46 protein-coding genes are annotated in these 45,343 nt (G+C 64.6%); 30 read left to right on the forward strand and 16 right to left on the reverse strand.

Annotated elements, in window-relative coordinates; genetic code table 11:
• Positions 1 to 126: 126 nt before the first annotated feature.
• On the reverse strand, positions 127 to 819 hold the full coding sequence (locus LL253_RS18060) for a hypothetical protein (protein WP_228228065.1): 693 nt from the start codon (positions 817 to 819) through the stop codon (positions 127 to 129).
• Positions 819 to 1,529, reverse strand: coding sequence for a hypothetical protein (locus LL253_RS18065; protein WP_037543166.1), 711 nt, complete (start codon positions 1,527 to 1,529; stop codon positions 819 to 821). The genes LL253_RS18060 and LL253_RS18065 overlap by 1 nt, the downstream gene beginning before the upstream one ends.
• A 315-nt stretch (positions 1,530 to 1,844) precedes the next feature.
• On the opposite strand from LL253_RS18065, the gene LL253_RS18070 reads away from it, so the two are divergent.
• Together LL253_RS18070 and LL253_RS18075 are read left to right on the forward strand one after the other, a co-directional pair.
• Complete coding sequence (locus LL253_RS18070; protein WP_037543164.1) at positions 1,845 to 2,411, forward strand: outer membrane protein; 567 nt, start codon at positions 1,845 to 1,847, stop codon at positions 2,409 to 2,411.
• A 169-nt stretch (positions 2,412 to 2,580) separates the two neighbouring features.
• Entirely contained in the window at positions 2,581 to 6,159 is a 3,579-nt protein-coding gene (locus LL253_RS18075) for a hydantoinase B/oxoprolinase family protein (RefSeq protein ID WP_228228066.1), read from the forward strand.
• A gap of 14 nt (positions 6,160 to 6,173) precedes the next feature.
• Here LL253_RS18075 and LL253_RS18080 read toward each other — a convergent pair whose 3' ends face one another.
• Positions 6,174 to 6,932 (reverse strand): class II aldolase/adducin family protein, encoded by a 759-nt coding sequence (locus tag LL253_RS18080; protein ID WP_228228067.1) that lies wholly within the window; start codon positions 6,930 to 6,932, stop codon positions 6,174 to 6,176.
• 225 nt (positions 6,933 to 7,157) lie between these two features.
• On the opposite strand from LL253_RS18080, the gene rpsU reads away from it, so the two are divergent.
• Positions 7,158 to 7,364, forward strand: coding sequence for a 30S ribosomal protein S21 (gene rpsU, locus LL253_RS18085; protein ID WP_021226581.1), 207 nt, complete (start codon positions 7,158 to 7,160; stop codon positions 7,362 to 7,364).
• Between the two features lie 79 nt (positions 7,365 to 7,443).
• The gene (locus LL253_RS18090) at positions 7,444 to 8,004 is read left to right on the forward strand and encodes an FKBP-type peptidyl-prolyl cis-trans isomerase (RefSeq protein WP_228228068.1); all 561 of its coding nucleotides are present in this window, start codon (positions 7,444 to 7,446) and stop codon (positions 8,002 to 8,004) included.
• Positions 8,005 to 8,066: 62 nt separating this feature from the next.
• Here the strand turns inward: LL253_RS18090 and LL253_RS18095 are convergent, their stop codons facing one another.
• The 6 genes from LL253_RS18095 to pyrE form a co-directional block, all read right to left on the reverse strand.
• Complete coding sequence (locus LL253_RS18095) at positions 8,067 to 8,396, reverse strand: hypothetical protein (RefSeq protein WP_009822916.1); 330 nt, start codon at positions 8,394 to 8,396, stop codon at positions 8,067 to 8,069.
• 85 nt (positions 8,397 to 8,481) lie between these two features.
• Complete coding sequence (locus tag LL253_RS18100) at positions 8,482 to 9,564, reverse strand: AI-2E family transporter (protein ID WP_009822915.1); 1,083 nt, start codon at positions 9,562 to 9,564, stop codon at positions 8,482 to 8,484.
• 21 nt (positions 9,565 to 9,585) lie between these two features.
• The gene (gene lepB / locus LL253_RS18105) at positions 9,586 to 10,458 is read right to left on the reverse strand and encodes a signal peptidase I (protein ID WP_228228090.1); all 873 of its coding nucleotides are present in this window, start codon (positions 10,456 to 10,458) and stop codon (positions 9,586 to 9,588) included.
• Positions 10,459 to 10,493: 35 nt separating this feature from the next.
• The gene (gene acpS, locus LL253_RS18110) at positions 10,494 to 10,895 is read right to left on the reverse strand and encodes a holo-ACP synthase (RefSeq protein WP_228228069.1); all 402 of its coding nucleotides are present in this window, start codon (positions 10,893 to 10,895) and stop codon (positions 10,494 to 10,496) included.
• Positions 10,896 to 11,004: 109 nt separating this feature from the next.
• Positions 11,005 to 11,733: a pyridoxine 5'-phosphate synthase gene (locus LL253_RS18115; protein ID WP_228221049.1), complete on the reverse strand. Its 729-nt coding sequence runs from the start codon at positions 11,731 to 11,733 to the stop codon at positions 11,005 to 11,007.
• A 4-nt stretch (positions 11,734 to 11,737) separates the two neighbouring features.
• Positions 11,738 to 12,319: an orotate phosphoribosyltransferase gene (pyrE, locus tag LL253_RS18120; protein ID WP_009822911.1), complete on the reverse strand. Its 582-nt coding sequence runs from the start codon at positions 12,317 to 12,319 to the stop codon at positions 11,738 to 11,740.
• 283 nt (positions 12,320 to 12,602) lie between these two features.
• On the opposite strand from pyrE, the gene coxB reads away from it, so the two are divergent.
• The 11 genes from coxB to LL253_RS18175 all read left to right on the forward strand — a co-directional run bounded on the left by coxB (position 12,603) and on the right by LL253_RS18175 (position 23,019).
• Positions 12,603 to 13,670, forward strand: a complete 1,068-nt coding sequence (gene coxB / locus LL253_RS18125; protein WP_009822910.1) for a cytochrome c oxidase subunit II — start codon at positions 12,603 to 12,605, stop codon at positions 13,668 to 13,670.
• 13 nt (positions 13,671 to 13,683) lie between these two features.
• Positions 13,684 to 15,354 carry a cytochrome c oxidase subunit I gene (gene ctaD, locus LL253_RS18130; RefSeq protein WP_009822909.1) on the forward strand — a complete coding sequence of 557 codons (1,671 nt, stop codon included), beginning with the start codon at positions 13,684 to 13,686 and terminating at the stop codon, positions 15,352 to 15,354.
• Positions 15,355 to 15,453: 99 nt separating this feature from the next.
• On the forward strand, positions 15,454 to 16,374 hold the full coding sequence (locus LL253_RS18135) for a heme o synthase (RefSeq protein WP_009822908.1): 921 nt from the start codon (positions 15,454 to 15,456) through the stop codon (positions 16,372 to 16,374).
• Positions 16,371 to 16,508, forward strand: coding sequence for a hypothetical protein (locus tag LL253_RS18140; protein WP_009822907.1), 138 nt, complete (start codon positions 16,371 to 16,373; stop codon positions 16,506 to 16,508). The genes LL253_RS18135 and LL253_RS18140 overlap by 4 nt, the downstream gene beginning before the upstream one ends.
• On the forward strand, positions 16,508 to 17,083 hold the full coding sequence (locus tag LL253_RS18145) for a cytochrome c oxidase assembly protein (RefSeq protein ID WP_009822906.1): 576 nt from the start codon (positions 16,508 to 16,510) through the stop codon (positions 17,081 to 17,083). The genes LL253_RS18140 and LL253_RS18145 overlap by 1 nt, the downstream gene beginning before the upstream one ends.
• A gap of 35 nt (positions 17,084 to 17,118) precedes the next feature.
• On the forward strand, positions 17,119 to 17,949 hold the full coding sequence (locus LL253_RS18150; RefSeq protein ID WP_009822905.1) for a cytochrome c oxidase subunit 3: 831 nt from the start codon (positions 17,119 to 17,121) through the stop codon (positions 17,947 to 17,949).
• 94 nt (positions 17,950 to 18,043) lie between these two features.
• Positions 18,044 to 18,697, forward strand: a complete 654-nt coding sequence (locus LL253_RS18155; protein WP_228228070.1) for an SURF1 family protein — start codon at positions 18,044 to 18,046, stop codon at positions 18,695 to 18,697.
• Positions 18,698 to 18,741: 44 nt separating this feature from the next.
• Positions 18,742 to 20,157, forward strand: coding sequence for a threonine synthase (gene thrC, locus LL253_RS18160; protein WP_009822903.1), 1,416 nt, complete (start codon positions 18,742 to 18,744; stop codon positions 20,155 to 20,157).
• On the forward strand, positions 20,154 to 21,023 hold the full coding sequence (locus LL253_RS18165; RefSeq protein ID WP_228228071.1) for a class I SAM-dependent methyltransferase: 870 nt from the start codon (positions 20,154 to 20,156) through the stop codon (positions 21,021 to 21,023). The genes thrC and LL253_RS18165 overlap by 4 nt, the downstream gene beginning before the upstream one ends.
• A 47-nt stretch (positions 21,024 to 21,070) precedes the next feature.
• Positions 21,071 to 21,670 carry a hypothetical protein gene (locus LL253_RS18170; RefSeq protein WP_228228072.1) on the forward strand — a complete coding sequence of 200 codons (600 nt, stop codon included), beginning with the start codon at positions 21,071 to 21,073 and terminating at the stop codon, positions 21,668 to 21,670.
• 509 nt (positions 21,671 to 22,179) lie between these two features.
• The gene (locus LL253_RS18175) at positions 22,180 to 23,019 is read left to right on the forward strand and encodes a hypothetical protein (RefSeq protein ID WP_228228073.1); all 840 of its coding nucleotides are present in this window, start codon (positions 22,180 to 22,182) and stop codon (positions 23,017 to 23,019) included.
• A gap of 40 nt (positions 23,020 to 23,059) precedes the next feature.
• On the opposite strand, the gene LL253_RS18180 is transcribed toward LL253_RS18175, so the two are convergent.
• From LL253_RS18180 to LL253_RS18190, 3 genes are all read right to left on the reverse strand, one after another.
• Positions 23,060 to 23,326 carry a 3TM-type holin gene (locus LL253_RS18180; protein WP_228228074.1) on the reverse strand — a complete coding sequence of 89 codons (267 nt, stop codon included), beginning with the start codon at positions 23,324 to 23,326 and terminating at the stop codon, positions 23,060 to 23,062.
• Positions 23,323 to 23,877, reverse strand: coding sequence for a glycoside hydrolase family 108 protein (locus LL253_RS18185; RefSeq protein ID WP_228228075.1), 555 nt, complete (start codon positions 23,875 to 23,877; stop codon positions 23,323 to 23,325). The genes LL253_RS18180 and LL253_RS18185 overlap by 4 nt, the downstream gene beginning before the upstream one ends.
• Positions 23,878 to 23,980: 103 nt before the next feature.
• Entirely contained in the window at positions 23,981 to 24,481 is a 501-nt protein-coding gene (locus LL253_RS18190) for a MarR family winged helix-turn-helix transcriptional regulator (RefSeq protein WP_156784201.1), read from the reverse strand.
• A 272-nt stretch (positions 24,482 to 24,753) separates the two neighbouring features.
• Between LL253_RS18190 and ectA the strand changes: the two genes are divergently transcribed.
• From ectA to LL253_RS18245, 11 genes are all read left to right on the forward strand, one after another.
• Positions 24,754 to 25,257, forward strand: a complete 504-nt coding sequence (gene ectA, locus LL253_RS18195; protein WP_228221038.1) for a diaminobutyrate acetyltransferase — start codon at positions 24,754 to 24,756, stop codon at positions 25,255 to 25,257.
• A gap of 3 nt (positions 25,258 to 25,260) precedes the next feature.
• Positions 25,261 to 26,571, forward strand: a complete 1,311-nt coding sequence (gene ectB / locus LL253_RS18200; protein WP_009822895.1) for a diaminobutyrate--2-oxoglutarate transaminase — start codon at positions 25,261 to 25,263, stop codon at positions 26,569 to 26,571.
• 14 nt (positions 26,572 to 26,585) lie between these two features.
• A complete protein-coding gene (locus tag LL253_RS18205; RefSeq protein WP_228221037.1) occupies positions 26,586 to 26,999 on the forward strand; it encodes an ectoine synthase in 414 nt (137 codons plus the stop codon).
• 91 nt (positions 27,000 to 27,090) lie between these two features.
• Entirely contained in the window at positions 27,091 to 28,011 is a 921-nt protein-coding gene (thpD, locus tag LL253_RS18210; RefSeq protein WP_228228076.1) for an ectoine hydroxylase, read from the forward strand.
• A complete protein-coding gene (locus LL253_RS18215) occupies positions 28,008 to 29,456 on the forward strand; it encodes an aspartate kinase (RefSeq protein WP_228228077.1) in 1,449 nt (482 codons plus the stop codon). Before thpD ends, LL253_RS18215 begins: the two co-directional genes overlap by 4 nt.
• A gap of 27 nt (positions 29,457 to 29,483) precedes the next feature.
• On the forward strand, positions 29,484 to 30,731 hold the full coding sequence (locus tag LL253_RS18220) for an MFS transporter (RefSeq protein WP_228228078.1): 1,248 nt from the start codon (positions 29,484 to 29,486) through the stop codon (positions 30,729 to 30,731).
• Positions 30,728 to 32,059 carry an MFS transporter gene (locus LL253_RS18225; RefSeq protein ID WP_228228079.1) on the forward strand — a complete coding sequence of 444 codons (1,332 nt, stop codon included), beginning with the start codon at positions 30,728 to 30,730 and terminating at the stop codon, positions 32,057 to 32,059. The genes LL253_RS18220 and LL253_RS18225 overlap by 4 nt, the downstream gene beginning before the upstream one ends.
• A gap of 68 nt (positions 32,060 to 32,127) precedes the next feature.
• Positions 32,128 to 34,299, forward strand: a complete 2,172-nt coding sequence (locus LL253_RS18230; protein WP_228228080.1) for a penicillin acylase family protein — start codon at positions 32,128 to 32,130, stop codon at positions 34,297 to 34,299.
• Between the two features lie 9 nt (positions 34,300 to 34,308).
• Positions 34,309 to 34,986, forward strand: coding sequence for a DUF969 domain-containing protein (locus tag LL253_RS18235; RefSeq protein ID WP_228228081.1), 678 nt, complete (start codon positions 34,309 to 34,311; stop codon positions 34,984 to 34,986).
• Complete coding sequence (locus LL253_RS18240; RefSeq protein ID WP_228228082.1) at positions 34,983 to 35,921, forward strand: DUF979 domain-containing protein; 939 nt, start codon at positions 34,983 to 34,985, stop codon at positions 35,919 to 35,921. Before LL253_RS18235 ends, LL253_RS18240 begins: the two co-directional genes overlap by 4 nt.
• Positions 35,918 to 36,907, forward strand: coding sequence for a DUF2891 domain-containing protein (locus LL253_RS18245; RefSeq protein WP_228228083.1), 990 nt, complete (start codon positions 35,918 to 35,920; stop codon positions 36,905 to 36,907). The genes LL253_RS18240 and LL253_RS18245 overlap by 4 nt, the downstream gene beginning before the upstream one ends.
• A 41-nt stretch (positions 36,908 to 36,948) precedes the next feature.
• On the opposite strand, the gene dapD is transcribed toward LL253_RS18245, so the two are convergent.
• The 4 genes from dapD to LL253_RS18265 form a co-directional block, all read right to left on the reverse strand.
• Positions 36,949 to 37,788, reverse strand: a complete 840-nt coding sequence (gene dapD, locus LL253_RS18250; protein ID WP_228228084.1) for a 2,3,4,5-tetrahydropyridine-2,6-dicarboxylate N-succinyltransferase — start codon at positions 37,786 to 37,788, stop codon at positions 36,949 to 36,951.
• Between the two features lie 2 nt (positions 37,789 to 37,790).
• Positions 37,791 to 38,456, reverse strand: a complete 666-nt coding sequence (locus LL253_RS18255) for a pyrimidine 5'-nucleotidase (protein WP_009822884.1) — start codon at positions 38,454 to 38,456, stop codon at positions 37,791 to 37,793.
• 166 nt (positions 38,457 to 38,622) lie between these two features.
• Positions 38,623 to 39,498 (reverse strand): LOG family protein, encoded by an 876-nt coding sequence (locus tag LL253_RS18260; RefSeq protein WP_037543158.1) that lies wholly within the window; start codon positions 39,496 to 39,498, stop codon positions 38,623 to 38,625.
• 117 nt (positions 39,499 to 39,615) lie between these two features.
• Entirely contained in the window at positions 39,616 to 40,317 is a 702-nt protein-coding gene (locus tag LL253_RS18265; protein WP_228228085.1) for an extensin-like domain-containing protein, read from the reverse strand.
• A 161-nt stretch (positions 40,318 to 40,478) separates the two neighbouring features.
• On the opposite strand from LL253_RS18265, the gene LL253_RS18270 reads away from it, so the two are divergent.
• The 4 genes from LL253_RS18270 (at position 40,479) to LL253_RS18285 (ending at position 45,291) form a co-directional block, all read left to right on the forward strand.
• Positions 40,479 to 41,639, forward strand: a complete 1,161-nt coding sequence (locus tag LL253_RS18270; protein ID WP_228228086.1) for a phosphoserine transaminase — start codon at positions 40,479 to 40,481, stop codon at positions 41,637 to 41,639.
• A gap of 126 nt (positions 41,640 to 41,765) precedes the next feature.
• Positions 41,766 to 43,346, forward strand: a complete 1,581-nt coding sequence (serA, locus tag LL253_RS18275) for a phosphoglycerate dehydrogenase (protein WP_228228087.1) — start codon at positions 41,766 to 41,768, stop codon at positions 43,344 to 43,346.
• A 132-nt stretch (positions 43,347 to 43,478) separates the two neighbouring features.
• Positions 43,479 to 44,609 carry an ATP phosphoribosyltransferase regulatory subunit gene (locus tag LL253_RS18280; protein WP_228228088.1) on the forward strand — a complete coding sequence of 377 codons (1,131 nt, stop codon included), beginning with the start codon at positions 43,479 to 43,481 and terminating at the stop codon, positions 44,607 to 44,609.
• Positions 44,610 to 44,907: 298 nt separating this feature from the next.
• Positions 44,908 to 45,291 carry a hypothetical protein gene (locus LL253_RS18285; RefSeq protein ID WP_228228089.1) on the forward strand — a complete coding sequence of 128 codons (384 nt, stop codon included), beginning with the start codon at positions 44,908 to 44,910 and terminating at the stop codon, positions 45,289 to 45,291.
• Positions 45,292 to 45,343 lie beyond the last annotated feature (52 nt).

The following is a 45,343-nucleotide window of genomic DNA, read 5'->3' on the forward strand; positions in this document are numbered from 1 at the left end:
CGGCGCCCCGCGCCCGGCCCGGGCCCGCGCCCCCGCCGCCGCGGCCCCCCTGGCCGGGCCCCCGGGGGGCGGGGGGGGGGCGCGGGCGGCCCCCCCCCCCCCCCCCCCCCCCCCCCCCCGCGACCCTCATTTCGCTTCTGCCTGCTTCCTGCGCGCCATGCCATCGGTGATGGAAATCGGCGCGGTCACACTGGACGCAACCTGCGCCTCCTCAGGAGCATAGGCGCCGATCGACTGGATGTGCCAGCGGCGCTGTTCTTCCGTCGATCCGGGCACGTCGTTGACCCTGCGCAGCGTCACCTGCCGCAGCGCATACCAAGGCTTTCCATTGGCGGCGATGCGGCCATAGACCTGCACCGGCACCGTCACATAAAGCGAACCGGCCGCACCTTCGGGTTCCGATGGCGCGCCGACATTGGCGTGAATTTCGCTGAAACCGCGAAATCGCGCAACGAAATGCGCGTCATCCTGCGCGCCGATCGCTGTTGCGGGATTCCACATATCCTGCGCATCCTCGAACCGCTTTTCTTCCAGCAATCCATAATAGCCCTGCACCACCTGGGCCGCGCCCTGCGCACTGTCCGGGTCGATCGACCCTTCTTCGATGGGCGCGGGATCCACCGGCAGGCCGCCCGGCGTGCCGGGTTCCGGCGGGGCGAGCGGTTCCATCAGCGCCATCGCTTCGGCGCGCACATTATTTTGCACCTGCGCCTGGTTGGCGCCATTGGCCAGATTGTCGATTGCGCTCTCCTCCCGCCCGTCGCAGGCCGCGACGAGCAGGAGGGTGGCCAGCGCGCTTGTCCTGATCGCTCCCCGCATCAGTTCGGGCGCACCCGATTTGCCGGTTCACGGCCGCCGCCCGACCGCATTGGCCGGGACATGCGCGATCCTGGCGAAGGCCGCGCGCTCATGCTGCGTTGGGGCCGGGGCTGACTTGCCTGGGGCCTGGGCGACGGACGGACCGTGGCCGCGCCATCGCGCCCGCGCCCGCCATTCCATCGACCACGCCCGTCCCCGCGACCGTCATTGCCATTGGGACGCGGGCGACCATAATTGCCGGGACGTCCGTCACGGTCCGGCCGTTGCCAGTTGCCCGGACGCCCATCACGATCGGGCCGTCCATCGCGATCCGGCCGTTGCCAATTGCCGGGGCGTCCATCACGATCGGGCCGTCCATCGCCGCGCCAGCCGGGCCGTCCATCACGATCGCGGTCCCGCCACCGGCCGTCGCGCCGATCGTTTCGCCGCGCTTCCCAGTAGCGCCGCTGGCTGGCCGTCCAGCGATGACGCCGGCCGCCGCGATCATAGACATAATATCCCGTGCCCGGATAATAAAAATCATTGTACCAGCCATAGCCGCCGCCGACATAGCCCGGGCTGTAATAGGGGTCATAATAGCCGCCGCCATAATAGCCGCTGCCAACACCCACCCCGCCATAGCCATAGCCATCGTCATAGGCGCAACCGCCCAGTGCCAACGCGCCAGCCAAGCCGATGGCGGCCAGAAACCGTCTTGCAGGTCCAGTCATCGCCTGTCTCCTTATCCTCTTGCTGCTTGGCGTAACGCGTGGAGTTTGAATTGGTTGTGAATAGCCGATCCCTCGCGAAACTTTGATTTATGCAGCGTTCAGGAAACACGCCTATTGTTCATATGGCTGACAGAAACCGTGTTTTCTGCGCCACAATATCGCGCTTTGCCGCACTTTCGTCATTCAGGCGGGAAACCTTCCGATGCCCAAGGTCATTTTGATCCCTGCCGCTCCGGTCGCTTGAAGCACCATTTGCGCGGCCCGGCGGGTCCAAACCGCCGCAAGCATCAACAACAGATCAAAGGGTCAAACCCCATGAAGACACTGCTTATTTCGGCAGCCGCTGCCGCGTCCCTGATTCCCGCCGTCGCGATGGCCCAAAGCGGGTCAGTCGATGACGCCGGCGCTACCCGCCGCATCGAACCCTATGTCGGCGTCATGGGTGGCGTGCATAATTTCGATAGCGAAACCGGCAAGGAGGGCATCCCGCCCGTCGGCTATAAGGGCCGTATGGTCGAAGGCGTCGCCGGCGTGAATTACAATGTCGCAGGGCCGCTCGTGGTCGGCGTCGAAGGCACCGCATCCAAAGGTGTGTCGGGCGACATCGACTGGGAATATGGCGTTGCGGGCCGCGCGGGGGTCAAAGCGGGCAAGGACAGCCTGATTTTCGGTAAGGTCGGTTACAAGTGGGTCAATTTTGACGCGCTTGGTCCTGACAGCCCCGACTTCCATGGCACGACCTATGGTGCTGGCGTCGAACTGTCGCCCGCAGACATGGGCAGCTCGGCCCAGAGCAGCAACATCCGTCTACGCGTTCAGGCCGACACGCTCGGCAATTTCCGCTCGATCCGTCCGATGGCCGGTGTCGTCGCGAAATTTTGATGTTTGAAGGGACGGGACGGGCACGGGTTGTTCGTTCCGTCTCTCACCAGTCACCTCTCTCCCGCCCGGGCTGAGAGTTGGGGTGCGGAACGGCTTTTAGGACTGCAGCCGTTCCGCATTCGCCCAGACCCGTCTTGCCATATCCCATGATGCCAGCCATCAGCATGCCATGACCTGGCATTTCTGGATCGATCGTGGCGGCACCTTCACCGACGTGGTCGCGCGCGACCCCGATGGGCGGTTGCACACTGCCAAGCTGCTCTCCAGCGATCCTGAACGCTATGCCGATGCCGCGGTCGAAGCGGTTCGCCGCCTCACTGGCGTAGGCGACGGCCCTATCCCGCCCTGTTCGCTGCGCATCGGCACGACCATCGCGACCAATGCCTTGCTGGAGCGTAAGGGTGAGCCCGTCCTCCTTGCCGTCACGCGCGGGTTCCGCGACGCCATTCGCATCGGTACGCAGGAACGCCCCGATCTGTTCGCGCGCAATATCCGCCTGCCCGATCCCCTCCATCACGACGTCATCGAGATCGACGAGCGGATGACCGCCAATGGCGACGTGCGCGTGGCACTGGACGAACCGGCCGCGCGCGCCGCGCTCCAGTCGGCATATGGCCAGGGGCTGCGCGCTGTCGCGATCCTGCTGATGCACGGCTATCGCTACCCCACGCATGAACAACGACTGGCGCAAATCGCTGCCGATGTCGGCTTCACCCAGATCAGCATCAGCCACGATGTTACGCCGCTGATCAAGCTGGTGGGCCGGGGCGACACCACGCTGGCCGACGCCTATCTCTCGCCTGTGCTGCGCGCCTATGTGGATGGGCTTCACGCGGCTCTGGGCGGGCGGGCCGACATGCTCTTCATGCAATCCAATGGCGGCCTGACCCCCGGATCGCTGTTCCGCGGCAAAGACGCCGTCCTGTCCGGGCCGGCGGGCGGCATCGTCGGTTTGGCGCGCACCGCGGAACAGGCGGGTTTCCGTGACGTGATCGGCTTTGATATGGGGGGCACATCGACCGATGTCTCCCATTATGCCGGCAGCTATGAACGGGACAATGAAGCGCGGGTGGCCGGCGTTCGCCTGCGTGCGCCGATGATGCGGATCGACACGATCGCGGCGGGCGGTGGCTCCATTTGTACCTTTGTCGATGGTCGCTTTCGCGTCGGGCCGGAAAGCGCGGGCGCAGTGCCGGGACCGGCCTGCTACCGGCGCGGCGGGCCGCTTACCATCACCGATTGCAACGTCATGCTGGGCAAGATCCAGCCCGGTTTCTTCCCCAGCCTTTTCGGCCCGAACGGGGACCAGCCATTGGATCGCGACGTCGTGGCGCAGCGTTTCGCCACCCTCTGCGCGCAGGTGAAGGAGGAAACGGGCCGCGTGATGACCCCGCGCGAGGCGGCGGAGGGCTTCATCGCCGTTGCCGTCGCCAATATGGCGAACGCCATCAAGCGCATTTCCGTCGCGCGCGGCCATGACGTGGCGCGCTATACCCTGGCCAGTTTTGGTGGCGCGGGCGGGCAGCATGCCTGTCTGGTCGCCGACGCCCTCGGCATGGACCGGGTAATGATCCATCCGCTTGGCGGTGTCTTGTCGGCCTTTGGCATGGGTCTGGCCGACCGGCGGGCGGTGCGGGAACGCACGCTCGCCTTGCCGCTCGCGCCCGACGCCATGTCCCAGCTGGAGGCCGCACTCGCCGCCATGGAGGCGGACGCGCGCGCCGATCTGCCGCAGGCGGACCGGACCGAAATCCTGCTGCGGCTTCGCTATGACCGCACCGACAGCCTGTTCGACGTGCCGCTTGCTGATTTGCCGGCGATGCGCGCGGACTTCCTGGCGCAGCACCGCGCGCGCTTCGGCTTCGACGGGCGTGGCGCGATCCTGATTGACATGGCGCGGGTCGAGGCGATCGCGTCCACCCGGGCGGCGATGGACGATATTGTCTTCTTTCCTGATGCGGCTGCGCCCCCGCTGGCGCAGGTCGATTGCGGCGGCCGTGCCGCGCCCGTGCATGATCGCGCCGGCCTCAATCGCGACAGCGACATTGACGGTCCCGCGCTTGTCATCGACCCGGTATCGACCACCGTCGTGGAGCCGGGCTGGCGCGCGCGCGTGGACGCCATCGGCAATCTCATCCTTAGCCGGCACCAGCCCCGCCCCGCGCCAGAGGCGAGCCGAAGCAGCGGCGTCGACCCTGTACGGCTCGAGGTGATGGGCGGGCTTTTCATGGCGATCGCCGAGGAAATGGGCGCCGCGCTTCAGCATAGCGCCTCCTCCGTCAACATTCGCGAACGGCTCGATTTTTCCTGCGCGCTGTTCGATGCCGCCGGCAATCTGGTCGCCAATGCGCCGCATATGCCGGTCCATCTGGGCAGCATGGGGGACAGTATCCGCGCTATCCTGCAACGCCGCGGTCCAGGTGCGGACGGGCGGCCGATCGACGGGCGCGGCATGCAGCCGGGCGATGTCTACGCGCTCAACGCGCCTTATGACGGCGGCACCCATCTGCCCGACGTCACGGTCATCATGCCGGTTTTCGTCGAAGGCCGCCCCGCGCCTGCCTTCCACGTCGCGGCGCGGGGGCATCATGCCGATATTGGCGGCATCACGCCCGGGTCGATGCCGCCGGGCAGTCAGTCGGTGGAGGAAGAAGGCGTCATCCTCGACAATCTGCTGGTCGTCGATCGCGGCGATTTTCGCGAAGTGGCGATTCGCGACCTGCTTGGCTCAGGGCCTTATCCCGCCCGCAATATCGACCAGAATATCGCCGACCTGTCCGCCCAGATCGCCGCCTGCGCCAAGGGTGCATCTGAATTGATACGGATAAGTAACGAATATGGGGTCGAGACCGTTGCAGCCTATATGGCCCATGTTCAGGATCAAGCCGAATCGGCCGTCCGCCGGCTGATCGGGCGCCTTGCCGACGGCTGCTTCACCTATGCCATGGACAATGGCGCATATGTCAAAGTCGCCGTCGCCATTGATGCCGACGCGCGCGCCGCCACCATCGACTTTACCGGATCGTCGGACCAGCTGCCCGGCAATTTCAACGCGCCCCTGTCGGTCGTGCGCGCTGCCGTGCTTTATGTCGTGCGCACGCTGATTGACGAGGCTGTGCCGATGAATGACGGCTGCCTTAAACCCATCACCATTATCGTGCCCGAAGGGTCGATGCTGCGGCCGCGTCACCCCGCTGCCGTGGTCGCGGGCAATGTCGAAACCAGCCAGGTCGTCACCGACGCAATCTTCGGCGCGCTGGGCGTCATAGCCGGCGCGCAGGGCACGATGAACAATTTCACCTTCGGCAATGACCGGCACCAATATTATGAGACGATCGCTGGCGGGTCGGGCGCAGGGCCGGATTTTGACGGCGCTTCGGTGGTCCAGACGCATATGACCAACAGCCGGCTGACGGATCCAGAAATATTGGAAACCCGATTCCCGGTATTGCTGGAGGAATTTTCCATCCGGTCCGGTTCCGGCGGGGCAGGGCGGCATCGGGGCGGCGATGGCGCGGTGCGCCGCATTCGCTTCCTAGAGGATATGACGGCCGGCATCCTGGCCAACCGACGGACGGTGCCGCCCTTCGGCCTGAACGGCGGCGCGGACGGCGCGCCGGGGCGCAACTGGGTGGAGCGCGCCAACGGCACCGTCGAACCGCTTGGCAGCACCGCCACGGTCGAGCTTTGCGCCGGCGACGCCTTCATCATCGAAACGCCCGGTGGCGGCGGGTTCGGCAAGGCCTGACCCGCGGCCCCGGCTTACTGCCTCCAGCTTGAATCGATCCGGTCGATTACCCGCACCATCGCCTGGAAATCGGGAACGCCCGGCCCGACCGGCAATTGCACGCCGGCCAGGTCTCGCTGGTGCACGGCGATCACGTCGGCCGGGATGTCGACTGGCGTGCCCGCCGCGCTGGCCGCAACCTGGATCTCGCAGGCGCGCTGCAAGGACCAGTGTTTCAAAAAGGCCTCCGGCAGGCTCGCCGCCATGACCAGCGTGCCATGATTGCGCAGCATCATCACCCGCTTGCTGCCCAGATTGGCGATCAGCCTGTCGCCTTCCTCCGGCCGGATCGTGACGCCTTCAAAATCATGATAGGCGATCTGCCCTGCAAAGGCGGCGGCGTAGAAGCTGATCGGCCGCAATCCTTCGGCGCAGGCGCTTACCGCCATCCCTGCGGTCGTGTGGGTGTGGATGATGCAATGGGCGTCGGGCAGGTGGCGGTGAAAGACGCTATGCTGGGTAAACCCTGCGCGGTTCACCGGATAGGGGCTGCCGTCCAGCACCTGGCCGTCAATGTCGATCTTGACCAGATTGGATGCCGTCACCTCCTGATAGCCAAGGCCGAACGGGTTGATCAGGAAGGCGCTTTCCTCGCCCGGCACGCGCAGCGTGATATGGTTGTAGATCAGTTCCGACCATCCCATATGGTCGAATATGCGGTAGCAGGCGGCGAGTTGCTGGCGCGCCTCCCACTCTTGCGGTGTCATGTCGGCTTTGTGTGCGGCGCTGGCCATTGGCGATCCTCCTGTCTATTATCGGCCCACTATCCGCCCGCCCGGCGCAAAAGTCGAGATCATGGCCTTTAGGCTTGAGTTTGCGCGACTCTGCTGGTAGGGCGCCGCCCACATGGCGCAGGGCGACCTGCGACGACTCACTGGCTTTGCTATTCGGTCGAGCCGTCGGGAAGGACAGAAACGTCCCGGCGACCCGCCCGTTTTTGATTGGAGATTGACGGACTTATGCAGATCATCGTTCGCGACAATAATGTCGACCAGGCTCTTCGCGCGCTCAAGAAGAAGCTGCAGCGCGAGGGCGTGTATCGCGAAATGAAGCTGCGCCGTCATTACGAAAAGCCGTCGGAAAAGCGCGCTCGTGAAAAGGCGGCCGCGGTTCGTCGCGCGCGCAAGATGGAACGCAAGCGCGCCGAGCGCGACGGCGTTCGTTAAGACGCCCGATCCCGGACGAGGGCGGCGCCGCCCCCGTCCGCTGACGACTTTCCTGCCCTGATTTTAGCGAGCATCGCCCATGTCCACGACGGCTGTTCCCCTTCGTCCCATCGCTAAGGGGTCGCTGACCCGGCTCTGGATCGGCGTTGCCATCGTCGCTCTGGCAGCGGGCGGCCTCGCCTGGGCGGGGCAGCAGGGCGTCGCGCCGTCGCCGGCTGCCTTCCTGGCTCAGAATGCCCATGAAACGGGCGTGGTTACGACCGAATCGGGCCTCCAGTACAAGGTGCTGGAAGAGGGCAGCGGCCCCAGCCCGACGAGCAGCGATGTCGCGCTTGTCGGCTATAAGGGGGCGCTGCTGGACGGCACGGTGTTCGATGAAAATCCGCAGGCGCCGATGCCCGTCGATGGCGTCGTGCCCGGCTTTTCCGAAGGCGTGCAAAAGATGAAGAAGGGCGGCAAGTACCGGCTCTGGATTCCGTCGGAACTGGGTTACGGTGCTGAAGACAATGGCCCGATCCCCGGTGGCTCGGTGCTGGTCTTCGATGTGACCCTGCATGACTTCAAGTCCAAGGCGGAATTGATGCAGTTGCAGCAGCAGATGATGCAGCAGCAGGGCGCGGCGCCGCAGCCGGGGCAATAAGTCAGCCGTGCAACCAGTCGAGTGAGAGGAAGGGGCCGCCTGTCGGCCCCTTTTCTTTTGCCTTACTGGTTGTCGCTGCAGATGGTTTCCGGCGTCTCGCCAAAGGCAAGCGCCCCTGCATCGCCGACCTTGGCCTGTCCGGCAAACAGCTTGTCGAGCCGCTCGCGCACATCACGGCGATATTCGGGGCAGGCGACTGACCGGGGCGCGGACACCTCGATATCGCAGGCGATCGCATTCTTGATCCTGTCGATCGCCGGTTCGTCCAGAATACCCGAATCGCGCAGTTCAAGGCACAGCTGAAGCAATCCAGCCGCCGTCGCCTGCGCGCGCAATCCCACATTGGTGAGATCGAAATGCAATTTCTTCTGCTTGTCGAGGTCCATCATCATGATCCGCTCCTTTCAGTTTTTTCTATCTTACGCTGAAAGCAAGCGACGGAAAGCCCGTATGTTCCCTATGATGTTTGACCCTGGATCAACCGTCGGCGGGCTGTAGCAGCGCCTTGTCCCTGTCGGACCTGGATGCTTTTGACCGTTCCTCCAGATAGACTTTGATCATCGCGACGATCGGGTCGGCCAGGAATAGGCCGATGATGCCGAACAGTGCGCCGAACAGGATCTGCGCCGCCAGCACCAGCGCAGGGGCCAAATCGACCGCGCGCTTGGCAACCATGGGCACGATCAGATAGCCGTCGACGATCTGCACGACCAGATAAACCCCCACGGCGTAGAGACCCGTGTCCATGCCACCGGAAAAGCCCACCAGGACAATGAGCACGCCCGATATGATTGCCCCGATATTGGGCAGAAAGGCGAGGAGGCCGGTGAGGATGCCCAGCAACCCCGCCATTGGCACGCCGAACACCCACAGCAGCAGCCAGGTGCCCACGCCTTCGACCGACATGCCGATGATTCGCCCGAACATCAGCCGGCGCAGCGTCCAGCCCATCTTGTCGGCGATGGTGTAGAATTGCGCGCGCTTGTCCATCGGCAGCATCCAGGCGACCCCGCGCTCATAGAGTTTGGGTTCGGTCGCCAGGAAGATGGCCAGTACCAGCATCATCGCGCCGCCTGTGATCGCACCCATTGCCGTTCCGAGCGCCGCCGTCACGCGCCCCATGGAACTCATTGCCTGCTGGGCCAGGCCTTTCAAATCGCTGGGCGTGGCCGTGATGCCGAGTTGCTGCATCCAGCCGCCAATCCGCGTGACCTGCGCCTCGACGATGGTGCGCATCGCCTGCGCCTGCGCAGCCAGGCTCGATCCAGTAAGGTAGAATGTCCACACCAGAAAAGCGACCGCGCTCAACAGGACGATCGTCAGCCGCCAGCCCCTGCCGATCGGAAGGATACGCCCCAGCAACCGCGATCCGCCGTCCATCATCGTGGCCAGCACCATCGCCCCTAGGATCAGCATCAGCGGCTGCGCCAGCAGCGCCGTCAGCGCGATGGCGATCGCCAGCCCGAACCAGACGCCGGCGCGCTTCAGTTCCTGCTGGACCAGGGGGCTGCGCACTTCGCTGGGGCCGGGTTCCTCGACATGCTTGTGTGTCTCGCTCAAAACCCCGTGCCCCTCTGATCGTCAATCAGGGGCAGCAACGCTCCGTGCACGCAGGCTGTTCCCGGCTCGACCGCTGCGGAAGGCGTGGATCCAGCTGAGCGGATTCCAGCTGGCGTCGCCGTCCAGGCTGAAGGTGATGAATTCGGCCCGGCCGCCGATCGCCTCCCACGGCACCGGCCCGCCAAGGCCGTTTTCCGCCAGCGGCGCGCGGCTGTCGGCGCTGTTGTCGCGATTGTCCCCCATCAGGAAGACATGGTCGGCCGGCACGCGCACCGGGCCGTACCAGTCGAGCGCGCTTGGTCCCATGTCGATGGTGAGGTAGGTCTTGCCATTGGGCAGGATTTCCTGCCGCACCGGCAGTTCGCAATAGTCGCGACCGTCCGCGCCGTGCACGCGCGCGCCGGGAAACTGATCGGGCGAGCAGGGGGCGTTGCCATCGACCGGCAGGCGCAGTGGCTTCATCGCCTTTTGCTTGACCGCGGTGCCATTGAGGATCACCTGCCCGCCCCGCACTTCGATGATGTCGCCTGGCAGGCCGATCACCCGCTTGATATAATCCTCCCGCCGGTTGTGGGGGGACACGATGACGATGTCCCCGCGCTGGGGCAGGCGCCCGAGCACGCGCCCTTTGAGGAAGGGCAGGGGGTGGAAGCTGGGCGAGACATAGGACCAGCCATAGGGGAATTTGCTCACCACCAGCCGGTCGCCGGTCAGCAGCACCGGCATCATCGATTCGGACGGAATGTAGAAAGGCTTGGCGACGAAGCTGTGGAACGCCAGCACCGCCAGGATCAGCAGCGTGATGCTGCGCAGTTCATGCCACCAGTTGACGCCGTCCTTTTCCTGCTCCCCGGCTTGCGCGGCGCTGTCCTGGGGCGTGTCGATGGCCGGCATGGGCGAAGTCTCTTGGCGTTCGGCGGGGGGCAGGGTCACGAAGGCAGCGCCTCGATGATGACGAAGGCTTGCGCCCATGGATGATCGTCCGTGAGCGTCAGGTGAATGACCGGCCTATAACCCACCGGCACCATCGACTCCAGCCGCGTCAGCGCGCCGCCGGTCAACGCGAGCGTCGGTGCGCCGGACGGCGCATTGACGACGCCGATATCCTTCATGAACACGCCGGCCCTGAACCCCGTGCCCACCGCCTTGGAAAAAGCCTCCTTGGCGGCGAAGCGCTTGGCCAGCGTGCCCGCGCGGGTCAGCGGACGTCGCGCCGCCTTGGCCTGCTCGACCGACGTGAAGACCCGCTGGATGAAGCGGTCGCCGAAGCGATCGAGCGAATTCTGGATACGCTCGATATTGCAGAGGTCGGATCCAAGTCCGATGATCATGACGGCCGTCCAAGGCCGTCACCCCAGCGAAGGCGGAGGTCTTGGGCATCCAGGTTGAACCCTTGACGCCTGCGATCCAAGCCTTTGCCGGGATACCTGCTTGGGAGCATCACCGCGCCAGATCCATCTGCCGCCGCATCTCGCGAATGCTGCCCTCCAGCCCGCCGAAAATCGCCTCGCCGATCAGGAAATGGCCGATATTGAGTTCGGCGATCTGCGGGATGGCGGCGACCGGTCCGACATTGTCGAAGGTCAGGCCATGGCCCGCATGCGGCTCGATCCCGTTCTTGGCCGCCAGGGCGGCGGCATCGGCGATGCGGCGCAGTTCGCCCGCGCGCGCCGCTCCGTCCAGATGGGCATAGGCGCCGGTGTGAAATTCGACCACGGGCGCGCCGAGCCGGATGGCTGCGTCGATCTGCGCGGCGTCCGCCTCGATGAACAGGCTCACGCGGATGCCGGCCTCGACCAGCTTCTCGACGATCGGTGCCAGCGCCTCATACTGCCCCGCTGCGTCCAGCCCGCCTTCTGTCGTGCGCTCCTCGCGCTTTTCGGGCACGATGCAGGCGGCGTGCGGTTTGTGGCGCAGCGCGATCTCCAGCATTTCCTGCGTCGCCGCCATCTCCAGATTGAGCGGCACGTCCAGCGCTGCCATCAGCATCGCGATATCCTCGTCGCGGATATGGCGGCGATCCTCGCGCAGATGGGCGGTGATGCCGTCCGCGCCCGCCTTCACGGCCAGCAACGCGGCCTTCACCGGATCGGGATGCGCGCCGCCCCGCGCGTTGCGGATGGTCGCGACATGGTCGATATTGACCCCGAGGCGCAGCGGCGTGGGCATGGGGCTATTGCTTCCGGCTGCCGGGCTTGGTCGCGGGAATGGCCTCCAGTTCCGGTGGCAGCGCGTCCGCGTCATAGACCGGGAAATTGATCGACACGAGCGGATAGAAGGGCACGCCCAGATCGACCTCGCCCGCCGACCGGTCGACCAGAGCCACTTCCCCGATAACGATGCCGCCCTCGGCCTCCACCGCCTCGATCGCCTGGCGTGACGACAGGCCGGTGGTCACGACATCCTCGACCATCAGTATCTTTTGTCCCGGCGTGATGGCAAAGCCCCGGCGCAATTCGAACGTCCCTTCCGGCCGCTCCAGAAAAATCGCGTCCCGGTCCAGCGCGCGGCCGACTTCATGCCCGATGATGAGGCCACCCATCGCCGGCGACACCACCAGATCAATGTCCTGGCGCACTTCGCGGGGCAGTTTCTGCACCATCGCGCGCGCCAGCTTGCCGGCGCGCTCGGCATTCATCAGCACCCGTGCGCATTGCAGATAATTGCCGCTGCGACGACCCGACGACAGAATGAAATGCCCCTCCAGCAGCGCGCCCGCCGCCCGGAATTCCGCCAATACGTCCTCGTCAGTCATGTCGCATTCACATCCCGTCGCGCGGCCGGCACCCTGTCGGTGGCCGGGCCGCCTTCACCCCATGGCCGCGCGCAGACACGCCGCCATGCCGCGCCCCTGTGCGCGAAGCAGCGAGATAGGCGGGCCGGGGATGCGTTGCAACAGCGAAGAAAATCTGCTCCATCTGTGCTTGAGGCAGCGGGAAAGCATCCCTATAAGCCGCCGCAGACCGAACGGGCGAGGACGGCAAAATGGATGCGTTTTCGTTGCAGCGGCGCCAAGGGGTTAGGGGTACGAAGACGCTATGATGAAGGTGAAATCGTTCATTCTCGCTGGTCTGCTGGCTTTTGCGCCGGCGATGGCGATGAATGGCCAGGCGCTTGCGCAGAATGAAGCGGCCGCACCCGTTGCCGCCACGCCGGTCGATGCCGATCCCAAATCCTCCGATCCTGGTGCGCCTGCCGATTCGGCCGATGCCAATGTCGCGAATGTCAGTGAAGCGGCACCTGCGGCCAAGGTTGCGCCGCCGCCGCGCATGAAGCCGACCGAAGGCATCGGCATGCCGCGTCCGGGCGAAATCACGTTGCAGGAACAGTTTACCGAAACCGGCAGGACCGCCCGCTGGCTGCACGATGTCATGCTGGTGCCGATCATCACCATCATCTCGATCTTCGTGCTGGTTTTGATGCTCTATGTGATGTGGCGCTATCGCCGCGCCGCCAACCCGGTGCCGTCCAAAACCTCGCACAACACCGTGATCGAAGTCGTCTGGACGGTGGTTCCGGTGCTGATTCTGCTGGCGATCGCGGTGCCTTCGATCGGACTGCTCGCCGACCAGTATCGCCCCGCGCCCAAGGATGCGCTGACCGTCAAGGTCACGGGCTATCAATGGTATTGGGGCTATGAATATCCCGACGCCGGCATTCCTGAATTTGTGTCGAACATGCTGACGGAGGATCAGGCGAAGGCCAATGGCGAGCCCTATCTGCTGGCGCCCGACAATCGTCTGGTGCTGCCGGTCGGTCGCCCGATCAAGTTGATCATCACCGGCGCCGACGTGATCCACAGCTTTGCCGTGCCCTCGCTCTGGGTAAAGATGGACGCCGTCCCCGGCCGCCTCAATGAAAAGAGCTTCACCATCGACAAGCCCGGCGTCTATTACGGGCAATGTTCCGAACTGTGCGGCGCGCGCCACGGCTTCATGCCGATCGCGATCGAGGCGCTGCCGCCGGCTCAGTTCGACCAGTGGGTCCTCTCGCAGGGCGGCACGTTGAAGGGCGGCACCGCCGCTCCGGCCGGCCAGATGGGACCGCAACAGGGCAGCGCACTGCCCGGACCGCCGGCCAGCGATGCCGGTTCGACGACGCTTTGAGAGGGGCAAGGCCATGACCACCATTACCGCAGATCATCATGGCGATCACGCCCATGGGCATGATCATGACGCCGATCACAAGCCAGCCTTCTTCCAGCGCTGGTTCATGTCCACCAACCACAAGGACATCGGCACCCTCTATCTGATCTTCGCGATCATCGCCGGCATCATCGGCGGCGCGATTTCGGGCTTGATGCGCGCCGAACTGGCGGAACCGGGCATCCAGTATCTCCAGACCTGGGCGCGCTTCAGCGACGGGCCGTCGGCGACGCTGGATCAGGCCTATCACCTCTGGAACGTGCTCATCACCGCGCATGGTCTCATCATGGTCTTCTTCATGGTGATGCCTGCGATGATCGGCGGTTTTGGCAACTGGTTCGTGCCGATCATGATCGGCGCGCCGGACATGGCCTTCCCGCGCATGAACAATATCAGCTTCTGGCTACTCATCCCTGCCTTCGCGCTGCTTCTGGGTTCGACCTTCGTCCCCGGCGGCACCGGCAATGGCGCGGGGACCGGCTGGACCGTCTATGCGCCGCTTTCGACCAGCGGGTCGGCCGGACCTGCCGTCGACATGGCGATCCTGTCGCTGCACATCGCCGGCGCGTCCTCGATCCTGGGCGCGATCAATTTCATCACCACCATCCTCAACATGCGCGCGCCGGGCATGACCCTGCACAAGATGCCGCTGTTCGTCTGGTCGGTGCTGGTCACGGCGTTCCTGCTGCTGCTCGCCCTGCCGGTGCTGGCCGCCGCGATCACCATGCTGCTGACCGATCGCAATTTCGGCACCACCTTCTACGATGCGGCAGGCGGCGGCGATCCCGAACTCTACCAGCATCTCTTCTGGTTCTTCGGCCACCCCGAAGTCTACATCATGATCCTGCCGGGCTTCGGCATCATCAGCCAGATCGTCTCGACCTTTAGCCGCAAGCCCGTCTTTGGCTATCTCGGCATGGCCTATGCCATGGTCGCGATCGGCGTGGTCGGCTTCGTCGTCTGGGCGCACCATATGTTCACCACCGGCATGTCGGTGAACGTGAAGATGTATTTCACCGCTGCGACCATGGTCATCGCGGTGCCGACCGGCATCAAGATCTTCTCGTGGATCGCGACGATCTGGGGCGGATCGATCAGCTTCAAGACACCGATGGTCTGGGCGCTGGGCTTCATCTTCCTCTTCACCGTGGGTGGCGTCACCGGTGTGGTGCTTGCCAATGGCGGCGTCGACGATGTGCTGCACGACACTTATTATGTCGTGGCGCACTTCCACTATGTGCTCTCGCTGGGCGCGGTGTTCGGCCTGTTCGCCGGCTTCTACTACTGGTTCCCGAAAATGTCGGGCAAAATGTATAACGAGTTCCTCGGCCAACTCCATTTCTGGGTCTTCTTCGCCGGCGTGAACCTGTTGTTCTTCCCCATGCACTTCCTGGGCCTGTCGGGTATGCCGCGTCGCTACCCCGATTATCCCGAAGCCTTTGCCTATTGGAACGGCATTGCCAGCCATGGCTATGAAATCATGGCGGCGGGCATGCTGATCTTCTTCGTCAACCTGATCTGGTCGCTGGCGGCCGGCAAGAAGGCGGAAGGCAATCCGTGGGGCGAAGGCGCGACGACGCTGGAATGGACGCTGACCAGCCCGCCGCCCTTCCACCAGTTCGAAACGCTGCCCGTCGTCGACTGACGAGCGGGGACGCACATGGGCGGACGGCTTGGACCTTCCGCCCATTTGCGCGACATCGGCGCGCGGGTGTATGGTGCGCGCTGATCGCATGAGGAGATTATGGCCAGTTCGCCCTTCCTGACCGGGGTTCACACGCCCGTCCTGCCGGCCCATTGGCGCGACTTCGTCGCGCTGACGAAGCCGCGCGTGATGACGCTGGTCGTGTTCACCGGCCTGTGCGGCCTCCTCGCCGCGCCCGGCCATATCCATCCGGTCCTCGCCTTCACCGCCATCCTCTGCATCGCGCTTGGCGCGGGCGCCGCCGCCTCGCTCAACCAATGGTGGGAAGCGGATATCGATGCAAAGATGAAGCGCACCGCCTCCCGCCCGCTGCCGGCCGGCCGCATGGACCGGCAAGCCGCGCTGCACTTTGGCGTCGGCCTCTCCTTCTTCTCGGTCATCCTGATGGGCATGGCGACCAACTGGCTGGCGAGCGCCGTGCTCGCCGTCTCGATCCTCTTCTATGTCTTCGTCTACACCATCTGGCTCAAGCCCCGCACGGCGCAGAATATCGTCATCGGCGGCGCAGCCGGCGCTTTCCCGCCAGTGATCGGCTGGGCGGCCGTGACCGGCGATGTCAGCGCGCTGCCCATTGCCCTTTTCATGCTGATCTTCTTCTGGACGCCGCCCCATTTCTGGGCGCTCGCCCTGTTCGTGAAGACCGATTATGCCGCCGCCGGCATCCCCATGCTACCCGTCGTGTCGGGCGAGGTCGCGACCCGGCGGCAAATCTGGTTCTACACCGCCATCATGGCGGTCGCGGCGCTCGCGCCCGTTCTGCTGAATCTCACCGGTGTCATCTACGGCACGACTGCGCTGCTGGGTACGGCGCTGTTCGCGCTGTTCGCCTTTCAGGTCTATCGCCGGCGCGAAAGCGATCCTGCGCGCATGAAGCCGGAAAAGCGCCTGTTCAAATATTCGATCCTCTACCTCTTCCTCTTGTTTGGGGCGGTGGTCGTTGACCGCTGGCTGCTGGCATGACGCCCGAAGAACAGGATCTGGTGCGCGCCCGGCAAAAGTCGCGGTCCATCGTGACCGGCCTGCTGCTCGGCTTTCTCGTCATATTATTCTTTGCCATCACGCTGGCGAAGATCGGCGCGAGCGACGCGATCTGATGGCCACGCTTCCGCCCTCGCCCTTTGATCGCGCGCGGCGCAACCGGCGCACCTTCCTCGCCATGATCGGCGTCGGCCTCGCCATGCTGGGGCTCGGCTTCGCCTCGGTGCCACTCTATCGTATCTTCTGCCAGCAAACAGGCTTTAACGGCACGACGCAGCGCGCCGATGCTGGCGTGGATGTGCAGCAGGCGACCGGGCACATGCTGTCGATCCGGTTCGATTCGAATGTTCAGCCCGGCATGCCCTGGCAATTCCATCCCGAACGCCCGACGCAGACCGTGACCGTGGGCGCCAAGTCGATGGCCATTTTCGTCGCCAAAAATATGTCGGATCGGCCCGTCACCGGCACCGCCAGCTTCAACGTCACTCCGACTCAGGCCGGCGCTTATTTCACCAAGATCGAATGTTTCTGCTTCACCCAGCAGACGTTGCAGCCGGGGCAGGAAGTGCGGATGCCGGTGCTCTATTATGTCGATCCCAAGATATTGGCCGATCCCGACAATAAGGATACGCAAGAGATTACGCTGAGCTACACTTTCTACCCTGTTGAGCAGGGGCAGAAGGCGGGCTAAGGTCCGGCACAGAACAGGAAACGGGGAAGATACGCATGGCAGGCGCCAAGAATCACGATTACCATATTCTTCCGCCCAGCATCTGGCCGTTTTTCGGCTCGATGTCGGCGCTGGTGATGGCGCTGGGCGCGATCATGTGGATGCATCCCGACGCCATGGGGCCGGGCGGCGGCTGGGTCTTCCTGATTGGGCTGGCCGGCGTGCTGTTCACCATGTTCAGCTGGTGGGGCAATGTCATCAGCGAAGCGCATGCGGGCGATCATACGCCGGTGGTGCAACTCCATCTGCGCTATGGCATGATCCTGTTCATCGCGTCCGAAGTCATGTTCTTCGTCGGCTGGTTCTGGGCCTTTTTCGACTTTGCGCTCTTCCCCAGCCTGCTGCCGCCGATCGACGGCCTCTTTCCGTCCAAGGATATCGAGGTGATGAATGCGTTTGAGCTGCCTTTGCTCAACACGCTCATCCTGCTGTGTTCGGGCACGACCGTCACCTGGGCGCATCACAGTCTGATCCATGGCGACCGCGACGGCCTGATCAAAGGGTTGTGGTGCACCATCATCCTGGGCGCGTTGTTCAGCAGCATCCAGGCCTATGAATATATGCACGCGCCTTTCGGCTTCGGTGGCAATCCCTACAGCTCGGCCTTTTATATGGCGACCGGCTTCCATGGCTTCCACGTCCTGGTCGGCACGATCTTCCTGATCGTCAATCTGGTCCGCGCCTATCAGGGGCATTTTACCCCGCGCCAGCATTTCGGCTTCGAAGCCGCAGCCTGGTACTGGCATTTCGTCGACGTCGTCTGGCTGTTCCTCTTCGTCGCCATCTATGTCTGGGGCGGCTGGAGCGCGCCGGTCCACGGCGGTTGAGCCGGCGCACGGACGATATTGCAATCAGGATCGACGGCCGGCGCTTCACACGCCGGCCGTTTCTCTATCGGCAGCTATTGGGTAAGCATCCCGCATGACCGGACAGTCTCACCTACCCACGCGCATCCCGATACTGCCCACGTTGCTGGTCATTCTGGCCGCCTTGACGATGATCGGCCTTGGCATCTGGCAATTGGAGCGTCGCGCCGAAAAACGTGACGCCATCGCCCTGGCTGCGGCAAATCCCCAGCGTCCCTCCGTCGCCTTTCCCATGCTGCCGCCGATCGCGCCCGACCTGCTGTTCCGCCGATCGTCCGTGCATTGCCTGCGCGTGGTCGACTGGCGCGTGGAGGCCGGGCGGGCGGCCGATGGCAGCACCGGCTATCGCCATATCGCGCAGTGCGCCACCGGCGCGGAAGGGCCGGGCGTGCTGGTCGCAGTCGGCGTCGGACAAAAGCCCGATCAGGTGCCCAACTGGACCGGCGGCCAGATTGCCGGCTGGATCAGCCAGGAACCCGACCATCGCCCGCTGCTCACGCGCGTCGGCGGTGCAGCTCCGCCACTCCGACCCATGCTGATCGCCCGATCCGCCCCACCCGGCCTCAAGCCGCTGGCACCACCCAGCGTCGCCGATCTTCCCAACAATCACCTGGCCTATGCCGTCCAATGGTTCCTCTTCGCGGCGGTGGCGGTGGTGATCTACATATTGGCCCTGCGCCGGCGAGGCGGCAGCGGCAAGCCCGCCTAAACGCTTGCTCCCCGCGCTCGCTGCCGCTACCGCGCTTAGCCATCATGCAATATCAGAGCACCAGGGGGAGCGCGCCGGCGCTCGGGTTTGAGGATGTGACGCTGGCGGGGCTGGCGTCGGATGGCGGCCTTTACCTGCCCACGCAATGGCCGGCCTTCACCGCTGACCAGATTCGCGCGATGGCCGGCCTCTCCTATGTCGAAACCGCCGTTCGGGTCATGACTCCGTTCGTTGCCGGATCGCTCAGTGAAGACGAATTGCGCGACTTGTGCGCGGCCGCCTATTCCCGGTTCAGCCATCAGGCCGTGACGCCGCTGGTCCAGCTGGACCATCAGCAGTGGATGCTCGAACTCTTCCATGGCCCCACGCTCGCCTTCAAGGACGTGGCGCTGCAACTGCTCGGCCATTTGTTTGAACGCTTCCTGTCGCGCCGGGACGATCATCTGACCATTGTCGGCGCTACGTCGGGCGATACCGGATCGGCGGCGATCGATGCGGTGGCGGGACGTGCGAAGATCGACATCTTCATGCTGCACCCCGAAGGCCGCGTGTCCGACGTCCAGCGTCGTCAGATGACCACGGTGCGCGCGCCCAACATCCATAATATCGCCATCTCCGGCAGCTTCGACGATGCGCAGGCGCTGGTGAAGGCCATGTTCAACGATGCGGATTTCAAGAGCCGCTTCAACCTGTCCGCCGTCAACAGCATCAACTGGGCGCGCCTGATGGCGCAGATCGTCTATTATTTCTACGCTGCCGTGCGCCTGGGCGCGCCGGAACGGGCCGTGGCCTTTTCCGTCCCGACCGGCAATTTCGGCGACGTCTTTGCCGGCTATGTCGCCGCACGGATGGGCCTGCCGGTGGCAAAGCTGATCGTCGCGACCAATGTGAACGATATTCTCCACCGCGCGCTGGGGGAGGGCGATTATAGCCAGGGGCAGGTCGTGCCTACCGCCACGCCTAGCATGGACATTCAAGTCAGCTCCAATTTCGAGCGGCTGTTGTTCGACGCGGGCGGCCGCGATGGCGCGGCGCTTGCCGACCAGATGCGGGGTTTCGAATCGAGCCGTGCGATGCGCCTCACCAATGCGCAGCGCGACGGCGCGGCGGGCCTGCTGTCATCGGCGCGCATCGACGCCGATGCCATGACCATGGCGATGCGCTGGGCCTATGACGCAGCGGGGCACGTGATCGATCCGCACAGTGCCATCGGCCTTGCCGCCGCACGCGCCGCTGACGTTGGCGCCGACGTGCCCGTTGTCACGCTGGCGACCGCCCATGCCGCCAAATTTCCCGATGCGGTGGAGCGGGCGACCGGCCTGCGTCCGCCGCTGCCGGCGCGGGTGGGCGACCTGTTCGCGCGCGAAGAGCATTATGACCGTCTGCCCGCCACGTTCGAGGCAATCACCACCTATGTCGCTGAGCGCGCGACGCCGCGGCACGGAGCCGGTCCGGCTTGAACCTCACGACCCTCATCGGCGAACCCTGGTCGGACTATGGCCTGATCGATTCGGGCAACGGGCGCAAGCTGGAACGCTATGGCCGTTTCCGCTTCATCCGCCCCGAACCGCAGGCGATGTGGCAGCCCGCGAGTGACGATTGGCGCGCGGACGGCGAATTCATTCCCGGATCGGACGAGGATGGCGGGGGCCGCTGGTATTATGAGCAGCCGGTGCCGGTCGAGGGCTGGCCGCTCCATTGGAAAGAGGTAATGTTCCAGTCGAGCTGCACGCCCTTTCGCCATCTGGGCTTCTTTCCCGACATGGCGCCGGTCTGGGACGATCTGAGCGGTTCCATCGCCGACAAGCCCGATGCGGAGGTCATGAACCTGTTCGGCTATACGGGCGTCGGCACACTGGCCCTGTCGGCGGGCGGCGCGCGGATGGTCCATGTCGATGCGTCGAAGAAATCGGTGGCGCAGGCGCGCGCCAATGCGGCGCTGTCGGCTATGGAGGACCGGCCGGTCCGCTGGATCGTCGAGGATGCCGCAAAATTCGTTGCCCGCGAAGTTCGGCGCGGCCGCCGCTATGACGGCATCCTGCTCGATCCGCCGAAATATGGCCGTGGCCCCGATGGCGAAATATGGCGACTGGAGGAGGATCTGCCGGGCCTGATCGCCAATTGCCGCGCCTTGCTCGACGCCGACAGCCATTTTCTGTTCCTGACCGTCTATGCCGTGCGCATGTCGGCGCTGGCGATCGGGGAATTGCTGCGTCAGGCGTTCGCCGACCTGCCCGGCACGGTGGAAGCGGGCGAACTGGCGGTGCGGGAGGAACGGCGCGGGCTGCTGCTGCCGACCGCCATTTGGGCGCGCTGGCGGCGCTGATCCCACCATCGGTCCTTTTCGGGTTGAGCCGTTCGGCGCGGTCCGGCATGACGGGGACCATGCGCTTTTCCTCGACCTTTGCTACCGCTTCGTCCCTCCTGGTGCTGCTCGCTTCGTGCGTCGGCCCGCCCGCCTCTGCGCCAGCGCCCACGCGTGCCGCTCGCGCGCGGCCGGTGCCCGCGCCCCGGCCAACCCCCACCCCCTCCCCCACACCCACGCCCGCCTCTGCGGCCGCGTCCGCAACGCCGGTTGCCTCCTCGACCGCCTGGGCCGATCGTCCGCTGACGCCGGGCAATTGGAGCTATCGCGCCGAACAGGGCGGCAGCATTGCCCGGTTCGGTCCGCCGGCCCAGCCGCTGCTGACCCTGCGCTGTGATCTGGCAAGCCGCCGCATCATCCTGACGCGCTATGGCGCAGGGCAGGGCGCGATCGTGATCCGCACCAGCTATGGCGCGGTCAGCTGGCCCGCCACCGCCCAGGGTGGCGCGCAGCCGGCCCTGGTCGCCGCGCGGGCGGCGAGCGACGGCGTGCTGGACCAGATGGCCTATAGCCGTGGCAAGATCGGCGTCGATGCATCCGGCATCGCGCCTCTGGTCGTGCCGGTCTGGGCAGAAATCGCGCGGGTGGTGGAGGATTGTCGCGCCTGATCGGGAACGCGATGCCGGCGCGACGCGGACGTACAAGTATGATTCCAAAAAAGAATAAAACAAGGCTTGAAGATCGCCTTCGTCTGATTCACATTTCGCTCTGTGGACGGATGCGGATTTGCTCTCGCGGCGGCCACACGGGCTCAACATAGCGAAAGGAGGTGATCCGATGTCTCATGGTTCAGCAATGGGGTCGGTCAAGTCCATTCGGGGAATGCGCCGCTGATCGACGCGCAAGCGTCGAGAATGTCAGGGTGATTCCGGAGCCTTGCGAAGGCCGACATACAGGCCCGCTCCTCCCCTGATAGAGCGCGATTCACCATTTCCCACTGGGCGGCGCTTCTGGCCGCTGACCATGTCAATGATGGGCCGTCGGGGGTATTTCCGCCCGGCGGCCCCTCTCATGTCTTGGCAAACCGGAAAAATCCCGGCGATCTGGCGCAGGCACGCCGCTGGAACTTCGCCTGCAGTTGGGATATATATTGATCCTGAACTGCCGGGAGGCTGTCATGATTGCTTCGCGCTATCTGCTTTTCCTTTTCACCATCGCGGCTATTCCGGCCGCGGCCCAGACCCCGTCTGATGTCGCCGACCTCGTAGGCGCGCGGGGCGCCGGCGGGGAAACCCAGCTTCAGGCGCGGGGCTACCGCTTCGTGCGTACCGAAACCGGGGATGACCGAAAGTGGAGCTATTGGTGGCATCCCGAGCGGCATCTTTGCCTCAGCGTGGTCACCATGGATGGTCGTTATCAGGCCATTACGGACAGCCCTGCGCCCGATTGTGGTCAGGATCACGCTGCCGGCCGGACTGACGACGCATATCGCCGGCACGATCGCACGGATGCGCCGCCTGCGGCATATGCGCCGGCGCGGCGCGAATCGCCCAGCTATGCCGCATCGGAAGAAAGGCCGATGATCGACGGGCAGTCGGTGGAGATCGGCCTCGTCTGCTTCGGGGATGGTCAGCGCCCCGGCCTTGAGAACCGCTATGGCTGGACCTGGGATCATGATCGCAAACGCTATATCTATGGTAACCGCGTCGACATGACGGCGCAGCAGTTCGACGCATCCGTCATGCTGCAATTCTGGGCGGGTGGCGGCCGGATCAAGCTGCCTGCCAAGTTGATTCCGCCAATCCATTCTCGTGGGACGAACGATGGCTGGTGGGACGTCTACGCTGTTTCCATCCAGCCCGATCATGTCAGTGGAGAATATCGGCTTAACGGCCTCAACAAGCCGCGCATTCAGATCAATCGGATGAGCGGTCAGATCAGTATCAAGGGCACGGGCGATTACGCCTTTCGCGGCACCTGTGACACCGTGGATGCTGCCGCGCATCGGCGATTTTGATCAGGGGGTAGGCGGTGCACCTAGCACCGCCCCCTTTGCATCATCGCTCGCTGCCCTTCGCCTTCCCCCACGCGCGCGCTGCGGTATAGCCCAGATACCCCGTGCCAAAGAGCGCGTAGAGCGGCTCGGGCAGCGCGCTGAGATAGGCGTGCATGCCCGCCGTGATGGCGGCGGCCATGTCTGGGTCGATACCGGCGATCAGCCCCATCGGGATGGACCAGAGCAGCAGCGTATAGATGACATAGAGAAAGGCCGGGCGCGCGCGCCGCGTCCAGATGTCCGGCTCGGTCTCTCCCGCATCGCTCATGACCGCACGCCCGAACCGATCCGGTTGGCCAGCCATCCATAAAGGAAGGCTTCGTTGGCGGGGCGGCTTTCGGCCAGCGCGATATAGCGCTCGCCTTGCAGCGCCTCCATCGCCTTCAAAAGCACCATGTCCCCCGACGGGCCGCGCAGCGCGCGAAACGCGCGCAGCGCTCCGAGCGTGCGCCCGCCCAGAAGGCGATCGACCTTGATGTCGGGATAGTCCTTCTGATTGCGATTAAGCGCGTTGAGCGCGCGCTGCAAAAATCCCGTCGCGGTCGGCGGGCCCATGTTGACCGCGGTGTCGAACAATTCCGCCGCCAGTGACCAGGACAGTTCCGCTACAAAGGCATAGCCGGGCTGCTCCCAGTAAAGGCGGCGATAGAGCGATTCCGCCGTGGCGCGCGGCAGCGCCTGCATCGCGCCGAAATAGCCATTGGCGCGCGCGACCGCATGCGTGATGCCCATATTGGTGGCGCCACCCCGGTCCGCAGGATGATCGCTATAGCCGCCTTCGCGCGCGATCACCTCGTCAATCAAATCCTGCACGTCCATGGGCGCCTCCTGCTTCACTAAGAGGCGGAGCATTTATCCCATATGGTTATCTGTAGGACAGGGGGAAGTTGAAGCGAGCCCTGTGAAACGCTGCTGGTCTCGCCTAATCGACCTGCCATACCGGTTCTGACCGGTCGATCAGTCCGCTGTCCAGCAGCGGCGCGGCGTCGATATCCTGCGCGCCCATCAAGGATGACAGGCGTTCGACCGACGCCAGGATCATCGCCTGTTCCCAGGGCTCCAATTTGCCGAACCCGTCGGTGAACTTCGTCTGCAAGGGATCGGGCGCATCCGCCAACGCGGCCACGCCGTCCGGCAGGATTCGCAGATGCGACTGGCGCTTGTCGCGTTCGCTGCGCTGACGCTGGACATAGTTGAGCGCGACCAGCCGATCGACGATCGTGGTAATCGTCGCCTGGCTGAAATGCAGCGCATGGGCGATGGCCCCGGGCGTTGCTGCATCGCGCGAATCGATCTCGCGCAGCACCAGCAATTGCGACGGCGTCAGGCCGGTGGCCGCTGCCAGCTGGCGGCTGCCAATCTCGGTGGCGCGCATTATCCGGCGGAGCGCGCGCAGGGTCTGGGTGGCGATATTAGCATGCATATTTGGCTCCATAGCGGAACCAAAGCATGGCCACCAACATTGTCTTCGCTCCTTTTTCCGCCAGCCAAAATACTTCGCACTGCAAAATAAAATTTCAAGGCTGGGGTTGAAAAATTCGTCAAAAATGGCATATTCCAGCCCGTATCGAGAAGGCATTGAGTCCTTCACCTAGAAAATAATTCGGGAGATGAACAATCTTCGACACTCAAGCTACAGCGGCTGTGCCGCCACGGGCTTCTGCGCGTCCTGATCCGGATACGGAGCAGGACATCATGTTTCGCAAGCCTGTCGGCACTGACGGGCCGGCCATTACGGCGTTGATCGCGGCATGCCCGCCGCTCGATCCCAATTCGGCCTATTGTAACCTGCTGCAATGCACCGATTTCGCCGACAGCTGCATCGTTGCGACCCGCGACGGCGCGGTGGTCGGATGGGTATCGGGCTATCGTCCGCCCGTCGCCCGGGAAAATTTCTTCGTCTGGCAGGTCGCGGTGTCATCCGCGGCGCGTGGCCAGCGCCTCGCGAGCCGCATGATCGATGCCTTGCTTGGCCGGCCGGAACAGGATGGCGTCACGCATCTGACGACGACCATCACTGATGACAATGACGCGTCCTGGGCGCTGTTTCAGGGGCTGGCCCGCAACTGGGGCGCGCCACTGGAAAAGACCGCCCGTTTCGAACGCGAAGCCCATTTCGCCGGTGCCCATGCCACTGAATGGCAGGCGCGCATCGGTCCGCTGACCCCAAAGGGGCGGCACCAACAGGAGGACATTTGAACCATGACCACGACCCTTCTTCCCAAACCGACCTCGTCCATTCCCGACCGCGCCATTTATGAACGCCGCGAATCGGGCGTGCGCAGCTATGCCCGCTCGATGCCCCGCCAGTTTAACAAGGCGCAGGATGTGTGGATGCACGATACGCAGGGCGGTCGCTATCTCGACTTCCTGTCGGGCTGCTCGACGCTGAATTATGGCCATAATCATCCGGTGCTCAAGACCGCGCTGATGGATTATATCGCCAATGACGGCGTGACCCACGGCCTTGACCTTCACACCGACGCCAAGGAAGATTTCCTGACGACGTTGGAAGACGTCATTCTCACGCCGCGTGGCCTGGATTATCGCGCCATGTTCACCGGACCGACCGGCACCAACGCGGTCGAAGCCGCGATCAAGCTGGCGCGCAAGATCACCGGGCGCGAACTGGTGATCGCCTTCACCAACGGTTTCCACGGCATGACGCTGGGGGCGCTCGCCTGTACCGGCAACGCCGCCAAGCGCGGTGGCGCGGGCGTGCCGCTCAACCATGTCAGTCATGAACCTTATGACGGCTATCATGGCCCCGACGTGGATACGGCCGAACTGCTGGAGCGCCGCCTGTCCGATCCGTCGAGCGGCCTGGATGCCCCCGCTGCCATTCTGGTTGAAACCGTGCAGGGCGAAGGCGGTCTCAATGCCGCGTCGCCCGAATGGCTGCGTAAGATCGCCGAAATCGCCAAGCGCCACGGCGCGCTGATGATCGTCGATGACATTCAGGCCGGCGTTGGTCGCACCGGCAATTTCTTCAGCTTCGAAGGCATGGGCTTCACCCCCGACATCGTCACGCTGGCGAAGTCGCTGTCGGGCATGGGCCTGCCCTTTGCCCTCACCCTGTTCCGCCCGGAACTCGACCAGTGGTCGCCGGGCGAACATAACGGCACCTTCCGTGGCAACAACCACGCCTTCGTTACCGCCACGGCTGCGCTGCGCCATTTCTGGAGCAACGACGCCTTTCAGCAGGACGTCGCCCGTCGCGGCGCGCTGCTGGAGCGGCGGCTCGACGCGATGGCCGCCGAACATGGCCTCTCGACTCGCGGTCGCGGCATGATGCGCGGCATTGACGTGGGGTCGGGCGAGGTCGCCGGAACCATCACCGCCGCCTGCTTTGCGCAGGGGCTCATCATCGAAACCAGCGGCGCGCATGACGAAATCGTCAAGGTGCTGGCGCCCCTCGTGATCGACGACGCCGTCCTTTCGGCGGGTCTCGACATTCTTGAGGAAGCCGTCCGTTCCGCGCTGACCGTCACCTATGGCGTCGCCGCAGAATAAAGGAGAAGACAGACATGTTCATCCGCAAGCTTCAGGACATCCGCAAGTCCGACCGCAACATCAAGTCCAAGGGCTGGGAAAGCGCCCGCCTTCAGCTGAAGGACGACAATATGGGCTTTTCTTTCCACGTCACGACGATGTACGCGGGCGAGGAATTGCACATGCACTATCAGAACCATCTGGAATCGGTTCTGGTGCTCAAGGGCACCGGCACGATCGAGGATCTGGGCGAGGGCGTGACGCACCAGTTGGCGCCAGGCGTCATGTATGCGCTCGACAAGCATGACAAGCATATCGTCCGGCCCGAAACCGACATATTGTGCGCCTGCGTCTTCAATCCGCCTGTCACGGGCAAGGAAGTGCATGACGAAAGCGGCGCCTATCCCGCCGATTCCGAGCAGGTCAAGGAACCCGCATTCGCCGATTGACCGGCGGTGCGAAGGCTTTCCGTCCGTAGCGAGACCGGACGGAAAGCCTCGCTCGATTTTTAGTCATCACCATCAAAAGGGGGGAAGTCCCATGCAAGACGTCTACCCGTCCCGCCACGCCGATGTGGCGGAATTTCTGCCGCGCCTCGATCCTGTCGTGCATAGCCAATGGCGCGACGACGCACCCGTCAGCCGCGCCCAGGCCGACCAGTTCGACCGCGACGGCTTTCTTGTCCTGGAAGATATTTTCTCGGACGCCGAAGTCGCATTCCTGCAGCGCGAGGCCGGCAAGCTGCTGGCCGATCCGCAAGCGCTGGAAGACGAAACCGTCATCACCGAACCGGGCGGCAAGGAAGTCCGCTCGATCTTCAAGATTCACGCGCAGAGCGATGTGATCGGTCGCCTGGCCGCCGACAGCCGTCTGGCCGGCGTCGCGCAGTTCCTGCTGGGTGATCGCGTCTACATTCACCAGTCGCGCCTCAACTATAAGCCCGGCTTCACCGGCAAGGAATTTTTCTGGCACAGCGATTTTGAAACCTGGCATGTGGAAGACGGCATGCCGCGCATGCGCGCGCTGTCCATGTCGGTGCTGCTGGCGGACAACACGCCCAATAACGGCCCGCTGATGCTGATTCCCGGCAGCCACAAGGCATTCCTCACCTGCATCGGGGAAACGCCCGACGATCATTATCGCCAGTCCTTGAAGAAACAGGAATATGGCGTGCCGGACGAAGACAGCCTGGCCGAACTGGCGCACAAGCATGGCATCGTCGCGCCGACCGGAAAGCCCGGGTCGGTCGTCATCTTTGACTGCAACACCATGCACGGGTCGAACGGCAACATCACGCCCTTCCCCCGCGCCAACGCCTTCATGGTCTATAATGCGGTCAGCAACCGCCTGACTGCGCCCTTCGGCGTTGACAAACCGCGCCCCGAATTCATCGCTGCGCGCGGAGAGCCGGAGGCCATTACGCCGGTCAAGGGACTTTTGATGGAGGAGGCGCTGGCATGAGCGGCCAACATAGTGTGGAAAAAATCGGCGGCACGTCGATGGCGGCCACCGCCGTGCTGTTCGACAATGTTCTGATCGCAGGGCGCAAGGGCGCGGACCTTTATAATCGCGTCTTCGTCGTGTCCGCCTATGCCGGCATGACCGACCTGCTGCTGGAACATAAGAAATCGGGCGAGCCGGGCGTCTATGCCCGTTTCGTCGCCGACGACGGCGCCGATGGCTGGCGCGACGCGATCGAAACGGTGCGCGGCGCTATGCATGCGCGCAACGCCGATATGTTCGCGCGTGCCGAGAGCCTGGCCGAAGCCAATGCCTTTGTCGATGCGCGCATCGACGCGGTTGCCGCCTGCCTCGACGATCTGGCCCGCCTGCGCAGCCATGGCCGGTTCTGCGTCAAGGAACAGCTGATCACGGTGCGCGAATTGCTTGCCGGGCTCGGCGAAGCGCACAGCGCCCATTCGACCGCGCTGCTGCTGCGCGATCGCGGGGTCAACGCCTGCTTTGTCGATCTGACGCTCTGGGATCAGCAGGATATGCGCGGCCTTGATGAACGGATCGAACAGGCGTTCGCCCCCATCGATCTTGCCACCACCCTGCCGATCGTCACCGGCTATGCCGGGTGCAGCGAGGGCATGGTCCGCCGCTATGCGCGTGGCTATTCCGAAATGACCTTTTCGCGCATCGCCGTGCTGACGCAGGCGCGTGAGGCGATCATCCACAAGGAATTTCACCTGTCGAGCGCGGACCCGAAGCTGGTCGGCACCGACAAGGCGCGCAAGATCGGCCGCACCAATTATGATGTTGCGGACCAGCTCGCCAATCTTGGCATGGAGGCCATCCATCCCGGCGCCGGGCGCGGCCTGCGGCAGACCGACATCCCGCTGCGGGTCCGCAACACGTTCGACCGGGAAGATGGCGGCACGCTCATCTGCGGCGACTATGTGTCGGACACGCCCCGCGTCGAAATCGTCACCGGCATCCGCACCGCGCAGGCGCTCCAGTTCTTCGAACAGGACATGGTCGGGGTGAAGGGCTATGACGCCGCCATATTGGAGGTGCTGACCCGCCATGGCATATGGATCGTCAGCAAGGCGTCCAACGCCAACACCATCACCCATTATCTGTCAGCCGACGCGGTCAAGGTGAAGCAGGTCATCGGCGACTTGCAGGACCGGTATCCCGACGCGTCCATTTCCGCCCACCCCGTGGCGATCGTCTCCGTGATCGGCAGCGACATTTCACGCCCCGGCCTGATGCCCGACGCGCTCAAAGCCTTGGCGCAGGCCGATATCGATGTGATCGCTATGCAGCATCAGATCCGCAATGTGGATGTCCAGTTCGTTGTCGATGTCCGCCAATATGACGCTGCCGTCGCCGCGCTGCACCGCGCGCTGGTGGAGGATAATGACGAACCCGCAGCAGCGGAGGGTCGGCGCGCGGCCTGAGCGCCGCGCGCCGCCGGGCGCCTCCAGATGATAGCTGCGATTCGTCCCGTTCAGAGCCTGCTGCTCGCCATCTTCATGCTGATGGCGGGCAGTGGCTTTTTATCGACCCTCATCAGTCTGCGTCTGGAGCGGGCGGGTGCCGGCACCATGGCCATCGGCGCGGTCGCCACCGCCTATTTCGGCGGGCTTGTGATAGGTGCTCTGCGCGCGGGGGGCATCGTGCGGCAGGTGGGGCATATCCGCGCCTTCGCCGCCTTCGTCGCGCTGCTTTCGGCCAGCACGCTCTCCTATGTATTGCTCGACCACCCCTTACTCTGGACGGCACTGCGGCTGATCGACGGCGTCTGCGTGGCCGGCGTTTTCATCTGCCTTGAAAGCTGGCTCAACGACCGGGCCGATGTGGAAACCCGCGGCAGCATCCTTGCCGCCTATATGGTCGCGCTCTATTCCGGCCAGGCGGTCGGCCAGTTGCTCCTGGGCGCGAGCGGGACGCTGCCCGCCATTCCGTTCCAGATCGCCTCCATCCTCATCTCGCTGGCCATCATTCCGCTTTGTCTCACCCGGTCGAGCGCGCCTGCGCCGCAGGAGGCGACGGCCTTTTCGCTGCGCTCGCTCTTTGCCGCATCGCCGCTGGGCGTGATCGGTGCGGTGACGACCGGGCTGATGCTGGGCGCCTTTTACGGACTGGCCGCCGTGCATGTCCGTCGCCTTGGTCTTAATCTGGGCGCGACCGCCAGCTTCATGATGATCGTCATTCTGGGCGGCGTCGCGATGCAATGGCCGCTCGGCCGCCTGTCGGACCGCTATGACCGGCGGGCCGTGATCGTCTGGAGCTTCGCCGCGACCCTGGCGGTCAGCATTGCATTGTCGATGCTCAGCCGGGGCGGCCTGCCGCTGCTGGTGCTGGGCGCGGCCTTTGGCGGGCTGAGCTTCGCCCTCTATCCGCTGTGCGTCGCGCACAGCAATGACCGGCTGCTCGCCTCCGAACGCGTCGCGGCGAGCGGGCGGCTGGTGCTGCTCTATTCGGTCGGTGCGGCGCTGGGGCCGATGGGCGCGGCGGCGATGATGACGCTGGCGGGCGCAAGCGGCCTCTTCCTGTTCATCGCTTTGTGCGCCGGCGCGACACTGGGCTTTGGCCTGTGGCGTCAATTGTCCTCCGATCCGGTGCCCGCGCCCGAGCAGCAGGATTTCCAGATCGTGCCGCGCACGACCCCGATGGCGTCGCTGCTTGACCCCAATACCGCAGATCATCTGCCCGATGGAGACACGACATGACCGCCACCACCATCGCCGCGCCCCCCGGAGCGGCCGGGTCTGTCGATCAGGCGACGCTGCGGCGGGCCATTGCGGCCTCGGCACTCGGCAACGCCACCGAATGGTTCGACTATGGCATCTATGCCTATGGCGTGACCTATATCTCCGCGGCGCTGTTTCCGGGAGAAGTGGATGACGCGGTGTTGTTCGCGCTCGCGACCTTCGCCATTTCCTTCCTCGTCCGTCCGCTGGGCGGCCTCTTCTGGGGACCGCTGGGTGATCGCATGGGGCGCAAATCCGTGCTCGCGCTCACCATATTGATGATGTCGGGCGCGACGCTAGCGGTCGGGCTGATCCCTTCCTATGCCAGCATTGGTTTCTGGGCGCCGGCGCTGCTCATCCTGCTGCGCATGGTGCAGGGTTTTTCGACCGGCGGCGAATATGGCGGCGCGGCGACCTTCATGGCCGAATATGCACCCGATGACCGGCGCGGCTTTTACGGCAGCTTCCTGGAATTCGGCACGCTGGCGGGCTTTTCCTTCGGCGCGCTGCTGATGCTGGGCTTCTCGCTGCTGCTGGGTGACGCCGCCATGCACGCATGGGGCTGGCGCATCCCCTTTCTGGTGGCCGCGCCCATGGGTCTTATCGGCATGTATCTGCGCGCCCGCATGGAGGATACGCCGATCTTCCGCGAGGATGGGCAGGCCAGCGGCAAGGCGGAAAGCCCCAGCCTCGGCCAATTGCTGGAACGCCACTGGCGGCCGATGCTGGTCGTGGGCGGCCTCGTCGTGGCGCTCAATGTCGTTAATTATACGCTGCTCAGCTACATGCCCACTTATCTTCAGCGGCGCATCGGTCTCACTACGGACGAAGCGCTGGTGGTGCCGATCATCGGCATGGTCTTTATGATGGTCTTCCTGCCCTTTGCTGGGCATTTGTCCGACCGGGTCGGGCGACGGGCGATGTGGCGCGTCTCGCTGCTCAGCCTGCTCGTCGGCGTCGTGCCGCTCTACCTGCTGATGGCGACAGGCCTTGTCGGCGCGATCATCGGCTTCGTGCTGCTTGGCCTCTGCTATGTGCCGCAGCTCGCGACCATCTCCGCAACATTTCCCGCGCTATTCCCGACCTCAGTGCGCTTTGCCGGTTTCGCCATCGCCTATAACGTCTCGACCTCGCTGTTCGGCGGCACCGCACCTGCGATCGGTAGCGGCCTCATCTCCTGGACCGGCAACGAACTCATGCCCGCCTTCCTGATGATGGCGGCCTGCCTCGTCGGCCTTGTCGCGCTGCGCTACATGCCCGAAACGGCAGGCAAGTCCCTGCGCGAAGATCCGTTCGCGCGGACCTGATGCGAAACAGACCATGGAGATGACAGGGGGGGATGACAGGGGGCCGCGAAGCGAGTTAGCTGGCAGCCATGAAAATCATGCTGTCGCTCGCCTGCATCCTGCCCGTCCTTCTTACCGCCCATCCCGTCGCCGCAAAGACCGATAGGGCGCGCTGGCAGGAACAGGCGGCGCGGGTCACAATCCAGCGCGACGACTGGGGCATCGCCCATGTCCACGGCCGCAGCGACGCCGACGCCGTGTTCGGCATGATCTACGCCCAGGCCGAAGATGACTTCAACCGGATCGAGGCCAACTATCTGACCGCGCTCGGCCGCACTGCGGAGGCGGATGGCGAAGACGCGATCTGGCAGGATTTGCGTGCGCGCCTTTATATGGACCCGCAAAAGCTGCGCGCCGACTATGCCGCCAGTCCCGCCTGGTTGCGCGCCTTGATGGACGCCTGGGCCGATGGGCTGAACCACTATCTTGCCACGCACCCGCAGGTAAAGCCGCGCGTCATCACCCGTTTTGAACCCTGGATGGCGCTCAGCTTCACCGAAGGCAGCATCGGCGGCGACATCGAACGCATCCCGCTCGATCGGCTCAAGGCCTTTTACGGCGCGCCCGGCGGCCGCCCGCTCGCCATGGCCGATCCCGACCCCGAACCGCGCGGCTCCAACGGCTTCGCCATCGCGCCGGGCAAGAGCGCCAGCGGCCATGCCCTGCTGTGGATCAACCCGCATACCAGCTTCTTCTTCCGCTCCGAACTGCAGGTGACCAGCGACGAAGGGCTCAACGCCTATGGTGCGGCGACCTGGGGCCAATTCTTCATCTATCAGGGGTTCAATCCCACCGCCGGGTGGATGCACACCTCCAGCACGGTCGATGCCGTCGACGAATTTCTCGAAACCGTGACGCGCCGGCCGGACGGCACGCTGACCTATCTTTATGGCGGGCAACAGCGCCCGGTCCGCGCCTCCACCGTCACCATCGCCTATCGCACGTCAGACGGAGGCCGCGCCGACCGCCGCTTCACCGTCTATCGCACCCATCATGGCCCGATCATCGGGGATCAGGACGGCAAATGGGTCGCCTTCGCCATGATGGACAAGCCCATCCCCGTGCTGGAGCAATCCTTTTTGCGGACGAAGGCGCGCGATTACGCCGCCTTTGTGAAAGTGGCGACACGTCAGGCCAATTCGTCCAACAACACCATCTTTGCCGACGCCAATGGCACCATCGCCTATCTGCACCCGCAATTCGTCCCCCTTCGCGATGACCGTTTCGATTATACGCGGCCAGTGGACGGCACCGATCCCGCCACCGACTGGAAAGGACTGACGCCGCTCGACGCGCTGCCGGGTCTGCGCAACCCGCCGGGCGGCTGGATTCAGAACACCAATAACGGTCCCTGGTCGGCGGCGGGCAAGGACAGCCAGAAGGCGGTCGACTTTCCGCGCTACATGGACATGATGGGCGAAAATCCGCGCGGCGACCATGCCGTCATGCTGCTGTCGGCGGGACAGGATTTTACGATCGACACGCTCCGGGCGGCGGCGTTCGACAGCTACCAGCCCGCCTTCGCGCGGTTCCTGCCGCCGCTCGTGCAGGCCTGGGACAATCTGCCCGACACGGATGCGCGCAAGGCAATGTTGGCGCAGCCGATCGCCATGCTGCGCGACTGGGATTATCGCTGGGGTCTGACCTCTGTCCCCAACAGCCTTGCGGCGCACTGGGCGGAGGATTTGCGCCAATGGACGCTGGACCATAGCCAGGGGGCGCCGCGCACCCTCTATGATCGCATGGCCGCCGCGTCCCCTGATGTGCAACTGACCCTGCTGGTGGGCGTGGTGCAGCGGCTGGATCGCGATTTCGGCACCTGGCGCACGCCTTGGGGCGACATTAACCGGTTGCAGCGACTGACCGGCGCCATCACCCAGGATTTCAGCGATGCCGCGCCCAGCATCGCCGTGCCGTTCAGCTCGGCGCGCTGGGGTTCGCTCGCCTCCTTCGGCGCGCGCGCCTATCCCGGCACGCGCAAATGGTATGGCACCAGCGGCAACAGCTTCATCGCCGCCGTCGAATTCGGCGATCGCGTCCATGCCAAAGCGGTCAGCGTCGGCGGCGAAAGCGGCGATCCCGCCTCGCCCCATTTCAACGACCAGTCCGCGCATTACGCAGCCGGCGCCTTGCGGCCCGTCTATTTCTATCCCGATGAACTCGCCGGCCATGTCGAACGCCGCTATCGGCCAGGGCAGTAGGTCGCGGCCATGTGGGTCCTGCTCGGCATCGCCATCATCGTCGCGGGCTTCCTGCTGCGCTTCCATCCGCTGTTGGTGATCCTTGCCTCGGCGATCGTCACGGGGCTAGCGGCGGATCTTGACCTGCTCACCATCCTCGCCGCTTTCGGCAAGGCGTTCAACGAAGCGCGCTATGTCAGCATCATCTGGATCGTGTTGCCGGTCGTCGGCCTGCTGGAAGCCTATGGCTTGCAGGAACGCGCGCGCGGCCTCATCGCCAAGATGCGCGGCGCGACTGTGGGGCAGTTCCTCGCCGGCTATATGCTGCTGCGCCAGGGGCTGGCGGCGGTAGGCCTCACATCGGTCGCGGGTCACGCTCAGACGGTGCGCCCGCTGGTGGCGCCGATCGCCGAAGCGGCGGCAGAGGCGCAGGCCGGAGATCTCGACGATGACCGGCGCGAGGAAGTGAAGGCCTGGGCCGCCGCGACCGACAATATCGGCCTGTTCTTCGGCGAGGACATCTTCCTCGCCATCGGGTCGATCCTGCTGATCAAGGGGCTGCTGGAACAATATGGCATCAGCCTGGAGCCGCTGCATCTGTCGGTCTGGGCGATCCCGACCGCCATCGCCGCCTTCCTGATCCATGGCTTTCGCCTCTGGCGCCTGGACCGCAGGTTGAAGCGCAGCGCACCGGAGGACCCGGCATGATTACCCTGCACTGGGTCTATGCCGTCGCTGGCGCGATGTTCGCCGCTTTCGCCCTGCTGGGCCTTGGCGACCGCACCAATCCGCGCCGCTGGACCACCTCCGCCTTCTGGGCCTTGTTGGCGCTCAGCATGTGGGGTGGCGACTGGCTGGGCGATCTTGGCAATGGCGTCCTGCTGCTGGGCCTTGTCGCGCTGGCTGGGCTGGGCGGCATGGGGCGGGGGCAGTCCGCGCTGCCCGACGCCGTGCGCCGCGACCGGGCCGATCGCATGGGCAATCGCCTGTTCGTCATCGCGCTTATCATTCCTGCGACCGCGCTCATCGGCACCTTCGCCTTCAAGCAAGCCCCCGACTGGTTCGATGGCAAGCAGGCGACATTGATTGCCCTGGCGCTGGGTGTGCTGATCGCCTCGGTATTGGGCTGCCTCTGGCTGCGCGCATCTCCGCTCGAACCGCTCCAGCAGGGGCGGCGGCTGATGGATTCGGTCGGCTGGGCCGCCATCCTGCCGCAAATGCTCGCCAGCCTCGGCGCGGTGTTCGCGCTGGCAGGGGTGGGGGATGTCGTCGGCCAGATCGTCAGCATGGCGATCCCGCAGGGCAGCCTCCTGGGCGCGGTCATCGCCTATGGCCTTGGCATGGCGCTCTTCACCATGGTCATGGGCAACGCCTTTGCCGCCTTCCCGGTGATGACCGCCGCCATCGGCCTGCCGCTGCTCATCCGCACCTATGATGGCGACCCGGCGATCGTGTGCGCCATCGGCATGCTGGCGGGCTTTTCCGGCACGCTGATGACGCCGATGGCCGCGAACTTCAACCTCGTGCCCGCCGCCCTGCTCGACCTCAAGGACAAGCATGGCGTCATCAAGCGGCAGGTCGGCACCGCCGTCCCGCTGCTTGTCGTCAACATCCTCCTCATTTACTGGCTCGCCTTTCCATGACCCTGCTCACCCCCGACATCGCCAGCCGTTTCGCCGGCCTCACCCTGTCGCATCTCGGCCGCGAATATCCCTTCAAGATGGACCTGGTGCTGACCGGGCCGCAGGACGCCCGGCCGCCGCGGGAGCATCATCCCATCTTCCACGGCAGCTTCGACTGGCACAGCTGCGTCCATGGCTGGTGGCAGGTGATGCGGCTGATGCGGCTGTATCCCGCCATGGCGCAGGCGCCCGCCATCCGCGCGCGCGCCGACGCGATGTTGACGCCCGCCAATGTCGCAGGCGAGCGCGCCTATCTCGCTCGCCCGATGAGCGCCGGGTTCGAACGCCCCTATGGCTGGGCCTGGGCGCTGGCGCTGCACGCGGAACTGGCGCGCCATGATGCGCCCTGGGCGGCGGCGCTGGAGCCGCTGGCGCACGATTTCGCCGCCCGCTTCCATGCGTTCCTGCCCAGGCTCACCTATCCGCTGCGGGTCGGCACCCATTTCAACATCGCCTTCGCCCTCATCCTCGCGCGCGACTGGGCGCAGGGGCGCGACGACGCGCTTGCCGCGCTGATCCATGATCGCGCGCTGCACTGGTTCGCACAGGATCGCGCCTGTCAGGCGTGGGAACCGGGCGGCGACGAATTTCTGTCCCCGGCGCTCTGCGAAGCCTTGCTGATGAGCCGCCTCATCGACCGCACGGATTTTGCCGCATGGTTTCACGCCTTCCTGCCGGACGTTGAAGCAGGCGAGCCGGCGACGCTCTTCACGCCCGCCACCGTGTCAGATCGCAGCGATGGCAAGATCGCGCATCTCGACGGCCTCAATCTCAGCCGCGCCTGGTGCTGGCGCGGCATTGCGGCGGCGCTGGGCGAAAGCGACCCGGTCCATCCCTTGGCGCAGCAGGCCGCGCGCGTCCATCTGGACGCCAGCCTGCCCCATGTCGCGGGCGATTATATGGGCGAACATTGGCTCGCCACCTTCGCGCTGCTGGCGCTGGAATGAAGAAAGGGGGAGGGGCCGCGCCCTCCCCGAAACCCGCCTCGTCAGTCGCGCAGCAATTCGTTGATTCCGGTCTTGGACCGCGTCTGCGCGTCGACGCGCTTGACGATCACCGCGCAATAGAGGCTGGGGCCGGGCGTGCCGTCGGGCAGCGGCTTGCCGGGCAGGCTGCCGGGCACGACCACCGAATAGGGCGGCACTTGCCCCATGAAGACCTCGCCGCTGGTGCGGTCGACAATCTTGGTCGACTGGCCGATGAAGACGCCCATCGACAGCACCGATCCCTTGCCGATGCGCACGCCCTCGACCACTTCGGACCGCGCGCCGATGAAACAATCATCCTCGATGATGACCGGATCGGCCTGCAACGGCTCCAGCACGCCGCCGATACCCACGCCGCCTGACAAATGGACATTCTTGCCGATCTGCGCGCAGCTGCCCACCGTCACCCAGGTGTCGACCATCGTGCCTTCATCGACGAAGGCGCCGATGTTGACGAAGCTTGGCATCAGGATGACATTCTTGGCGATATGCGATCCGGCGCGGGCGAAACTCCCCGGCACGGCGCGGAAGCCGGCGGCACGGAACGCCGCCTCGTCCCAACCGGCAAACTTGCTCGGCACCTTGTCCCACCAATGGCCGGCGCCCGGGCCGTTTTCGATCAGGGCGTTGTCGTTCAGGCGGAAGGACAGCAGCACCGCCTTCTTCGCCCATTGATTGACCTGCCAGCCCGCCTCTGTCGGCTCGGCGACGCGCAACTCGCCCTTGTCCAGCATCCCAAGCGCCCGATCGACCGCCTGACGCACGTCGCCCTGCGTTTGCAGGGTCACATTGGCCCTGTCTTCCCAGGCCGCGTCGATGATGGCGATAAGGTCTTGGCTCATGGTCATTCCCCCAGAATGCGCGCCAGAAACGGCGTCAGATGGTCGGTTTCGAAATCGATAAAGTCGGGATGATGGTCATGATTGCCCGCTTCCGACCCGTTATTGACCCAGATGGTCGTCATCCCGATCGTCTTGGCGGGCCGCAGGTTGCGCGCCATGTCCTCGAAGAAGGCCGCGCGCGTCGGGTCGACATCATGAACCTTGCACAGCGCGTCATAACCGGCCGGATCGGGCTTGGGCACATATTGGCAGGCGTGGATATCATGGATCAGCTCGAATGCGCCGCCAAGGCCCAGCCGCTCCAGCACGCGCCCGGCATAGTCCGCATCGCCATTGGTGAAGATCAGGCGGCGTCCCGGCAGCGCGGCGATATGGCGGTTAAGCGCCTCGTCCACCGCCAGCCGGTCCATCGAAATATCATGCACATAGGTCAGATAGTCGCCCGGCTCGATGCCATGGTGGTGCATCAGGCCTGCCAGCGTCGTGCCATGCTCCATGAAGTATCGCTTCTGCGTTTCCCGCGCGATCACCGGGTCGCAGCCGAGCAGGCCCTGAATATACTCGCCCATCTTCACGTCCATCAACGCGAACAGGTCCGCCTTCGCCGGATAGAGCGTATTGTCCAGATCGAAGATCCAGGTATCGACATGGGAAAGCGCCGGCAACATGGCCGCGCCCTAAAGCGGCCAGGGAAAGAGGGCAAGGGAAAGAGGGCAGAAGATCGACCATACGAACCCGTTCGGTTCGAGCCGGCGTCGAGCTTGTCGAGATGCGTCGGTCGAGAATGGTTCTCGCCTTCGACAAGCCAAGGCCGCTCGAACGGAACGGCCTGGTCTAGCACCCCGGCGCGTCGCTATCCTCGTAGAAACGCTGCACCGCGTCCCATCCTTCCTGCGCGTTTTCCACCCAGGTCAGCAGGTCCAGATCCTTGTGGGAGATCACCCCTTCGTCGGCCAGTGCCTCGAAATCGACCACCCGGTTCCAGAAGTCCCGACCGTAAAGCAGGATCGGAATGGGCTTCATCTTGCCGGTCTGGATCAGCGTCAGCAGCTCGAACATCTCGTCGAACGTGCCGAAGCCGCCGGGGAACACCGCCAGCGCCCGCGCGCGCAGCAGGAAATGCATCTTGCGCAGCGCGAAATAGTGGAACTGGAAACTCAGCTCCGGCGTCACGAAACGATTGGGCGCCTGCTCGTGCGGCAGGACGATGTTCATGCCGATGGTGGTCTGGCCGACATCCTGCGCGCCGCGATTGGCCGCTTCCATGATCGACGGGCCGCCGCCTGAACAGACCACAAAATGGCGGCATCCCGCCGCATTCACCGGATATTGGGCGGCGATGCGCGCCAGCTTGCGCGCTTCTTCGTAATAATGCGCCTTCTTCCCCAGATTTTCCGCCAGCCGTTTCAGCTCCGGCGTCGGCGCGGCGTCGATCCGCGCCTGTACTTGATCGGGTTCGGGAATCCGCGCGGAACCGTAGAAGACGAAGGTCGATTCGATCTTCGCCTCATCCATCAGCAACTGGGGCTTGAGCAATTCCAGCTGGAAACGAACGGGCCGCAGGTCTTCGCGCAGCAGGAACTCGTCGTCCTGGAAGGCCAGCCTGTAGGCCGCGCTCTGCGTCTGGGGGGTGCCGGTCTGCTTGGCGGCGTCGCCTGCCTCTTCGCGGGCGGGGCGGAACTTGCGTTCCTCAATCTCTTTTCTTGTCATCCATGGCCAATTAGGCGTCGGCGATGACATTGCCAAGACGCCCGGTCACAGAATCGCCTTCTGGCTCAGCGGCAAAAACCACCCCGCCGCTTTAGCGGCAAAACCCTCCTCGCCGCTTTAGCGGCAAAACCCTCCACGCCCGCCCATGTCAAAATGGAAATGGTCGTGATGCGCGGCATTATAGTCCGGGCTGAGCACCGTGTTGAAGCGCTTGCAGGCGCTGGCGTGGATCAGGCTCAGGAACTGGCGCGTCCGCCGGTCGCCATGCCAGCCCTGCTGCACCGTGATCCGCCGCCCGTCCGACAGGACAAAGGCCGACACGTCGATGGCGTTGCTGTGCGCATGTTCGCTCAGCTTGCTCAGTCCGGCGATCGGCCGGCAATTATAGGTGCCGAACGTCTCGATTTTCTCGATTTCCGCACCAAAGACGACCCGTGCGGCGGGCTGCACGCCATAGCGCGCCCACGCCGCGAAATTGGCGGCCAGGTTGCATGTCATCGCGCCCAGCCCTGTCGTGGGCACCCCGATGTCCAGCAGCTTGACGCTGTTGATCGCATTGCACCCACCGCCGAAATTGCGGTCGGGCAGGGGGGTGAAAGACACCGCCTGGGATTGCAGCTTGGCGAAACATTGCCGCGTTTCCAGCGCGGGTTGCGATGGCAGGCGCGTCGCATGCGCGGGCGCACGCACCGGTTTCGACGCGCGCGCCACCTTGCCGCGCGGCACCAGGTCACCGCCGCACCCCGCCAGTGTCATCATGCTTGCCAAGAACGCAGCCGTGGCCGCGCCGCGCAGATTGCTCATCGCCCGCTTTTCCATGAATCAGATGTTTACCAAGCCAATCCTTTACGAAAGTTAACCGCCCGCTCGGCTCGTCGCATTCCGACAATCACCTTGACTCTTTCGTCGCGATCTTTAGGGCGGCCGACGGGCCACGCGGTCCCAACGCCGCGCGCGCTCTCTGCAAGGAGAAGCATGACATGACTGATCTGACTGCCGCCGACGCCACCATTGCGCCTGCCGCAAAGCCCGCCACCACGCCGGCGCGCCCCTTTTTCTCTTCCGGTCCCTGCGCCAAGCCGCCTGTATGGAGCGCCGACAAGCTGAGCACGGACTCGCTCGGCCGCTCGCACCGCGCCAAGATCGGCAAGAGCCGCCTCGCTTATTGCATCGACCTGATGCGCGAGATTTTGCAGCTGCCCGACACGCACCGCATCGGCATCGTCCCCGGCTCCGACACCGGCGCCTTTGAAATGGCGATGTGGACGATGCTGGGCGCCCGCCCCGTCACCACGCTTGCCTGGGAAAGCTTCGGCGAAGGCTGGGTGACGGACGCCGCCAAGCAGCTCAAGCTCGACCCCACCATCATCCGCGCCGATTATGGCCAGCTGCCCGACCTTGCCCAGGTCGATTTCGGCCATGACGTGCTCTTCACCTGGAACGGCACTACCTCTGGCGTGCGCGTGCCCAATGCCGACTGGATTCCCGCCGACCGTCAGGGCCTGGCCTTCGCCGACGCGACCAGCGCGGTCTTTGCCTATGATATCGACTGGACCAAGATCGACGTCGCCACCTTCTCCTGGCAGAAGGTGCTGGGCGGGGAGGGCGGCCATGGCGTCCTGATCCTTGGCCCCCGCGCGGTCGAACGGCTCGAAACCCACACCCCCGCCTGGCCGCTGCCCAAGGTCTTCCGCCTGATGGCCAAGGGCAAGCTTGCCGAAGGCATCTTCAAGGGCGAAACGATCAACACGCCCTCCATGCTGGCGGTCGAGGATGCGATCTTCGCGCTGGAATGGGGCAAGTCGCTGGGTGGCCTTGATGGCCTGATCGCCCGTTCCGACGCCAATGCGGCGGCGCTCGACAGGATCGTGGCTGACCGCGACTGGCTCGGCCATCTCGCCGCCGATCCCGCCTCGCGCTCGAAGACCAGCGTCTGCCTGACGGTGGAGGGTGCGGACGAAGCCTTCATCAAGGCCTTCGCCGCCCTCCTCGAAAAGGAAGGCGCTGCCTATGACATTGCGGGCTATCGCGATGCGCCTGCGGGCCTGCGCATCTGGTGCGGCGCGACGGTGGAAACCGCTGATATCGAAGCGCTCGGCCCCTGGCTCGACTGGGCCTATGCCCAGACCAAGGCCGCTTAAACATCTTTTCCCTGATATACCCGTCATCCCAGCGAAGGCTGGGATCTCGGGCCTCCAGGTCCGACCTGGCCGCCTGAGATCCTGACTTTCGTCAGGATGACGAATTGCAAAGAAAGGCAATTCGTCATGCCCAAAGTCCTTATTTCCGACAAAATGGACCCCCGCGCCGCCGCCATCTTTCAGGAACGCGGCGTCGATGTCGATGTCATCACCGGCAAGACCCCCGAAGAATTGAAGGCCATTATCGGCGACTATGACGGCCTCGCCATCCGCTCGTCCACGAAGGTGACGAAGGAGATCCTCGACGCCGCGACGAACCTCAAGGTCATCGGCCGCGCCGGCATCGGCGTCGACAATGTCGACATCCCCTATGCCTCGGCCAAGGGCGTGATCGTCATGAACACGCCGTTCGGCAACTCCATCACGACGGCCGAACATGCCATCGCGCTCATGTTCGCGCTTGCGCGCCAGCTGCCCGAAGCCAATGCCCAGACGCAAGCGGGCCTGTGGCCAAAGAACGGCTTCATGGGCGTCGAAGTCACCGGCAAGACTTTGGGCCTCATCGGTGCGGGCAATATCGGCTCGATCGTGGCGACCCGCGCGCTTGGCCTCAAGATGAAGGTCGTCGCCTTCGATCCGTTCCTGACGCCCGAACGCGCCGTTGAAATGGGCGTGGAAAAGGCCGATCTCGACACGCTGCTGGCCAAGGCCGACTTCATCACGCTGCACACGCCGCTTACCGACCAGACGCGCAACATCCTCAGCCGCGAAAACCTCGCCAAGACCAAGAAGGGCGTGCGCATCATCAACTGCGCGCGCGGCGGCCTGATCGACGAAGCGGCGCTCAAGGATGCGCTCGACAGCGGCCAGGTCGCGGGCGCGGCGCTCGACGTGTTCCAGACCGAGCCGGCCAGGGAATCGCCGCTGTTCGGCACCCCGAACTTCATCTGCACCCCCCATCTGGGCGCATCGACCGACGAGGCGCAGGTCAATGTCGCATTGCAGGTCGCTGAACAGCTCAGCGACTATCTGCTCGACGGCGGCATCACCAATGCGCTCAACGTGCCTAGCCTCAGCGCCGAGGAAGCGCCCAAATTGAAGCCCTATATGGCGTTCGCCGAAAAGCTCGGCTCGCTGATCGGCCAGCTGGAAGGCGACGCCATCACCGGCGTCGCGGTCGAGGTCGAGGGTCAGGCCGCGCAGCTCAATCCCAAGCCGATCACCGCCGCCGTCCTCGCGGGCCTGATGCGCGTCTATTCCGACACGGTGAACATGGTGAACGCGCCCTTCCTGGCGAAGGAACGCGGCCTTGACGTGCGCGAAGTGCGCCATGACCGCGAAGGCGACTATCAGACGCTGGTGCGCGTCACCGTGACCACCGCCAACGGCGATCGTTCGGTCGCGGGCACGCTGTTCGGTCACGCCCAGCCGCGCCTCGTTGAACTGTTCGGCATCAAGGTGGAGGCCGATCTTGGCGGCACGATGCTCTACATCGTCAACCAGGACGCGCCCGGCTTCATCGGCCGCCTAGGCTCGACGCTCGGCGAAGCGAACGTCAATATCGGCACCTTCCACCTTGGTCGCCGCGACCAGGGCGGCGAAGCGGTGCTGCTGCTCTCGGTCGATGGTACTGTCACCGAACCGCTGCGCTGGGAAATCTGCAACCTCACCGGCGTCAACCAGGTCAAGCTGCTCCGCTTCGCGTGAAACGGCCTCACCGTTCGGTTCGAGCAGCTTCGAGCGAAGTCGAGAAGCATCGTCGAGAACAGTTCTCGACACGCTCGAACCGAACGGAGCCGGGGGATGGCCTCACCTGCAATTTCCGCTAAAGGGCCGTTCATGAATACCATCCCCCCCGGCCTCCTGCCCGAAGGGCTGTCCGACCGCTTGCCGCCCCAGGCGCAAGCCTCCGCGCTGCTGGTGCGGCGCGTGCTCGATACGGTCGCGACCCATGGCTATGAACGAGTCATGCCCCCGCTCGCGGAGTTTGAGGATACGCTGACGCAAAGGCTCACCTCCATGCGCGCGCAGGATCTGGTGCGCGTCGTCGATCCCGTGTCGCAACGGACCCTGGCCTTTCGCCCGGACATGACCGCGCAGGTCGGCCGCATCGCCGCCACCCGCCTGGCCGCCGCGCCGCGCCCGCTGCGCCTGTCCTATGCCGGTCCCGTCATCCGGCAGAAGGCGACCCAGCTGCGCCCGGAACGCGAAAAGATGCAACTGGGCGCGGAACTGATCGGCAGCGACAGCGTCCCCGCCGCCGTCGAAATCGTCAACATCGCGATAGAGGCGTTGCAGGCCGCCGGCGTCACCGGCATCACCATCGACTTCACGCTGCCCGACCTTGTCGACATGCTCGCCGCCGGCCCGCTGCCGCTTGGCGATGCCCAGGTCGAGGCGGTGCGCGCCGAACTGGACGCCAAGGATGCCGGCGCGCTCGCCGCCCATGGCCCGGCCGCCGCCGCCTATCTGCCGCTCATCGAAGCGACCGGCCCGTTCCATGCCGCGATGGAGCGGCTGGAGGCGTTCAGCGCCCGTGTCGGCGGCGCGATCGACAGCCGCATCGCAGGCCTGCGCGCCATCGCCAAGCCCATTGGCTGGGACATCACCCTGACGCTCGATCCGACCGAACGGCATGGCTTTGAATTCCAGAACTGGTTCGGCTTCTCGATCTTCGCCGAAGGTTTCGTCGGCGAGATCGGCCGCGGCGGCAGCTACGCCATCGCCCGCGCCGACGGCGCGGATGAACCGGCGATGGGCTTTTCCCTCTATCCCGACCCGCTGATCGACGCGGGTTTCGGCGGCGACAGCCCGAAACGCCTGTTCCTGCCCTTGGGCCACGACCCCGCCCGCGCGGCGGAACTACGCGGCGAAGGCTGGCACACCATCGCCGCGCTCAGCGAAGGCGAAGACGGCGCCGCCCAACGCTGTTCCCACTGGCTCGATGGCAGCGAACCGCGCGCCTATTGATCGCAAGGATGGGCGGCACGAAGGCTCAGGCCAAACCGCCGCCTGACCGGCCACGGGCCGCCATGAAGATTGCCTACCCCATCCCGTCATGCCAGCGAAGGCTGGCATCTCAGGCGGAGGCGTCGTCTGCCTTCGATCAGTTTGGCGGGATCGAGCCAACAGCAGTCGTTATGTCCAATCCCCATCGTGCTGAACGCTGCCGTTCATTCGGCGGTGTGTTTCGCGAGCGTCCGAAATATGCGAGGGGGTGAGTATGACCTTTCAACGGCCGCCTGAACTTGGGCCACAATATGAAGCTATGATGGCGCAGATTGACCTCAAGCTTATCAATGAAGGCGTCGATATCCCGTGGCGACCGATGTTTGCGATGCGCGAAGTTTCGATGACGTATAATCTTAGCATGCCGTTCGGTGGTGACGCCGTGCGTATGCCGCCGGAATTGCACGAGAATGCGGCACTGAGCGAAGCGATCCATAAATGGTACGAGGACAACTACGGCGATCTGCTGAAAGAGGATCTATGCCCGGGTCGGATGGTGCTCTTGCTCGATGGCGATCTCTATGTCCTGCGCGTTCCTCGTATCTTCGGCAGCGTGAAGTTCGTTCTGACGCGTCAGTGGTTGCCTAATCCGGGGATCGGACGTGGCCCCGCAACCTGGGTCGTGTCCCGCGGGGTGGTGTAGGAAGGTTTCCCTGAGAGGGTGGCCACCGTCGATCTTCTGGTAGGGTTCGGAT

The organism is Sphingobium soli (assembly GCF_020782245.1).
Classification (GTDB): domain Bacteria; phylum Pseudomonadota; class Alphaproteobacteria; order Sphingomonadales; family Sphingomonadaceae; genus Sphingobium; species Sphingobium soli.

Coding starts and splice junctions, on each gene's coding strand:
- LL253_RS18060 (WP_228228065.1), bottom strand. CDS start 819: ATGCGGGGAGCGATCAGGACAAGCGCGCTGGCCACCCTCCTGCTCGTC.
- LL253_RS18065 (WP_037543166.1), bottom strand. CDS start 1,529: ATGACTGGACCTGCAAGACGGTTTCTGGCCGCCATCGGCTTGGCTGGC.
- LL253_RS18070 (WP_037543164.1), top strand. CDS start 1,845: ATGAAGACACTGCTTATTTCGGCAGCCGCTGCCGCGTCCCTGATTCCC.
- LL253_RS18075 (WP_228228066.1), top strand. CDS start 2,581: ATGACCTGGCATTTCTGGATCGATCGTGGCGGCACCTTCACCGACGTG.
- LL253_RS18080 (WP_228228067.1), bottom strand. CDS start 6,932: ATGGCCAGCGCCGCACACAAAGCCGACATGACACCGCAAGAGTGGGAG.
- rpsU (WP_021226581.1), top strand. CDS start 7,158: ATGCAGATCATCGTTCGCGACAATAATGTCGACCAGGCTCTTCGCGCG.
- LL253_RS18090 (WP_228228068.1), top strand. CDS start 7,444: ATGTCCACGACGGCTGTTCCCCTTCGTCCCATCGCTAAGGGGTCGCTG.
- LL253_RS18095 (WP_009822916.1), bottom strand. CDS start 8,396: ATGATGATGGACCTCGACAAGCAGAAGAAATTGCATTTCGATCTCACC.
- lepB (WP_228228090.1), bottom strand. CDS start 10,458: ATGCCGGCCATCGACACGCCCCAGGACAGCGCCGCGCAAGCCGGGGAG.
- acpS (WP_228228069.1), bottom strand. CDS start 10,895: ATGATCATCGGACTTGGATCCGACCTCTGCAATATCGAGCGTATCCAG.
- LL253_RS18115 (WP_228221049.1), bottom strand. CDS start 11,733: ATGCCCACGCCGCTGCGCCTCGGGGTCAATATCGACCATGTCGCGACC.
- pyrE (WP_009822911.1), bottom strand. CDS start 12,319: ATGACTGACGAGGACGTATTGGCGGAATTCCGGGCGGCGGGCGCGCTG.
- coxB (WP_009822910.1), top strand. CDS start 12,603: ATGATGAAGGTGAAATCGTTCATTCTCGCTGGTCTGCTGGCTTTTGCG.
- ctaD (WP_009822909.1), top strand. CDS start 13,684: ATGACCACCATTACCGCAGATCATCATGGCGATCACGCCCATGGGCAT.
- LL253_RS18135 (WP_009822908.1), top strand. CDS start 15,454: ATGGCCAGTTCGCCCTTCCTGACCGGGGTTCACACGCCCGTCCTGCCG.
- LL253_RS18140 (WP_009822907.1), top strand. CDS start 16,371: ATGACGCCCGAAGAACAGGATCTGGTGCGCGCCCGGCAAAAGTCGCGG.
- LL253_RS18145 (WP_009822906.1), top strand. CDS start 16,508: ATGGCCACGCTTCCGCCCTCGCCCTTTGATCGCGCGCGGCGCAACCGG.
- LL253_RS18150 (WP_009822905.1), top strand. CDS start 17,119: ATGGCAGGCGCCAAGAATCACGATTACCATATTCTTCCGCCCAGCATC.
- LL253_RS18155 (WP_228228070.1), top strand. CDS start 18,044: ATGACCGGACAGTCTCACCTACCCACGCGCATCCCGATACTGCCCACG.
- thrC (WP_009822903.1), top strand. CDS start 18,742: ATGCAATATCAGAGCACCAGGGGGAGCGCGCCGGCGCTCGGGTTTGAG.
- LL253_RS18170 (WP_228228072.1), top strand. CDS start 21,071: ATGACGGGGACCATGCGCTTTTCCTCGACCTTTGCTACCGCTTCGTCC.
- LL253_RS18175 (WP_228228073.1), top strand. CDS start 22,180: ATGATTGCTTCGCGCTATCTGCTTTTCCTTTTCACCATCGCGGCTATT.
- LL253_RS18180 (WP_228228074.1), bottom strand. CDS start 23,326: ATGAGCGATGCGGGAGAGACCGAGCCGGACATCTGGACGCGGCGCGCG.
- LL253_RS18185 (WP_228228075.1), bottom strand. CDS start 23,877: ATGGACGTGCAGGATTTGATTGACGAGGTGATCGCGCGCGAAGGCGGC.
- LL253_RS18190 (WP_156784201.1), bottom strand. CDS start 24,481: ATGCATGCTAATATCGCCACCCAGACCCTGCGCGCGCTCCGCCGGATA.
- ectA (WP_228221038.1), top strand. CDS start 24,754: ATGTTTCGCAAGCCTGTCGGCACTGACGGGCCGGCCATTACGGCGTTG.
- ectB (WP_009822895.1), top strand. CDS start 25,261: ATGACCACGACCCTTCTTCCCAAACCGACCTCGTCCATTCCCGACCGC.
- LL253_RS18205 (WP_228221037.1), top strand. CDS start 26,586: ATGTTCATCCGCAAGCTTCAGGACATCCGCAAGTCCGACCGCAACATC.
- thpD (WP_228228076.1), top strand. CDS start 27,091: ATGCAAGACGTCTACCCGTCCCGCCACGCCGATGTGGCGGAATTTCTG.
- LL253_RS18215 (WP_228228077.1), top strand. CDS start 28,008: ATGAGCGGCCAACATAGTGTGGAAAAAATCGGCGGCACGTCGATGGCG.
- LL253_RS18220 (WP_228228078.1), top strand. CDS start 29,484: ATGATAGCTGCGATTCGTCCCGTTCAGAGCCTGCTGCTCGCCATCTTC.
- LL253_RS18225 (WP_228228079.1), top strand. CDS start 30,728: ATGACCGCCACCACCATCGCCGCGCCCCCCGGAGCGGCCGGGTCTGTC.
- LL253_RS18230 (WP_228228080.1), top strand. CDS start 32,128: ATGAAAATCATGCTGTCGCTCGCCTGCATCCTGCCCGTCCTTCTTACC.
- LL253_RS18235 (WP_228228081.1), top strand. CDS start 34,309: ATGTGGGTCCTGCTCGGCATCGCCATCATCGTCGCGGGCTTCCTGCTG.
- LL253_RS18240 (WP_228228082.1), top strand. CDS start 34,983: ATGATTACCCTGCACTGGGTCTATGCCGTCGCTGGCGCGATGTTCGCC.
- LL253_RS18245 (WP_228228083.1), top strand. CDS start 35,918: ATGACCCTGCTCACCCCCGACATCGCCAGCCGTTTCGCCGGCCTCACC.
- dapD (WP_228228084.1), bottom strand. CDS start 37,788: ATGAGCCAAGACCTTATCGCCATCATCGACGCGGCCTGGGAAGACAGG.
- LL253_RS18255 (WP_009822884.1), bottom strand. CDS start 38,456: ATGTTGCCGGCGCTTTCCCATGTCGATACCTGGATCTTCGATCTGGAC.
- LL253_RS18260 (WP_037543158.1), bottom strand. CDS start 39,498: ATGACAAGAAAAGAGATTGAGGAACGCAAGTTCCGCCCCGCCCGCGAA.
- LL253_RS18265 (WP_228228085.1), bottom strand. CDS start 40,317: ATGGAAAAGCGGGCGATGAGCAATCTGCGCGGCGCGGCCACGGCTGCG.
- LL253_RS18270 (WP_228228086.1), top strand. CDS start 40,479: ATGACTGATCTGACTGCCGCCGACGCCACCATTGCGCCTGCCGCAAAG.
- serA (WP_228228087.1), top strand. CDS start 41,766: ATGCCCAAAGTCCTTATTTCCGACAAAATGGACCCCCGCGCCGCCGCC.
- LL253_RS18280 (WP_228228088.1), top strand. CDS start 43,479: ATGAATACCATCCCCCCCGGCCTCCTGCCCGAAGGGCTGTCCGACCGC.
- LL253_RS18285 (WP_228228089.1), top strand. CDS start 44,908: ATGATGGCGCAGATTGACCTCAAGCTTATCAATGAAGGCGTCGATATC.